Raw genomic sequence first — 56,366 nt, 5'->3', positions numbered from 1 at the left:
CCGCACGTGCGGCGTACGGTGGCCGACCGGGAGCTGGAGACGTGGCTCGCGGTGGACCTGTCGGCGAGCCTGGACTTCGGCACCGGGCAGTGGCTCAAGCGCGACGTGGTGGTGGCCGCCGCGGCGGCGATCGCCCACCTCACCGTGCGCGGCGGCAACCGGATCGGCGCGGTGATCGGCAGCGGCGGCGGGGCACCGCCCACCCCGGCCGGCCGGTGGCGGGCGGCCCGGCCGGTCGCCGGTCCCGGGGTGTACACCCGGCTGCCCGCCCGGTCCGGGCGCAAGGAGGCGCAGGGCCTGCTGCGGGCGATCGCCGGCACCGAGATCCGCCCCGGGCGCGGCGACCTGGGCCGGCTGGTCGACATGCTGAACCGGCCGCCCCGGCGGCGCGGCGTCGCGGTGGTGGTCTCCGACTTCCTCGCCCCGCCGGCGCAGTGGGTCCGGCCGCTGCGCAAGCTGCGGGTCCGGCACGACGTGCTGGCCGTCGAGGTGGTCGACCCGCGCGAGCTGGAGCTGCCCGACGTCGGCGTGCTGCCGGTGGTCGACCCGGAGACCGGTGAGCTGCACGAGGTGCAGACCGCCGATCCGGCGCTGCGGCACCGCTACGCGGCCGCCGCGGCCGCCCAGCGCGCGGAGATCTCCGCCGCGCTGCGCTCCGCCGGCGCCGCCCACCTGCGACTGCGTACCGACCGAGACTGGCTGCTGGACATGGTGCGCTTCGTGGCCGCGCAGCGGCACGCCCGCACCCGGGGGACGACACGATGATCCGTTTTCTGCAACCGTGGTGGCTGCTGGCCGTGCTGCCGGTGCTCGCCCTGGCCGCGTTCTACGTCTGGCGGCAGCTGCACCGCCGGGCGTACGCCGTCCGGTTCACCAACGTCGACCTGTTGCGCACCCTCGCCCCGAAGGGGCTGGGCTGGCGGCGGCACGTGCCGGCGACCGCGTTCCTGCTCTGCCTGCTGGTGCTGGCCACCGCGCTGGCCCGGCCGGCGGTGGACACCAAGCAGCCGCTGGAGCGGGCGACCGTCATGCTCGCCATCGACGTGTCGCTGTCCATGCAGGCCGACGACGTGGCGCCGAACCGGCTGGAGGCGGCCCAGGAGGCGGCCAAGCAGTTCGTCGGCGAGCTGCCCGAGACCTACAACCTCGGGCTGGTCTCGTTCGCCAAGGCGGCGAACGTGCTGGTGCCGCCGACCAAGGACCGGGAGGCGGTGACCAGCGCGATCGACGGGCTGGTGCTGGCCGAGGCGACCGCGACCGGGGAGGCGGTCTTCACCTGCCTGGAGGCGATCCGCTCGGTGCCCGCCGACGGCGCCGCCGGGATCCCGCCGGCGCGGATCGTGCTGCTCTCCGACGGGTTCCGCACCTCGGGCCGGTCGGTGGAGGAGGCGGCGGCCGCGGCCCAGGCGGCCAACGTGCCGGTCTCCACCATCGCCTTCGGCACCGACGCCGGCCAGGTGGACATCGGCGGCCAGCTCCAGCGGGTGCCGGTGGACCGGCTGGCCCTGGCCGAGCTGGCGGAGACCACCGAGGGCTACTTCTACGAGGCGGCCTCGGTGAGCGAACTCAAGCAGGTCTACCAGGACATGGGCAGCTCGATCGGGTTCCGTACCCAGCCCCGGGAGATCACCCAGTGGTATGCCGGAGTGGCCCTGCTGCTCGCCCTCTGCGCGGGGGCGCTGAGCCTGCTCTGGTCCTCCCGGATGCTCTGACGGGCGGCGCGCCGGCCGGTCGTGCCGGGGCGCGCCGGGCCGGTGCGGGTCAGTGACCCGCGCCGGCCAGTACGAAGACGACGGCGACCCAGACGGCGGCGAGGGTGAAGCCCAGCGGGGCGAGGTAGCGGCTCATGGACAGCTCCGGGTGGCGGCTGGACGGCCCGGCGTGCAAGGGGCGCGGACCGTGCGGGTGGATCAGGACGCACACACACGAAGTCGTGACCGGGCGGCTCCCGGAGCGCCGGCCCGGTGGGCGGCGCGGCACGGCCGCCCCGGCGATCGGCCGGGAAGCGGGCGGTGCGGGGAGCGGGTCAGCTCACCTGCTGAGTCGTGGCTCAGCGGAGCGGACGGTCGGCCCGGCCACGACTGGGAGGATCGCTATCTCGCACAGCGATCACCTCCTGCGGTCGGCGGGGCCCGGAACGCGGGCCGCACGACGGCCCGCAGACGCCGATCATCGTACACCCGCCGATGCGTGCCCCCGCACTCAGCCGACCGGTCGCGCGACGCCGTCCATCGGTGGGCGCCCGGCCCGCCGGGCGGACGCCGCGTCGCCGGTCACCCGCCCGCGGACCAGCACCAGCAGCACCGCGGCCAGCACCGGCAACCAGCAGAGCCGGGCCACCAGCCAGCCCGGACCGTCCGGCGCGGTGTGCAGCCCGGGCAGGGCCACACCGGCGCGGGCGGCCAGCACGGTGACCCCGACCAGCACCGGCTGGTGCCAGAGGTAGACCCGCACCGCGTGGCGGTTGACCAGGCCCACCGCCCAGCCGGGCCACCTCCGCCCGGTCAGCCGGGCCAGCACCGGCCGGGCCGCCAGACCCACCCCGACCTGGGTCACCGCCAGGGCCACCGCGAGCAGCGACGGCGGGTGCAGGTTGGACACCGCCGCGCCGGGCACCCCGACCGCGCTGACCGGGTAGCCGAGCGCCAGCAGGCCGGCCAGCCCGGCGGCTCCGGCGCCGGCCAGCCCGAGCGCGGACCGCCGGCCGGCGAGCCGGCCGTCGGCGTGCGCCAGCCCCAGCAGGTAGGGCACCGCCCACGCGGCCAGCACGGCGACCGGCAGCCGCCCGGGGACCTGCGGATGGAGCCGGCCGGCCAGGTCGGCCAGGGCCACCACGGCCACCGCCGGGAGGGCGCAGCGCAGCGCACCCCACCGGCGTACGGCGGCGCGCAGCGGTGCGGTCAGCGCCACCAGGACGAGCAGCGGCAGCAGGAACCACAGCGGACTGACCGTCAGCGTCAGCGCCACCGACAGCGTGCCGTCCGGGGTGCCCAGCACGGTGGCGGCCAGCAGCACCGCCGCCCCGATGCCGAGCAGCGCCACGGCGGGCAGCACCAGCCGGCGCAGCCGGCGGGCGAGCCAAACCCGGCCACTGGGCTGCCGGGCGGCCGAGCGGGCCGAGGCGTACCCGGCGGCGAAGAAGAACAGGCCGAGCGTCTGCAACAGCCAGCTGGCCGGCGCCAGGGACGGCATCGCGGCCAGCGGGCTGGCCTGGGTCAGCGTGCCGTCCGGGGCGAGCACCAGGCCGGTGACCAGCCAGTGGCCGAGCACCACCCCGCCCACCGCGTACGCCCGCAGCGCGTCGATCGCGCGGTCCCGGCTCACCGCGCCGCTCCGTGCGTCGCCGTGGCGTCGGCGGTGCCGGTGAGCACCACCGACGCGACCGCTCCCAGGGTGGCCGCCTCCGGACTCAGGTACCGGTCGTGCCCGCTCACCCCGGTCACCGGCAGCGGCCGGGCGCCGAAGGCCGGGTCCGCCGGCCGGATCCCGTGCCCCAGCCCGGGCAGGCGCAGCTGGGGCACCCGACGGATCCAGTCCGTCTCCGTCTCCGCCGCCCAGACCCGTACGCCGCCGAGCCGGTCCGCCCGGTCGGCGCCGGCACCGATCCCGCCGAGGGTGACCACGTCGGTCACCTGCGCCGGCGCCCGCACCGCGGCCAGGCCGACCACCAGCGCGCCGTAGCTGTGCCCGACCAGGGTGACCCGGGCGCCCGGCCGGCGCGCGGCCAGCTCGGCCAGCAGGTCGGACAGCGCGGCGGCGCCGCGCCGGGCGGCGGTCGTCCCGGCCGCCGTGAGCACCCCGTCGGGCGGGTCGTAGCCGAGCCAGGCGAGCACGGCGACCCGGGCGCCGGGGTCGGCCGCCCGCAGCGCGGCGTGCAACTCGGCGGCCTGCACGGCCGGCGCGCGCCGGGCCACCCCGCCCAGCCCCCGGTCGAAGTCGCGCAGCGTGCAGCCCACCCCGGGCACCAGCACCGCTATCCGGTCCGCGCCGGCCAGGTCGCCGACCACCTCGACGGCCAGCCCGTCGCCGCGCGGGTCGAAGGCCAGGAACCGCCGGCCGCGCTCGGCCCAGTCGGCGTACGGCGCGCCGGCGGCCCGCATCGCCGCCGCCGTGTCCGGGTACCGCTCGACGAAGCCGGCCGCGGCCACCGGGGCCGGCCGCGCCGGCAGCACCACCCCGGCGCCGAGCAGTGTCGCCAGCGCCACCTTCAGCACACCCCTGCACCGCATCACCGCGCTCCCTCCGTGTCCGTCACGGTGGGCAGCGTGCGGTGCCGGCCACCGCCGGCGCGTCACCCCGGGGAGCCGTCCTCGACCCGGTACCGGGGGACTACTCCCCGGCGGCGACCAGACCCGACTCGTACGCCAGCACCACTGCCTGCGCGCGGTCGCGCAGGCCCAGCTTGGCCAGGATCCGGCCGACGTGCGTCTTCACTGTCTGCTCGGCGACCACCAGGTCGGCGGCGATCTCGGTGTTCGACCGGCCGCGGGCGATCAGCCGCAGCACCTCGGTCTCCCGCGGGGTCAGCGCGGCCAGTTCGGTGGGGCGCGGGCGGCGCCGCTCCGGGCGGGCCGCGAACTCGGCGATCAGCCGGCGGGTGACCGCCGGGGCGAGCAGCGCGTCGCCGCCGGCCACCACCCGGACCGCGTGCACCAGGTCGGCCGCCGGGGCGTCCTTGAGCAGGAAGCCGCTGGCCCCGGCGCGCAGCGCCTCGTAGACGTAGTCGTCCAGGTCGAAGGTGGTCAGGATGAGCACCCGGGGGCGGTCCGCCGGGCGGTCGGCGGGGCGGTCGCCGAGCAGCTTGCGGGTGGCCGCCAGCCCGTCCAGCACCGGCATCCGCACGTCCATCAGCACCACGTCGGGGTCGAGCCGGCGGGCCGCCTCGACGGCCTGCGCCCCGTCGGCGGCGTCCCCCACCACCAGCAGGTCCGGCTGGGCGGCCAGCAGGGCGCCGAAGCCCTGCCGGACCATCGCCTGGTCGTCGGCGATCAGCACCCGGATCATCCCGTCCCGTCCTCCCCGTCGCAGGGCAGCACCGCGACCACGGCGTACCCGCCGCCGTCGGTCGGCCCGGCGGTGAACGTACCGCCCAGCGACAGGGCGCGTTCCCGCATGCCGGTCAGCCCGTGCCCGGCCCGGCCGGCGCCCCCGGCGGCCGGGCCGCCGCCCCGGTCGTTGGCCACCCGGACCTCCAGCGCACCGGCCGCACCCCGGATCGTCGCCCGCACCTCGGCGCCGGCCGCGTGCCGGGCCGCGTTGGCCAGCGCCTCCTGCACGATCCGGTACGCGGCCAGCCCGACCGGCGCCGGCGGCTCGGCGGGCACGTCGACCGCCAGGGTCACCGTCATGCCGGCCCGCCGGGCGGCCTCGACCAGCCCCGGCACGTCCGGCAGCCCGGGCTGCGGCGCGGTCTCCGGGTCCGCCGACTCGCTGCGCAGCACGCCGAGCAGCCGGCGCATGTCGGTCAGCGCCTCCCGGGCGGCGCCGGCGATGGCGGTGAACTCGGCCCGGGCGGGCTCCGGCACGGCGTCGAGCCGGTACGGGGCGGTCTCCGCCCGCACCGCGATCATCGACATGTGGTGGGCGACCACGTCGTGCAGCTCCCGGGCGATCCGGGTGCGTTCCTCCAGCACCGCCCGGCGGGCCTGCTCCTGCTGGCTCCGCTCGGCCTGCTCGGCGAGGGCGCGCTGGCTCAGCCGCCGCCGCCGGATCTGGTCGGCCAGCAGCAGCGCGCCGATCACGAGCACCGTGACCCCGTGCGCGTTGGCGCGCTCGGCGACGAAGAGGTAGACCGGCAGCAGGGTCGCCGCCCCGGCCCAGAGGGCCACCCCGGTCTCCACCCGCGTGCCGAGCACGATCAGCACCACCAGGTAGCCGAGGATCTGCACCGGGTTCCACGGCCACGGCTCGTCGGGGCCGGCGCGCACCACGCCGAGGAAGAGCAGCGGGTAGGCGAGCCGCCACGCCCACAGCGGCCACCGCACCGCCAGCGCCACCGGGACGGTGGCGCCCAGGCCGAGCGCGACGGTGTACCCGTCGGCCAGCCCGCGGTTCTCCTCCAGGTACTGCGCGGCCGCGGCGGTGAGCCCGACCAGGGCCAGCACGGCGAACGGGACGAGGTAGGAGCGCCAGCCGTGCCAGCGACGCCGGGTGGTCGCGGGGCGCGGCGGCACGTCCGGGCCGACGAGCAGCCGCCGCAGGTCGTGCAGGGCGACGCGGACCGGATTGTCGGGCTGGGCCATCCCGGCAGGCTACGACGACGGCACCGCGCCGGTCGTGCCACCACGGGGTGACCCGGGCGTCGTACCCCGGTGTGACGTGCCCACCGTTAGCGCTTACCTGCCGGTAACGCCTAGGCTCCGACGCGTCCGCGCAGACGACGACGCTCTAGGGGGATCCGTGGCCCGTACCGTGCTGGTGACCGGAGGCAACCGGGGGATCGGCCTGGCCATCGCGCAGGCCTTCGCCAAGCAGGGCGACCGGGTGGCGGTGACCCACCGCAGCGGCGAGCCGCCGGAGGGGCTGTTCGGGGTCCGGTGCGACGTCACCGACTCCGACTCGGTCGACGCCGCCTTCACCGCCATCGAGGCCGAGCTGGGGCCGGTCGAGGTGCTGGTGGCCAACGCCGGCATCACCGACGACACGCTGCTGCTGCGGATGTCCGAGGAGCAGTTCACCAACGTGCTGGACACCAACCTGACCGGCGCGTACCGGTGTGCCAAGCGCGCCTCCGGCAAGATGCTGCGGGCCAAGTGGGGCCGCATGATCTTCATCTCCTCGGTGGTCGGCCTCTCCGGCGGCGCGGGCCAGGTCAACTACGCCGCCAGCAAGGCCGGCCTGGTCGGGGTGGCCCGCTCCATCACCCGCGAGCTGGGCAGCCGCAACATCACCGCGAACGTGGTGGCCCCCGGCTTCATCGACACGGACATGACCGCTGTGCTGACCGAGGAGCGCCGGGCGGAGATCCGCAAGTCGATCCCGGCGGGCCGGATGGCCAGCCCGGACGAGGTCGCCGCGGTGGTCACCTGGCTGGCCGGGGACGGCGCCGGGTACGTCTCCGGCGCGGTGATCCCGGTCGACGGCGGCCTGGGCATGGGCCACTGAGCACCGGTCACTCGAGAAAGTACGGAGGAACCCCTGTATGTCCGGACTGCTGGCCGGTAAGCGGCTGCTCGTCACCGGCGTGATCACCGACGCCTCGATCGCCTTCTCGGTGGCGAAGCTCGCCCAGGAGAACGGCGCGCAGGTCGTGCTCACCGGCTACGGCCGGCTCTCCCTGGTGGAGCGGATCGCCAGGCGGCTGCCCGAGCCGGCCCCGGTGATCGAGCTGGACGTCACCAACCCGGAGCACCTGGCCGGGCTCGCCGACAAGGTGCGCGAGCACGTCGACGGCCTGGACGGGGTGGTGCACTCGATCGGCTTCGCCCCGCAGAGCTGCCTCGGCGGCGGCTTCCTCGACGCGCCGTGGGAGGACGTGGCCACCGCGCTGCAGGTCTCCACGTACTCGTACAAGTCGCTGGCCATGGCGGCGCTGCCGCTGATGTCGCCCGGCAGCGCGGTGGTCGGCCTGACCTTCGACGCCACCAAGGCGTGGCCGGTCTACGACTGGATGGGCGTGGCCAAGGCCGGGCTGGAGTCCGCCTCCCGCTACCTGGCGCTGCACCTGGGCAAGCAGGGCATCCGGAGCAACCTGGTCGCCGCCGGGCCGCTGCGCACCATGGCCGCCAAGTCGATCCCCGGCTTCGAGCAGTTCGAGGACGCCTGGGCCGAGCGCGCCCCGCTGGGCTGGAACCTCACCGACCAGGAGCCGACCGCCCGGGCCTGCCTGGCGCTGCTCTCCGACTGGTTCCCGGCCACCACCGGCGAGATCGTGCACGTCGACGGCGGCTACCACGCCCTCGGCGCCTGAGCTTCGCACCGGCCGGCGCCCCGGGCATCCGGGGACGCCGGCCGCCGCCGGGTCGCCTGGGGCTCACGCATCTGGGGCGCCGGCCCGACTCCGGCGGCGGCGGGGAAGAATGGGCCCATGGCGTACGACGCGGGTGGGTGCTGGCGTCCCTTCGGCGGCCCGGAGCGGCCGGAGGACGTGATGCCGTTCCCGCAGAACGTGACCCGGCGGGGCGTGCCGCCGGAGCGGCTGGCCGAGGTCGCCGAGCACTACCAGCACTTCGGCGGGGTCTCCCCGATCAACCAGCAGAGCCGGACCTGCTCGCCGCGCGATCCGGGCCGACTTCGCCGCCCACGGCCTCGACCGCCGGTCTACCGGGGCAACCGCAACTGGCACCCGATGCTCGCGACACCGTCACGCAGAGATGCGCGACGACGGGGTGACCCGGGCGCTCGCCTCGTCACCAGCGCGCCTGGCGGCTACTCGTCCTGCCGGCAGTACCAGGGACGACATCGCCGCCCGCGCCGCGGTCGGCCGGACGCCCCACTGATCGACAAGCTGCGCCAGTTCAACCACCCCGGCTTCGTCGAGCCGCACGTCGACGCCAGGCGGGCGGCCCTGGCCCAGCGACCCGCCGGAGCGGGCCGGCACCCGGCTGGTCTTCACCGCCCACTCCGTGCCGACCTCGATGCGCCGCCAACGCAGGTCCGCACGGCGGCCGGTACGAGGCGCAGCTGCACGAGGTGGCCTGGTGGTGCACGCGGCGGCCGCCTGGACCCGCCCTGGGACCTGGTCTGGCAGAGCCGCCCGGCCCGCCGCAGGTGCCGGCTGGAGCCGGACGTCAACGACCACCTCGCCGCGCTGGCTGCCGCCGGCGACACCACCGCGCGGTGGTCAGCAGCCGATCGGCTGTCTCCGACCACCTGGAGGGTGGTGTGGACCTGGACACCGAGGCGCGCCAAACGGCCAAGCAGCACGGGCCCGGACTTCGAAGTCCCGCCGGCACCCCCGGCATCGATCCCGGTTCGTGACGATGGTGCGCGAACTGGTCCTGGAGCGGGATCGAGCCGGACGGGATCACCCGGCGCCGCCGCCTCGGCGACGCCAAGCCGTGATGTGGACACTGCCCGACGGTGTGCTGCGTGCCCACCTCGCCGCCCCTCCTGACCTTCGGCGGATGACCGCCCGCCCCCAACGACCCTTGGGACGAGACACCATGCGAGCGCAGGGACCGTGGAGAGCTGGCTGACCGACATGGACGGCGTGCCGTGCACGAGGGGCAGCCGGTGCCGGCGCGCCGGAGTTCGTCAAGAAGCCCGGCCTCCGGCAAGCCCTTCCTGGTACCCCACTCAACAACTCCATCTACACCCCGCGCGACCTGCGGGCCCGCGCGGCCGGATGGGGCTCGACGTGCCGGAGGAGGCGATCCGTCGTCTCGCCCTGGCCACCGCGCAGTTCCTGGCCGACCAGCGGCCGGGCGGCACCGCGTACGTGATCGGGGGGAGGCCGGGCGACCACCGCGCGCGCGCGGTCGGCTGCGTGCCCGACCGCGCCGGACTACGTGGAGCTGGGGGAGACCCGGACCTACAGCTTCGAGGCGATCACCAAGGCGATCCGGTTGATCAACGACGGCGCCCGGTTCATCTGCACCAACCCGGACGCCACCGGCCCGTCGGTGGGAGGGGGGCGCTGCCGGTTGCCGGTCGCCGCGATGATCTCGAAGGCGACCGGGGTGGAGCTCACTTCGTCGGCAAGCGAACCCGATGATGATGCGCTCCGCGCTGAACACCATGACGCGCACCTGGAGTCCACGGCGATGATCGGCGACCGGAGGACACCGACATCCTCTGCGGCCTGGAGGCCGGGCCGAGACCATCCCCTGGTGCGCTCACGGACTGCGCACCCGCGCCGAGGCGGAGCGCTACCGCACCGCCGTCGCGGGATCGTCGACCTGTCGCCGACCTGCTCGACGAGGTCATCGCGCCGGGCGGTCAGCGCCCGCGCCGCCCGTACCGGCGGAGCAGCGGGCGGACCACCCAGCACGCGAAGGACGCCTCAACGGCGGCCAGGATCCAGGTGAGCGCGGTCTCGACCATCGGCGCCTCCCGTCAGGGGCGCAGCGGGGCGCTGCAGGCGGCCACCAGCGCCCGCCGGCAGGCCGCGGTGAGCGCGGGCGCAGCGCGGCGTCGCGCTGCTGCGCCTGTAGCTGTGGATCGCGCCGCCCGGCGCGGCGTGCCCGGCCAGGGCGAGCACCCGGTCGAGCACGGCGGGCCCGGGCGAAGAGCCGGCGGGCCCGCGGGTCGAACCCGGGCGGCAGGTCGGTGGTGCCGTCCGGCCGGCGCAGCGCCTCCAGCGCCCCGGCCAGCCTGGGCCGCCACTGCGCCACGTCGAGCCGGGTCAGCGCGGCGGTCGTCTCGGCGCCAGCGCGGCGGCCAGTTCCGCCTGGCCTCGGCCGCCCTGCAGCTAGGCGAGCGCCGCCGGCGCGTTTCGCCGGCAGCGCGGTAGACCCGCCAGAGCACCGGGTCTCGAAGGTGTCGCCGGAGCCGGAGTGCGCGCGCTCGGGATCAACCAGGCCACCGGCGACCACCGCCTCGCCGGCGGCGGCGCCGCGCCGGCGAAGTCGCCCGGCCCGCGCAGCCCGCGCGGGTCGCCCGCGGCGCGGCAGCCAGCCGGATCTCGTCCAGGAGAGAGCTTGGCCAGGGTGGGCAGCGCGTCGCGCAGCGACACGTCGGTCCAGGCCGGGCGCGTCCGCGACGAGGTGTTCCTCGGCGCCGGCGATCGCGTCGGCGACCTCGTCGAAGGGGACCAGCCCGGCGCGCCACGCGCGCACCCAGGCGACGAACTGGCTCGACTGGCGCGGCGCGAGCGTGGTCGCACCCGCTGCGGGGTGGGTGGGACATGCCGGAAAGTGGGTGGCGTGGTCTCCGCCGCCCCCCTGTCTCGACTGCCGCCGCTCCGACCGTTCCTTCTGCCGTCGATCATGGCATCGTGGTGGGGCGGAACGTCGATTTCGCCATTGCTGGCCGCGACCCTCCCGGCCGGCCGGCCGGCCGGGCCGCCGGGCCGTCGGCGTGTCGGGTGTGGGGCGCCGGTGGGCGGTTAGTTTTGATCGGCATGGCTGGGCGGGTATGCGGACGACGTGCTGGCGGGGACTGGCGGCGGCGGAAGGTCACCCCGAGGTGGACGCGGAGCCGGACCTGGTGGTCGAGGACGCCGAACCCGGTTCTGCGGGCGCGGTGGCCGCTCGACGTCCGGTGCCGTGGTGCTGGAGGACCCGGCACGGACGCCGGCGCAACTTCCCGCTGCTGCCGGCCGTCCCTGCCTCGACGGCGAGCCGGTGACGTTGCGCCGGCCTCGCCCGCCCCCGGTCCCGGCTGCGCGGCGCCGCACCGCCTCCGGGGTCGATCGCTGTCGAGTAGCGCGCCGCCTAGGTCGCCAAGGCCAGCGGATCTGGGAGGGGCATCCACGACGCCGCCCTGGTGGAGCGGATCTGGGGCGACGACCTGCGGATCGAGGGGCTGGTAGGGAGCCGCTGGACGGTATCGACGCGCTCGGACGCCGAGGTGCGCGCGTTCGCCCCCGGCCCCGGCCGGCGGCTCGGCGTGCTGGTCGACCACTGCGCCCGGCTCCAAAGGAGAGCTGATCGTGGCGCAGGTGGTGACCTCCCGCACGTGTTATCACCGGGCACCCGTACGTGGATGTGCAGGCGCAGAAGCCGAAGGCGTTGGGCATCGCGGCGTGGTTGTGGTGCTGCCGGGGCGGCCGTGGAAGGAGGGCGTCTGCGCGGGCGCTCGGGGTGGCCGGGCCGGCGGAGATGTGGCGGCACATCCTGTCCCGTCGGCCGCCGACGTGGAGACGCCGCTGATCAACGCGATGGAACGGCTCATCGACTTTCGTCACCGAACCCGCCGAGCGGCGCGCCGGCTGGATGGCGGGCGTTCAGGTCGGGGCGCCGTCTCGGTTGTCGGGCCTGGGTGGGTCAGGGCCGGGGGGCCGCCAGCCCGGCTCCGCTTTTTTTTTTTTTTTTTGGTTAGGTTGATCCCTCCGCCGGGCACGGCGGCCCCCGGCCCGTCGGCTGCGGCCCCGCCCGTGCGGGGTGCGGCGCGGCGCCACCCTGCCTATCGGGGTGACCTTGCCGCGTCCGTTGTCGGGCTTCCCGCCTCCCGCCCTCCGTCTGCGTGTGCTCAAGATCGCGCTCGATCCTGGGGTGAAAAGTGGCATCGGGTGGCTTGCGAGGGCACCCCATCCGGATGTTACGATCTTGGCCGCGCCCCCGTGCTGGTCCTGGGTCCGGGCGCGGGTCAGGGTTCCTGGTCGGTGGGGTGGGGAAGAGGAAGGGTGGCGATGTCGAGGGGCCGCCACTCGCTCAGCCGTCGCGGGAGCACGGGGAGGATTCCCGCCGCCCCGGGGCCGGAACGGCCGCGCCAGCGGTCGGTCCTCGCCGGGGCGAACGGTCACCACGCTCGCCGCGTGCGGGCGACCAGCTCACCGGTGGCCGCGTCCCAGCTCAGGTCGAGGGTGACCCCATCCACCACCAGCGGCCGGTCAGCTGGCGACCCCGGCCGGCGGGGCGGCGGCGGTCGAGCTGCCAGGGGCTGGAGCGCCGGCTCGGCGTCCAGCACGGTGAGCACCCGCCGCCCGAGCGAGCCGATCCCGCCGCTGCGGAAGCGCCGTACGAGTTGGCGAAGCCGACCACGGCGGTGCGGGACGGGGGTGCACGGCCAGGGCGGCCACGTGGGCATCGAGCCGCTAGCCCGACGTACACCCGCTCGCCCTCCCGGTAGAGCTCCAGCCTCCGAGGCCGTGCCCGCCGTCACCCACGAGTCGAGGTCGCTGATCACCACCGGCGCGCACATCTCGGTCAGCGTCCTTTCCGGCGGCCAGCACCTCGGGGATCGGGGTCGGCGAGGAAGGCGGCCCAGCGGGCCAGGTCCTCGACGGTGGACCAGGAGGCTGCGGCCGGCGCCATCGCCCGGGTGTCGGTACGCGGCTCCTCCCGCAGCGTGTCGTGCCACGGGTGCAACGCACACACAGCCGCGGGCGAAACGGCTCGGTCGCCGCGTACGGTGCGGCGCATGCCCAGCGGCTCCAGGATCCGCTGCCGCAGCAGCTCGGCCCAGGGTGCCGGTGATCCGCTCCAGCACCCCCGCCGAGCAGCCCGTACGCCAGGTTGAGTAGTGGTACCAGCGGTGCGGCGGGTAGGCGATCTTGTCGGCGGTGACCCCGCACAGCAGGGTGGCCAGGTCGACGCCCCCGGCGCGTCCCACCACGGTCCGGCCGCGCTGCAGGCCGCTGGCGTGCCCGAGCAGCTGGCGCAGGGTGAGCGAGCCGATCGCCGTGCGGGGAGGTGCTCCGCCAGCGGGTCGCCCCAGCGCCGCAGCCGGCCGGCGTCGCGCCCTGCATCACCAGGGTGGCGGGCCATCATCGTCTGCGTTGATCGAGCCGATCCGTACTGCAGGTCGGCGTCCGGGGCGGTGGGGTGCCGCCGGCGGCGGCGAGTGGGCCAGCGCGCCGTCGCGCACCACCCCGATCACCAGCGAGGGCGGCGCGGCCGGCGGATCAGTGGCGACCAGTTCGTCGACCTTGCGGGCGGTCTGGCAGCAGGGCCACGGCGTCTCCTCGACCGGCGGTGTGCCGTCGAGCTTACTGATCATGGCGAAGAGGTCGCGCGTGATTTCGTGTCACGGACGGTGACGCCGTGCTGGGACGTGCTGGGTGTGGGATGGCCGTCGCCGAGATCTTCACGACGACGCCTCTTCCTGATCAGCCTGCGGTCGGCGCCTTCGCCGCGGCGGCGCCGCGGCGCTGGGCGCGCCGGTGGGTGGCGGTGGCGATCGTTCGCCGGGTGTAACGGCGCGGACCGTGCTGGCCGCGTCCGGCCGACCTGCCGGCACCAGCGCTCCGCGCTGGCCAGCGGCGAGCAGCCGTTCGGGGTCGAGGCGATCGAGGGCAGCAGCGCGCTGGAATGGAGCGGGTCGACGCCGACAGCGGCCCCTGCCAAGATCGACGGCGAAGGGAGCGCCCGCCGTACGACGCGGGCCAGGTCTTCGACCCCGGTGAACGGCAGTGATCCAGGTCCGGGGTGTGGACCGGCCCTGGTCCGCGGGACGACGTTTCTTCCTTCCGGCGAGCTACCCGGACGCGAAAAGGTGAGTACATGGAATCGTGTTCCCAGTCCCGCGGATAGCCGTGGCCCCTGATCGCGGTGGTCACCCCGGTCAAGGCGGTGCGGATCGCGCAGCAGCGCCAGGACGTGGAGCGGCCGGGTAAGTAAAGCGCACGCCCAAACCTGGGGCCCAACCTCCTGGTGCCGTTCATCGATCGCGGTCCGTACCAAGGTCGACATAAAAGGAGCAGGTGGCAGCTTCCCGCCCCAGCCGGTGATCACCCTCCGACAACCTGGTGGTCCGATCGGACACCGTCCCTCACGCAAGGTGGTCGACTCGGTCCGCCGACGTACGAGATCTCGAACTTCCCTCCAGGCTCGAGCAGCTTCACTGTCACCACGCTGCGCAACGTCATCGGCTCGCTCGACCGGGAGTGGGCGGACCAGCCAGGAGGAGATCAACCGGCACCCGCCGGGTGTGCTCGACGAGACCACCGGCCGGTGGGGCACTCAAGCGTCACCGGGGTGGAGATCGGCGATCGAGCCGCCGCCGAGCATCCGCGACTCGATGGAGAAGCAGATGCGCGCCGAGCGGGACCGCCGCGCCATCCTCAACGCGGAGGGCCACAAGCAGTCGCAGATCCTCACCGCCGAGGGTGGAGAAGCGCAGGCGGTGCTGCGCGCCGACGGTGACCGGCAGGCCCGGATCCTCCAGCCGAGGAGGCCAGCCATGTGATCCGGACCGTCTTCGACGCGATCCACCAGGCCAACTCCGGAGCCGAAGAAGGTGCTCAGCCACCAGCCTCCAGGCGCCGCAGATCAACGGCAGCGCAACAAGGTCTGATCGTGCCGGCGGAGCTGCGGAAAGGCCCGGAGGGGCATGGGCGGGCGCCCGGCGGGTTGAGGATGTGTCGAGTGACGAGCCGGCGCCGGAGGGGCCGCCGACGGGGCGGTGAGGAGGTCGAGCGCGAGGCGGCCGAGGCCGCGCAGGCGGCGGCCGCCGCGCCCAGCAGATCCACGACGAGGTACGCGTCGCCGAGGCGCAGGGCCAGCGGCGGCAAGCCGCAGGGGGCTGCCGGCGCCCGAGCCGGTCTCGCGGCCGGCGAGTCTGCTCAACGACCCGGTCGACCAGCGCGAGCGCGGCTGACCGGTACGGCGAGGCGGGTCGCCAGGGTGCTCCTCCGGGGGCGCGCCTGGCGGCCCGCGGTCGCCGTTTCTGGGACATCCGCACGCCGTGGCGCTTCGCCGGTTGCCGGCCGCGCGTGACCCGGGAATGCAACGCGAAAGCCGCTCATGCCGGCTCCGATCGCCGCCAACCATCGTCCGAGGACGGGCGGTGACCAGGCAGCGGGCACCGGGGCGTCCCGCGCCGCCTCGTCGGATGAGCGAGGTGACGCACGAAGGACCCGGCGAAGCGGGTGTGGTCCACGGCCCCGGTCCCCGGCGCGCATCAGACCGACCGGGGCCGCCTCGCGCCGGTACCCGGCGGGGGATCGGGCGTGCTGCCCTTCAGTGGGCGAGGCCGGACCGGCCGGCCCCGCGACCAACGCCGCGGGCACCGTCGGTGCGCCGCTTCGCCCGGGCGGCGGGTGGCTGCTGCCCGCGTACGCTGTGCTCTACGGCGTGGGTGGCGATGGCCAGCGACGGTGGATGCCGGCAACGACCCGTACCGGCCGACGGCCGCCCGCTGTACTCGGCTGGGTGGGCGCGGTCTGGCTGGGGCTGCCCTGCTCGCGCTGACCGGGCTGCTGGCCGCCACCCGCAGCCGTCGGCGGCCGCCACCGGGCTGCTGGCCAGCATCGCCGGCTGCACGGTGCCTGCTGCCTTCGCCGGCCTGGCGGGAGCAGACCCCGGTCTTCGGCACCACCGCCCGGACGCCTGTGCTGGTCGGTGCGGGCCTGGTGGCAGCATCGGCTGGCTGCACCGGCTGGTCGGTGGCCCGCTCCGGGATGTTGCCCAGCATGGGGTGACGGGGTGATGCTGATGATCGCCGCGCCGCTGCTCGGTCTCGGCGGGGCGCTGATCGGCCTGTTGCAGACCTTCTTCGGGGCGATCTTCGTGCTGATCGCCGGCATCGGCATCGGCTACCGCCCGGCTGCCTTCATCCCCGCCGACATCGCCCGCGACGCCGCCACCGCCAGCCTAGCCACCCCACCACCCACCACCCCCACCGGCCCCACTGGCCCCCTCCCCCACCTAACCCACCCACTACTCCACTAATTCACCTGATTCCACCCACTCCACCCCGTCGCCGCTGGTGATCATGAGGTTGGCGGCAGTGGAGATCCACCTCGCCGCCAACCTCATGATCAACCGGGTGCGGGCGGGGGTGGGGGGGGGTGGGAGGGGCGGGAGTGGGGGTGGTGAGGTGGCTGACAAAGGGGGGAGTGGGGTGGCCGGTTGGTGGCATTCGCGGTAATTCTGGGGACCATGGCCCCGCCCCGCTCGCCGCTGTCGCGGCTGTTCACCGTGCTGCTCGCCGGCGTGCTCGCCGGTCTCGTCCTCGCGGTCGCCGCGCTGCCGGGGAACCTGCTGTTCGGGTTCGCCGCCAAGGCGGCGCTCGGGTCGTACGCCGCGCTGCCGGAGGCGCTGCGCACCCCGGCCACGCCGCAGCGCTCCTACCTCTACGCCAACGACGGCAAGACGCTGATCACCACGTTCTACGACGTGAACCGCAGCGACGTCCCGCTCTCCGAGATCGCTCCGGTGATGCGGCAGGCGATCGTGGCGGCCGAGGACCGGCGGTTCTACTCGCACGGCGGCGCGGACCTGCGCGGGCTGTTCCGGGCGCTGGTGGCGAACGTCTCCGGCGGCGGCACCGAGCAGGGCGGCTCCACGCTGACCATGCAGTACGTCCGGAACGTGCTCAAGACCGACCCGAGCCGGACCGCCGAGGAGCGCGCCGCGGCCACCGAGCAGACCGTCGGGCGCAAGCTCCAGGAGATCCGGTACGCGGGCGCGCTGGAGGAGCAGCTCAGCAAGGACGAGATCCTCAACCGCTACCTGAACATCGCGTACTTCGGTTCCGGGGCGTACGGCGTCGCGGCGGCCAGCCAGCGCTACTTCGCCAAGTCCCCGGCCGACCTCACCCTCGCCGAGGCAGCCCTGCTCGCCGGCCTGGTGCAGTCGCCGGAGGCGTACAGCCCGATCGACGGGGACGCCGAGGCCGCGCTGGAGCGGCGGGCGTACGTGCTCGACTCGATGGTCGAGACCGGGGCGATCACCGCCGAGCAGGCGGCGCAGGCCAAGGCCGAGAGGCTCACCCTGCGCCCGACCGCGCAGCCGAACGGCTGCACCGCGGTCGCGCAGGGGCGCGACGACTGGGGCTTCTTCTGCGACTACCTGCGGCAGTGGTGGCTGGCCCAGCCCGAGTTCGGCGCCACGGTCGAGGAGCGCGAGCAGGCGTTGCGCCGCGGCGGCTACACCGTGGTGACCTCGCTGGACCCGCGGGTGCAGGCCACCGCCCAGCGGGAGGCCACCCGGATCTACGGGTACGGCAACAAGCGGGCCGTGCCGATCGCCGCGGTCGAGCCGGGCACCGGCCGGGTGCTGGCGATGGCGGTCAACCGGCACTACAGCCTCGACGCCAACCCGGACGGGCAGGCCAACCGCCCGAACACCGTCAACCCGCTGATCTCCGGCGGCGACAGCGTCGACGGCTACCAGGCCGGCTCGACGTTCAAGCTGTTCACCATGCTGGCCGCGCTGGAGGCCGGCAAGCCGCTGGCCACCGGTTTCGACGCGCCCAGCCGGCTGCCCACCCGGTACGCCGCCGAGGGCGAGGGGAGCTGCGACGGCCGGTGGTGCCCGGCCAACGCCAACCCCGAGTGGATGGACGGCTACCGGATGATGTGGGACGGTTTCGGCCGTTCGGTGAACACCTACTTCGTGTGGCTGGCCGAGCAGGTCGGGCCGGAGAAGGTGGTGCAGATGGCACAGCGGCTCGGCATCACCTTCCGGGCCGACGCCGACGCCGAACTCGCCCGCGAGCACGCCGAGGACTGGGGTTCGTTCACCCTCGGCGTGGCCGCCACCACCCCGCTCGACCTGGCCAACGCGTACGCCACGGTCGCGGCGGAGGGCACCTGGTGCGCGCCGCTGCCGGTGGTCTCGGTGACCGCGCCGGACGGCGAGCGGGTGCCGGTCGGCGACCCCTCCTGCAAGCGGGTGCTGGACGCCGACGTGGCCCGGGCCGCCACCGACGCCGCGCGTTGCCCGGTCGGCCAGCAGTCGCCGTACGGGCAGTGCAACGGCGGTACGGCCACCGCGGTGAACCGGATCCTCGACGGCCGCCCGGTGGCCGGGAAGACCGGTAGCTCGGAGCGGAACGCCACCGAGACGTTCGTCGGGTTCACCCCGCAGGTCGCGGTCGCCGGCATCGCCGCGAACCCGGACGACCCGACCGACTCGGTGGGCTCGGCGGTGCAGGCACGGGTGATCGAGGCGGTCGCCCGGGTGATCGCCACCGCCGTGGACGGCAAGCCGGAGCAGGCGTTTACCGCGCCCAGCCGGGACCTGGTGGGCGACCCGCGCCGCCCGGTCGAGCGGCCCCCGGTCGTCCGGGAGCCGTCCGACGAGCGGCGCCCCGCCGACGACGACCCGCTGGCCGACCTGCGCCGCTGGCTCGACCGCCGAGGCTGACCGCGGGCCGTCCGGCGGCCCGGTCAGCTGGCCGGGCCGCCGGAGCCCGTGGCCGAGAGGCGGCGCACCCGGACGATGTTGCGGGTGCTGCCCTGCGCGTCGTCGTACTCGGCCACCGCGACGTACCCGTGCTGTTCGTAGACGCGGGCCAGTTCCGGACTCCCCGCCCAGTGGTCGAGAGCCAGGGCGGGGGCCCGCCCGGCCCGGGCCCGGCGCTCCGCCTCCGCCAGGAGCGTGCTGCCGACGCCGCGGCCGTCCGGGCCGCGACTCGACAGGACGGTGTACACGAACATCGACCCCTCGGGAACCAGCCCCGGGGGGATCCGCTGCGGAACGGTCGGTGCCATGGCGAGGAGGCCCACACACCTGCCGTCGCGCTCCGCCATGGTGACCACGCCCTGGGACACCCAGTCGGCGAGCCGCTCGGGGAAGCCCGGAAGCCGGGAGAAGGGGATCGTGCCCCACTGTTCCGGCCGGCCACGGGCCACCAGCCACTCGAGGACCGAGTCCATGAGCGACAGCAGGGCCGCGGTGTCGTCGGTCGTTGCCTGGCGCCGATTGATCTGACCGTCTGGCACGATCGCCTCCTGGGTCGATAGGCACGGACAGGCAGATACTTTAATAATCTAAGGATTAGATTGTCAAAGGAAACCAGGATCCGCAGCGTGATGAGCGCGGTGCAGGAACTCCAGGACGCCACGGATCTCGTCGACGAGCTGGCGGCGCGGCGCCTCGGCATCAACCGCACGGACTTGCGGTGTCTCAGCCGGTTGAGTGCGCGCGGGGCGTTGACCGCCAGCGAGCTGGCCGTCGCCGCCGGGCTGACCGGAGGCGCCACCACGACGGCCATCGACCGGCTGGAGCGCGCCGGACTGGCTCGGCGGGTCCGGGACGCCGCGGACCGGCGGCGCGTCCTCGTCCATCTGACCGAGCAGGCCGAACGGCTCAGCACCGAGATATGGGGTCCGATCGTGGACGACGCCCGGGCCGAACTGCGCCGGTTCACCGGTGCCGAACTGGAACTGGTCGAGCGCTTCCTGCGCCACGCGCTGGACAACCAGATCCGGCACGCTGGCCGGCTGCGCGGCGGGTCGTCGTGACCGGGCGGGTGTGACGAGGCCGGGAGGACCGGGCGCCGGCCCGTGGTCGGCCACGGTGATCAGTTCGGTTGACCCCGTTCATCTGCCGCCGTCGCCGATCAGGGCCACCAGCGGGCGGTCCGGGGGGCGCGAGGTGAGCCGTGCGGTCCGGGACGGCGGCAACCTCGGCTCGGCTCGCCGTCGGCGGGGACGACGGAGAAGGCGTCGAGCTCCGGCAGCGTCCGGTAACCCGCGTCCCATGGCGCGGTCGTCCACCTCCTCGATGTCGATCCCGCCGGCGAACAGGCGCTGCCGGGTGAAACCGCTAGGAAGCACACCGGGTCCGGCCGGGGAAAGCTCGCGCACCTCGCGCGGGCCCGCCGGCCGGCCCGGTCGCCGCGCCGTCCGTCAGAGCGATGGTCGTCACGCGGCGGGTGACGGCGGCAATCTTGACGCTGCGGAGGATCATGGTAATTTACATGCATGCACAGGCATTCATTTAGCTCGGGTTCTGGACCTGGGGGCCACCTCGGTTCGGCGTGGTCCCAGGTCGCCATGTTCGTGTCGGCAGTGGACGCGAGCCTGGGCAAGTGGCTCATGGATGCCTACAGCATCGGGTTGACGGAGTATCGGGCACTGGAGCACCTCGCCCAGGCTGCCGACAAGGAGTTGCGCGTCAACGACCTTGCCCAGCGGGTCGGCCTGAACCAAAGCTCCGTGACCCGACTGGTGAGTCGCTTGGAAGCGAAGGACCTGGCTCGCCGCGACCTCTGCCCGGACGATCGGCGTGGCGTCTACGCGGTCATCACCGAGCAGGGGGAGACCCTGGTCCGGCAGGTCCGCGACTCGTACGAGGAGCGGGTTCACGAGCTCCTCGGCGCCGTGGCGGCCCACTATCCGCAGCTCGACGCGAGCCAGGTCGGCCGAGCCCTGGCCGGCATCGGCAACCTGGTCTCCCCCTAGCGAACGCCCCGGAGGCGCGACTCAGGCCCAAGCTGGGCTCGTTTATATGCATGTACATGCAGCTTTCATCCGAGCCGCTCGCCGGGATGTTGGAACCGTTCCATGTGCGTCCGCTCGCCCGGGCGCGACCGCACGCACAGCCATCTACCTCGTCAACGGACCTGAAAGGAACACCATGAACTGGCTCTACCTGGGTTTCGCCGTGATCTTCGAGATCGCGGTGGCCTTCGCGGCAAGCAAGGCGAAGGGGTTCACCCACCCGCGGTGGACGGTCGCGACCCTGGTCAGTGGCGGGATCGCGACCTTCTTCCTCAGTCTGGCGCTCCTGACGTTCGATGTCGGCGTCGGTTATGCGCTCTGGACCTCGGTCGCCGGCGTCGGGATCGTCGTCGTCGGCGCGCTGTTCCTCGGGCAGCGCCTGAACGGGAAGAAGCTCCTCGGCATCCTCGTCGTCATCGCCGGCGTCGTCGGGCTGCAGCTGACTGGGGCAGCGTGACCGACCATCGGACCACACCCAACCTGATCTCCCCTCACTCCCGCCATGACGAAAGGACCAACCCCATGACTGCGACGGTTGCGAAGCACAACACCAGGGCCGGTGCCTGGCTGGTGCTTCTCCTGGCCGGGGCCTTCGAGGTCGGCTATGCGCTCAGCGTCGGAGGCAGTGCGGGATTCACCGTCCTGAGCTGGTCCATCTCCGCCGCCGTGTTCTTCCTCCTGACGCTCTTCTGCCTCAGCGTCGCCCTGCGAAACATCGACGTCGGGATCGGCTACGCCGTCTGGGCGGGCATCGGCGCCGTCGGCGCCGCCGTCCTCGGCCCGGTGTTCTTCGACGAGTCACTCACGCTGCCCCGGGCGTTCTGGCTGGCTGTGATCATCGCAGGAGTCGTCTGGCTCAAGCTCGCTGACAGCCCCAGGTTCGAAGTGAAGAAGACCGCGGCGGGTCTCTGACACCTCTCCGGACGCGGGCTGGCTCAAGCCGGCGGGCAGGCCCCGTCCGGGCCGACGTCCTCGGCCGGGACGGGACCTGCCCGGCGGTCAGCCGCGGCGCGGGCGGAAGGCGGCGACCGTGGCGGGCAGCCCGCGCCGGACGATCCCGGCCCAGTCGGTGTCGCCGCGCAGCATCGCCGCCGCCGTCTTGCGCGCCTGGTCGGCGGTGAAGTGCGGTGGGAGCATCAGCTCGGCCGGGTCCACCAGCGCGTTGATCACCACGGGCCGGTCGGCGGAGAGGACCCGATCCCAGACGGCCGGCACCTGGTCGGGGGAGTCGACCAGCTCGCCGCCGAGCCCCAGCACCTCGGCCCAGCGGTGGTAGCCGATGTCGGGCAACTGCTGGCTGTCCGGGAACATCGGCGTTCCCTCGCTGGAGCGCTGCTCCCAGCTGACGAAGGCGAGGTCCCGGTTGTTCAGCACCAGCACCACGAACCGCGGGTCGGCCCAACCGCGCCAGTACTTCGCCACGGTGATCAGCTCGTTGACCCCGTTCATCTGCATCGCGCCGTCGCCGATCAGGGCCACCAGCGGGCGGTCCGGGTGGGCGAACTTGGCCGCCAGCGCGTACGGCATGGCGCCGCCCATGGAGAGCAGCGTGCCGGAGAGGCTGGCCAGCATGCCGGGGCGGACCTGGACGTGCCGGGCGTACCAGGCGGTGGTGGTGCCGCAGTCGACCGCGAGCAGCACGTCGTCGGGCAGCCGGTCGCTGAGGGTGCTGAACAGCAGTTGCGGATTGACCGGGTCGGCGGACTGCCCGGCCAGGTCCCGCTGCGCCTGCCGCCACGACGAGGTCGACGCGGCGATCGTCTCCCGCCAGCGGGTCGGGGCCGGCCCGGGGCCGAGTTCGCGCAGCAGCGCCCGCAGGGTGGGGGCGGCGTCGCCGGTCAGGTTCACCTCGGTCGGGTAGCGCAACCCCAGTTGGGTGCCGTCCCGGTCGATCTGCACCGCCCGGGCCTTGCCCGGCGGCGGATAGAACTCCGAGTACGGCATGTTGCTGCCGACGATCAGCAGCCGGTCGCAGTCGCGCATCATGTCCCAGCTCGGCCGGGTGCCGAGCAGGCCGATGGCGCCGGTGACCCAGGGCTCCCGGTGGTCGACAGCGGTGAACCCCAGCAGCGCGGTGGCCACCCCCGCGCCCAGCCGGTGGGCCACCTCGCGTACCTCGTTCTCGGCGCCGAGCGCGCCCTGCCCGACCAGCATGGCCACCCGCTCGCCGCCGCCGAGCACCTCGGCGGCGCGGCGTACCTCGGCCTCCGGCGGCACGGTCGGCCCGCTGCTCGGCACGCTGCTGGTGTGGTAGTAGCCGTGCGCGTACGGCGGTTCCGGAACGGCCGGCTTGTCCTGCACGTCGAGGGGGAGGACCAGGGCGGTCACGGTGCGGCGGGCCAGGGCCGTCCGGCAGGCCCGGTCGACCAGGTGACGGACCTGCGCGGGGTGGTCGAGCTGGGCCAGGAACGCCGCCGCGACGTCCTTGTAGAGGGCTAGCAGGTCGACCTCCTGGTAGTAGCCGCCGCCCTCGGCGGTGAGGGCGGTGTGGCCGACCAGGGCGACCACCGGCTGGTGGTCCAGCTTGGCGTCGTACAGGCCGTTGAGCGCGTGGATCGCCCCGGGCCCGCTGGTCACCAGGACGCAGCCCAGCGGTCCGCCGCCGTACTTGACGTGCGCCGACGCGGCGAAGCCGGCGGTCTCCTCGTGCCGGACCTGGATGAACTGCGCCCGCTCGGCGGTGCGTTGCAGCGCCGAGGTCATCCCGTTGATGCCGTCGCCCGGGTAGCCGAAGTAACGGCGTACGCCCCAGCAGGCCAGGCGTTGCACGAGGTGGTCGGCGACGGTGGCGTCCCGGGGCAGCGGCCACGGCTCGGCCGGCACCCGTCCGTCGCCCCGCCACCCGTCGCTGTGCTCTGCGCTCACCTGCCCGGTCCCTCCGCTCGGTTCCCTCGCTACCCCGGCATTTCCCATCTTTGCCGGACAGAACGACCAGCGCTCGGCATTCGCCGGACGCGTCGGCGGCCCCGCCGGACCGGTCCGGCAGAATCGGCGGGTGCCCGTCCACCAGATCACCGACCCCGACGACGACCGGATCGCCGACTACCGCGCCCTGACCGACGTCGAGCTGCGCACCCGCTGGGAGCCGCCGCACGGGCTGTTCATCGCCGAGGGCGAGCTGGTGCTGCGCCGGGCGCTGCGGGCCGGCTACCCGGCCCGGTCGTACCTGGTGGACGCGAAGCGGGTGGACCAGCTCGCCGACCTGGACACCGAGGATGCCCCGGTCTACGCCGCCACCCCGGACGTGCTCCAGCGGGCCACCGGCTTCCACGTGCACCGCGGGGTGCTGGCGTCGTTCCGGCGCAAGCCGCTGCCGTCGGCCGCCGAGGTGCTGGCGAACGCGCGCCGGGCGGTGATCCTCGAGGACGTGAACAACCACACCAACCTGGGCGCCATCTTCCGGGCGGTGGCCGCGCTCGGGGTGGACGCCGTGCTGCTCTCACCGTCCTGCGCCGACCCGCTCTACCGGCGCAGCGTCCGGGTCAGCATGGGCGAGGTGTTCGCGGTGCCGTACGCCAGGCTGGAGCCCTGGCCGGACGCGCTCGGCCAGGTCCGGGCGGCCGGCTTCACGGTGCTGGCGATGACCCCCGCCCCGGATGCGGTGCCGATCCAGCGGCTGGACGCCGCGCAGCGGGCCCGCGCCGCGCTGCTGCTCGGCGCGGAGGGCGCCGGGCTGACCCGGGCCGCGATGGACGCCAGCGACGTGCGGGTGGTGATCCCGATGCGCCGCGGCGTCGACTCGCTCAACGTCGCCGCCGCCACCGCGGTGGCCTGCTGGGAGCTGGGCCGCGACGACCCGTGGTGAGGGCAGCCACCACCGCCGTCAGGCGTAGTACTTGGACCAGAAGTTGTGCGTCGGCCAGCTGGTCACGGCGCGGGCGGCCCGCCACAGCGGCGGGTCGATCTCGCTGTAACCGAGCCGGACGATCGCTGCCGCGGTCAGCGACTTGGACAGTCTGGCCACCCGGAACAGCGAGGTGGGCTGGATCAGCTGTGGCGAGTTGTTGCCGTAGCCGCGGGCCAGCACGAGCCGCCCCCGGTAGGTCACGGCGAGCTGCCCGGCGGAGATCCCCCGGGCCAGCAGGTAGCTCTTCATCGTGTCGTCGAAGCCGCTCAGCGCGGCGACCGCGGTGCCGCTCACGGACCAGGTCTGCGGCATCGCCGCAGCCGGCGCCCCGGCGAGCGCTCCCGCGCCCAGGGCCCCCCGCACGGTAGCGCAATCGATCATGGTTGGTGGGCCGCCCGGTGCCGGCGGGCGCGACGCCGGCGGCGGGGTGTCGAGAATCAGGGTCACGGACGGTAGCGTGTCGGCCGTGTTCCCTACCGTGCGTGAGGTTCTGGCCCTGGACCCGGTCCGCCGCGGCGCCCCGCGCCTGGTCGCCGGGGACGCCGGGCTGGACCGGCCGGTGCGCTGGGTGCACGTGGCCGAGGTGCCGGACATCGCCACCCTGCTCGGCGGCGGCGAGCTGGTGCTGACCACCGGCATCGGGCTGCCGGCCGACGACGCCGGACTGCGCGCCTTCATCGGCGACCTGGCCGACGTCGGCGTCTCCGGCCTGCTGGTCGAGCTGGGCCGCCGGTACGCCAGCGAGGTGCCCCGGGTGATGGCCGCCGCCGCCGAGCGCCGCGGCCTGCCCCTGGTCGAGCTGCGCCGGGACACCCCGTTCGTGCGGATCACCGAGGCGGTGCACGCGCTGATCGTCGACGCCCAGCTCACCGAGCTGCGCGCCACCGAGGAGATCCACCAGCGGTTCACCGACCTCTCGGTCGAGGGCGCCGGCCCGGCCGAGGTGATCCGGCAGGCGGCGGAGCTGTCCGGCTGCCCGGTGGTGCTGGAGAACCTCTCCCGGCAGGTGCTCGCCTACGACCCGGCCGGGGAGAGCGCCGAGCTGCTGCTGGACGGCTGGGAGCAGCACTCCCGCCGGATCCGGCCGGCCGGGCGGACCGCGTACGACCCGGACAGCGGCTGGCTGGTCACCACTGTCGGCGCCCGCGGGCAGGACTGGGGCCGGCTGCTGCTGCGCTGGCCGGCCACCGGCGAGCTGGCCCGGCCCGGCCGCGCCGGGGCGGACGCCGAGCCGGGCCCGGCCGGCGTCGACGGCGGGTCAGCGCCGGCCGGCGACCCACCCACCCGGCTGACCATCCTGGTCGAGCGGGCCGCGTCCACCCTGGCGCTGGTCCGGTTGATCCGCCGCGACGCCGAGGGGCTGGAACGGCAGATCCACCGCACCCTGCTCACCGCCCTGCTCGACCACTCCCGGCCGGTGGACGAGGTGGCGCTGCGCGCCCGGGCGCTCGGCGTGGTGCTGGAGCGCCGGCACCTGGTGGGCGTGGTGGTCCGGTACCGCACCGACGACCCGGCCGGCGAGCACGCCGGCGACGCGGGCGAGCCGACGGCCTTCGGCGAGCCCGCCCCGGACGCCGGCCCGGCCCGGCTACGGGACCTCGCCGAGGCGGTCGGCCAGGCCCTGCGCGAGGCGAAGCTGACCGCGCTGACCAGCGCGGTCGACGACCACGCGGTCGGCGCGCTGCTCGCCCTGCCGGACGCCGCCGCCGAGGAGCGGGCGCTGACCGCGTTCGCCGCCGCGCTGCGCCGGGTGCGTCCGGACGGCCGGCACCCGGACCCGGCGTCCCGGCAGCTCGACGCCGTGGTGCCCCGGCAGCCGGACGGCGGCTCGTCCCGGTCCGGTGGCCGGGGCGCCCCGGCCGGGTCCGCCGGGCTGATCGTCGCCGCCGGTTCCGGGGTGGGCAGCCTGCGCGAGGCGCGCCGGTCGCTCACCGAGGCGCGCCAGATCGCCGAGGCCGCCCGGCGCGACCGGCGGGACCTGCCGATCTTCCGGCTGCCGCACGTCGGTCTCGCCGGCCTGCTGCACCTGTTGCGCGACGAGCCGCGGTTGCAGACCTTCGTCGAGCGCGAGCTGGGCGCCCTGCTGGCGTACGACGCGCGGCACCCCCGGGAGCAGCTGCTCGGCACCCTGCGCGCGTACCTGGAGCAGGGCCGGAACAAGTCGGCGGCGGCCGCCGCGGCGCACCTGTCCCGGCCCGCGTTCTACGAGCGGCTGGCCCGGATCGGCCGGATCCTCGACGTCGACCTCGACTCGGTCGACGCCTGCCTCTCCCTCCACGTCGCCCTGCTGGCCCTGGACGCCATCCGCACCCCCTAACCCCCCACCCGCCGTGGCCGGCGCCGGTGATCACGAAGTTGTTGCGGGCCGCCCCGGCGCGTCGCGGTACCAACTTCATGATCAACGGGGCTCCGGTCGGCCCCGACCGGGCCGGGGTCAGGGGAGGGGGGTGAGGGTTTTGGCGTAGGCGGGAGGGATGTGGTGGGGGCCGCCGGGGGTGAAGACGTCGGAGGTGGCGGCGGCGGACCAGGCGGTGTCCGGCACGGCGTCGACCAGGGCGCGGACCACCGGGGCGTCGCGCCACTGCTCCTGCTCGGCGAGCAGGCTCAACGCCACCACCGACTCCTCCACCTCGCCGACGCACTCGAACGGCTTGTGCCCGTCCACGCCGAGCAGTTCCCGGTAGCCGGGGATCTGGGCGGAGTCGGCCAGCAGGTCGCCGCCGAAGATGTGGGTGATCCGCTCGCGGGACATGAACGGCGCCATGGCCAGGAAGACGAACCGGCACTTCGGGCAGTCGCGGCACCAGCGCTCGCTCGGGTCGTGCAGCTTGAACGCGGCGTTGCAGCTGGTCACCACGTCGTCGTAGCGGTCGATCTCGGCGAAGAGCCGGGCGATGTGCAGCTCCGACAGTGAGCGCAGCAGCGAGAAGTACGGCTCGGCCAGCCCCGCGTGCTCGGTCAGCGCCGCCCGCATCAGCCCCTCCGCCTCGACCCCCTTGGACCACTGGTGGTTGATCTCGTGACCGTTCCAGACCAGGTTCGGATCCGACGCGGAGCGCTCGTTGGACATCACCACCGGGCCCAGCCCGTGCAGCACGGCGGTCGCCACCGCGATCAGCGAGTTGATCGCGGTGACCGGGATGTGCCCGTTCAGCGCGCCGGCGGCGTTCAGCTCGAACAGCCGCGGGTCGATCCGCCGGCGGGCGGCGAGCGGGGTGAGCCCGGACGCCTCGTTGACCGAGACGATCACGTGGTTCGGGTTGACCGAGAACGGCACCGGGTCCAGGCCGGCCCGGCGCAGCGCCTCCAGGCTGACGATCGAGTCCTTGCCGCCGCCGACCGCCGAGAGCGGCCGCCGCTCGGAGTTGCCCAGCGGCGCCGCCGGCTTCACCGACCCCGGCGGGATCTCCGGGGCCAGCTCCAGCACGTGCGGCAGCTTGTTGCGGTACGCGTACTCGGCGAGGCCGTGGGTGTAGATGCCGGTGACCAGCGCGGCGGCGGCCGGCCCGAGCGGGGCGGGCAGCACCAGCCGGCCGGGCGCGGCGGCCTTGTAGTAGCTGACCCCGGCCACCACGTGCAGCAGCTCCAGCACCCGGCCGAGCGCGGCGACCGTGGCGTCCGACGGCGGCTCGGCCGGCAGCGGGAGGGTGACCACCTCGGTGAAGGTCAGCTCCGCGTCGGGGCCGCTCAGCCGGTAGTCGAACAGGGCCTCGCCGGTGGAGAGGTCGATCGAGTAGGACGGGAAGGTGAAGGCGTCCATCCGCCGGAGCTGTCCGTTGAGCACACGCCATACTAGGCCGTGGTTCACCCGTCCGCGTCCGGCTGCGCCAGACTCGGCCGCCGACCCGCCGCCCGCCCGGAGGAGATCACCTGTGCGCTTGTCTGACCTGCGCGGACGTACCGTGGCCGTCTGGGGCGCCGGCCGGGAGGGCCGGGCCTCGGTCACCGCGATCGCCGCGCACGGCCCGGCCGGGCTGGTCGCCGTCGACGACAGCGCCAACTTCCTCTCGCTGCCCTGGGACGGCCCGCTGGCCGAGGCGGCGCCGCTGGTCGTCGGCGAGGAGGGCTTCGACCGGCTGGCCGCCGCCGACGTGGTGGTCCGCTCGCCCGGCGTGCCGCAGACCCACCCGTGGCTGGTCGAGCTGCGCCGGCGCGGGGTCACCGTCACCCAGGGCACCGCGCTCTGGATGGCCGACCACGCCGATCGCACCATCGGGGTCACCGGCAGCAAGGGCAAGAGCACCACGTCCAGCCTGATCAGCCACCTGCTCGCGGCGGTGGACCGGCCGAACGTCTTCGGCGGCAACATCGGGGTGCCCACCCTCGACCTGCCCGAGGCCGAGCTGTACGTGCTGGAGCTCTCCAGCTACCAGTGCAGCGACCTGACCGACTCGCCCCGGGTGGCGGTGGTCACCGCGCTCTTCCCGGAGCACCTGGACGCGCACGGCGGCGAGGCCGAGTACTACCGGGACAAGCTCAACCTGATCGCCTACGGGCCGCGCACCGTGGTGGTCAACGGCACCGACCCGCGGCTCGCCCTCGAACTGGGCGACCGGGCGGCCGTGCGCGCCGGCCGGCCGGACACCGCCCACGTGGCCGCCGGCCCGGACGGCGCCCCCTGGTTCCACCTGGCCGACCAGCCGCTCTTCCCGCGTGCGGTGCTGCCGCTGGTCGGCCGGCACAACGAGAGCAACCTCTGCGTGGCGCTGGCCGTGCTGGACGCGCTCGGCGTCGACGTGGTCGCCCGCAAGGACACCCTCGCGGTGGCCGTCGCCGGCTTCCAGGGGCTGGCCCACCGGCTCACCGAGATCGTCGACCCGTCCGGGCTGACCTTCGTCGACGACACCCTCGCCACCAGCCCGTACGCGGCAATGCACGCGATCGACGCGTACGAGGGACGGCCGTTGACGGTGATCGTCGGCGGTACCGACCGGGGGCTGGACTACAGCCCGCTGCGCGAGCACCTCGCCGAGCGCGAGCTGACGGTGATCGGCATCCCGGACAGCGGCTCCCGGATCGTCGACGCGCTCGCCGGGCTGCCCAAGGTGCGTACCGAGGTGGTCGACGAGCTGGTGGACGCGGTCCGGCTGGCCCGCGAGCTGACCCCGGCCGGCGGGGTGGTGCTGCTCTCGCCGGCCGCGCCCAGCTACGGCCGGTTCCGCAACTTCGAGCACCGCTCCGAGGTCTTCGCCCAGGCGGTACGCGACACCGCCGGCTGACACCACGGGCGCGCGGAGCCCGGCGGTCACCGACGCCGCCCGGCGCACCGCCGTGGCGCGGCGCTCAGGCGGGCCGCAGGGTGGCGTGCAGGGCACGCATCGAGCGGATGGCGGAGCGGATCTCCTGGAGGTAGCGGCCCGGGCTGAGCGTCGGCTCGGGCAGGGTGGCCAGGTCGGGCAGGGCCGGGTCCACGCCGACCGTCTCGATCCGGCAGCCGTACGGCACGGCCAGCGTGCGCAGCGCGTCGCAGTGCTGGAACGGAACGTAGATCGGCGCGGTCACCAGCAGCACCGGATCGCCGGGGGCGAGCCGGACGTGCTCGGCCCAGAAGCGCTGGGTGTCGGCGGTGTGCGCACGGCGCCGGTCCGGCTCGCTGGACGGGGCGGCCAGCACCCGCACCGGCGGCGTCCCGACCGGCCGGTACGTCCGCGACGACCACGAGTGGTGCGGATGCCCGGCGTCCACGCCGTCCTGCTCGGCCAGGCCGGTCACGCCGAACGCCAGCCGCACCGCCGCGTCCAGCGCGGCCACCTCGGTGTCGCAGCCGGCCACCCCGGCCGCGGCGAGCATGGCGTGCTCGGTGGGGGAGAGCGGGCGGAAGCTGCCCAGCACCGCCACCTCGCCGGTGACCCGGGTGCCGGCGCGCAGCAGGTGGGCGGCGTAGGCCACCCGGCGCAGGCAGGCGTGGGCCAGCCCACCGAGCACGACCAGGTGGGCGTAGCCGGGCCGGGCCGGTGGCCGGGGCCGGACCAGGCCGAGCGCGGCCGCCGCGGCGAGCACCCGGGCGGCGGTGGCCGGGTCGAAGGCCGGTTCCCGGGCCTCGGGCCGCTCCCGGCCGCCCCGGAAGTCCCAGTGCCGCGCGGAGAAGTCGTCCAGCCCGGCGAGCACCGCCGCGAGGTCGCCGCCGGGCCAGTCGCCGCCGAAGTGCGCGACCAGCCCGCGCAGCGGCGCGGCACCGACCCAGCCGGCGATGCCCGCGGTGATCGCGGCGGTGTCCGCGCCACCGGGGAGCGGCGGGCCGGCGGGCGGTGCGGTGGCGACCACGGTGGACCCCGGCGCGCGGGTGACGCCCGGCGACGGCGGTACGGAACGCTCGGGCACGCTCGGATGCTACCGGCCGGGGCCCTCCCGTCCCGGCGACCGGGCCGGACCGGAGCCGACCGGGGGGCACCCGCCCGGGCCGCGACCGGCTGGCGAGCCGGCCGGACCGGGAGCCGACCCGGGACGTACCCCGGCCGCGACCGGCTGGTCCGACCGGGTCGGACGGACGCATCCAGGTCGGTGCGCTGGTGGCCGGGGGTGCCGGTCCTGATCGGCGCGCCGGCGGGGCGGCCGGGCGATGGTGCCGGCGTCGTACCCTGGCGGCAGCCGGCACCCGGGAGGTCGTCGATGGTTGATCTGCTCCGCCGACCGCGCTCCGGCCGGCTCGGCACCGCCGCCGGGTTCGCCCGGCTGGTGGCGCACACCGATCCGGTCGCGCTGATCGGGATCGCCCTGTCGATCTCGCTCTCGGTCACCCTCGACCTGACCGGTGCGGCGTCCGGAGTGGAGTCCCTGCTCGCCGGGCTGATGGGCATCACCATCTCGCTGCTGGTGGACTCGCTAGCCCGGGCCGAACGCCGGTTCCACCTGCGGACGCTGCTGGACGGTCCGCCGTGGCTGCTGACCGCCGTACCGGAGGTGGTCACCGGCACCCGGGAGGCGGTCGAACGCCATCCGGGCACCCGGGTGGCCGACGAGGCGCGCCGCTCGTTCGAGCGGTTCCGGGCGGAGACCGAGCAGTTGCGTCACGGGCGGATCGTCCGGCCCGGCCACGACTACCAGGACCTGCTCGGCGCCACCCGGGACTGCGTCCGGGAGATGCAGGCGCTGACCAACGTGATGCCCCGGGCCAGCGGCGAACTCAGCTGGTGGCACAGCGACATCGGCCGGCACCACTGGACGGTCAACGTGCGGGCGCTGGCCCGGGGCGTGCGGATCACCCGGATCTTCGCCTACGCGACGCTCTCCGACGAGCTGGAGGAACTGCTGGAGACGCAGCGCAAGGCCGGCGTACGGGTCGGCCTGCTGCCGGCCGGCGCGGTCGACCCGGCGCTGCACGTCAACCTGGTGCGCTGGGACGGTACGGCCTGCTGGACGGCGGGGATGAGCGCGCACGGCGAGATCAGCGAGAACCGGTACTCGGTGAACCCGGCCGACGTGGCGCGGGCCGGTGAGACGTTCCAGGCGTGCGCCAACCTCGCCACCTTCCTGGACTGACCGGCCGTGACCGTCTCCGGCGTACTGCTGGTCACCGCCGTGGTCTGGGCGGTGAGCCTGCTCCGCTCGGTCCGGCTGCGGGCGTTCGTCTACAGCCTGCCGCTGCCGATGACGCTGGCCCTGCTGACCACCGGGCACCGGGTGGACGGGTCGCACCTGATCGGCGTGGTCGGCCTGAACCTGTTCTTCGTCCTGGTGACCGTGGCGCACCACCGGCTGCGCTGGCCGATCCTCCTCGCCGACCTGGCCGGCGTCGCCGGCTACGTGGCGCTCGGCGCCGCCCTGCTCACCGTCTCCGTGCCGTTCGTGCCGGCGCTGGCCGGCACGGTGCTGCTCTGGCTGCTCGCCGCGCTGCTGCTGCACCGCCACCCGGCGCCCCCCACCACGGAGCGGGTCAGCGACGGGGCGCCGGGGGAGCGGCTGCCGGCGCTGGCGAAGTTGTCGCTGATCCTCGGCGGGACGGTGCTGACCGGGCTGCTCGGGCAGTTGCTGCGCGGGCTGGTGGTCACCTTCCCGTACGCCGGGGTGCTGGTGGCGGTCGAGGTCCGGCGCGAGCTGCCCGCCTTCTGCCGGCACTTCGCCCGCAACAGCCTGGCGCTGGTCGGCTTCCTGACCGGCCACTGGCTGGCCCAGGATCTCTCGGCCGCGGCGGGACTGGCCGCCGGCTGGACCGGCTTCGCGCTGACCGCCGCCGCGCTGCACCTGCCGCCGTGGCACGGAAAGCGTCGGCGAGAACGCGTCGACGCCACCGGAAACGTGCCCCGGAGCCGCAACCGCGACGGAATGCGTGGTGTCGAAGCTTGACGGTCTGTCAACCGACCGGGGTCCGCGCGCTACAGGCTGGCACTTGTCGGGCGGGGCCCGGTGGTGAAAGCGTGCGGTATCCGCGTACCGCCGCTGAAGGGTGACAGGCGACCATGACCTCCGACGACCTGCTGGCCCGGCACCGGGCCGTGCTCCCGTCCTGGATGCCGCTGTACTACTCCGAGCCGATCGAGCTGGTCTCCGGTTCCGGCCGCCGGGTCACCGACGCCCAGGGCCGCACCTACCTGGACTTCTTCGGCGGCGTGCTGACCTCGATGGTCGGCTACGACATCCCGGAGATCCGCGATGCCGTCGAGCGGCAGTTGCGCACCGGCATCGTGCACAGCTCGACGCTCTACCTCATCCGCCAGCAGGTCGAGCTGGCCGAGAAGGTGGCCCGGGTCTCCGGCATCCCGGACGCCCGGGTGTTCTTCGCCAACTCCGGCACCGAGGCGAACGAGGCGGCGCTGCTGTTCGCCACCAACCACCGCCGCTCGGCGCAGATCCTCGCCGTGCGCAACAGCTACCACGGCCGGTCGTACGCCACGATGGGCGTGACCGGCAACCGCGGCTGGTCGGCCAGCGCGCTCAACCCGCTCCAGGTGGCCTGGCTGCACTCCGGTGAGCGGCTGCGCGGCCTGCTGGCCCGGCTGAGCGAGTCCGAGCGGGTCGACGCCGCGGTGGAGGACCTGCGCGAGGTGCTCGCCACCCAGACCGCCGGCGACGTGGCCTGCCTGATCGCCGAGCCGATCCAGGGAGTCGGCGGCTTCGTGCACCCGCCGGACGGGCTCTTCGCCGCCTGGAAGAAGGTGCTCGACGAGCACGGCATCCTGTTCGTCTCGGACGAGGTGCAGACCGGGTGGGGCCGCACCGGCGAGCACTTCTGGGGCTACCAGGCGCACGGCGTCACGCCGGACCTGCTCACCTTCGCCAAGGGCATCGGCAACGGCTTCGCCCTGGCCGGCGTGGTCGGCCGGGCCGAGGTGCTGGAGTCGGTGCCGGCGATCAGCTTCTGCACCTTCGGCGGCAACCCGGTCTCCACCGCCGCCGGCAACGCGGTGCTGGACTACCTGCTCGACCACGATCTGCAGGGCAACGCGGCCCGCACCGGCGCGATCCTCGCCGACGGCCTGCGCGCCGCCGTGGGCGGTCTCGACCGCGTCGCCGAGGTACGCGGCAAGGGGCTGATGCTCGGCGTCGAGTTCGTCCGCCCGGGCACCACCGAGCCGGACCCGGCGCTGACCGTCCGCGTCCTGGAGGCGTGCAAGGCCGGCGGACTGCTGGTCGGCAAGGGCGGCCTCTACGGCAACGTGCTGCGGATGGGCCCGCCGCTGACCCTCACCGAGGACGAGGCGCGCGAGGGGCTGGCCATCCTGGTCGACGCCATCCGGTCCAGCGCGGCGGCGGAGGTGGCGGCGTGAGCACCCCCACCACCATCGGGCACTTCGTCGACGGCAAGCGGTTCACCGGGACGTCCGGCCGGCGCGGCGACGTCTTCGACCCGGCCACCGGGCGGCGTACCGGCGAGGTGGAGCTGGCCGGCGCGGCCGACGTCGCGGCGGCGGTGCAGGCCGCCGAGCGGGCGGCCCGGTCCTGGCGGGACGCCTCGCTGGCCAGGCGGACGGCGGTGCTCTTCGCCTTCCGCGAGCTGGTGCACGCCCGCCGGGACCGGCTGGCCGAGGTGATCACCGCCGAGCACGGCAAGGTGCTCGCCGACGCCGCCGGCGAGGTGCAGCGCGGCCTGGAGGTGATCGAGTACGCCTGCGGCATCCCCTCGGCGCTGCGCGGCGGGTTCAGCGAGAACGTCTCCACCGAGGTCGACTCGTACAGCCTGCGCCAGCCGCTCGGCGTGGTGGCGGTGATCTCCCCGTTCAACTTCCCGGTGATGGTGCCGCTGTGGTTCGTGCCGGTGGCGGTGGCCTGCGGCAACGCGGTGGTGCTCAAGCCCAGCGAGAAGGACCCGAGCGCGGCGCTGCTGCTCGCCGAGTGGTTCGCCGAGGCGGGCCTGCCCGACGGGGTGCTCAACGTGGTCAACGGCGACAAGGAGGCGGTCGACGCGCTGCTCGACCACCCCGGCGTGCGGGCGGTCTCCTTCGTCGGCTCCACCCCGATCGCCCGGTACGTCTACCAGCGCGGCACGATGGCCGGCAAGCGGGTGCAGGCGCTCGGCGGGGCGAAGAACCACATGGTGGTGCTCCCGGACGCCGACCTCGACCTGGCCGCCGACGCGGCGGTCAACGCCGGGTTCGGCTCGGCGGGGGAGCGGTGCATGGCCATCTCCGCCCTGGTCGCCGTGGAGCCGGTCGGCGACGACCTGGTCGCCCGGATCGCCGAGCGGATGGCCCGGCTGCGCACCGGCGACGGCCGGCGGGGCTGCGACATGGGGCCGCTGGTCACCGCCGCGCACGCCGAGAAGGTCCGGTCGTACGTCGAGGCCGGGGTGGCCGCCGGCGCGGTGCCGGTGGTGGACGGGCGCGACGTCGAGCCGGACGGCGACCCGGCCGGGTTCTGGCTCGGCCCGACGCTGTTCGACCGGGTCACCCCGGAGATGTCCGTCTACACCGACGAGATCTTCGGCCCGGTGCTGAGCGTGGTCCGGGTCGGCTCGTACGACGAGGCGGTCGAGCTGGTCAACGCCAACCCGTACGGCAACGGCACGGCGATCTTCACCAACGACGGCGGCGCGGCCCGGCGCTACCAGCACGAGGTGGAGGTCGGCATGGTCGGCGTCAACGTGCCGATCCCGGTCCCGATGGCCTACTACTCCTTCGGCGGCTGGAAGTCCTCGCTCTTCGGCGACCTGCACGCGCACGGCGAGGACGGGGTGCGCTTCTTCACCCGGGGCAAGGTGGTCACCAGCCGCTGGCTGGACCCCCGGCACGGCGGGGTCAACCTCGGCTTCCCCACCCAGACCTGAGCACCCGCAGGACGCCCGCCCCGCCCAGGTACGCCACCAGGGCGGGGACGGGTACGCCCAGCGGCTCGGCGGCCTCCTTCGGCGCGGTGCTGTTGGCGACCAGCGCGTACACCACGGCGGCGAAGGCGGCGGCGGTGAGCGCGGTGCGGGCGGTCGCCCGCCGGCGGTCCCCCCACGCTGGCCGCCCGCCGCCCGCCGGGGCGTCGGTGGGCGGCCGCGCCGCCGCGGGCCGGCGGGTGCGGCCCTCGACGGGACCGAAGACGGCGATCAGCACGGCCAGCACCACGGTCAGCATCAGCACCCACGGCAGCCGCCAGGCCAGCCAGGCCGCCGAGCCGGGCGGCGGCGTCGGCAGCACGCCCGCCGCGTCCAGCGCGCCGACGAGCAGGATCACCGCACTCAGGTGCCAGAGGAAGACGGTGAGCACCACCCCGTTCACCGCGATCACCGCCTGCCAGGGGCGGGAGCGGCGCAGCCAGCGTTCCGCCGCGTCGCGCAGCAGCAGGATCAGGCCCAGCTGGGCGGTGGTGACGGCGAGCAGCGCCACGCTCGGCGGCGCGGCGTTGTCCAGCGGTTCCCCCGGGATGTTGATCATGCTGATTGGGTACGGGCCGGGTCCGGTCAGCAGCGCGGCCACGACGAGCCCGCCGAGCAGCATCGCCGCGCCGGCCCGGCGGGACATCGGCAGCCGGCGGGACCGGATGCCCCCCGGTCCGGCGGTGCGGTCCCGGTCCGTGCCGGCCGTCCCGCCGCCGGTGCTCGCGCCCGGCGCGCCGGCCGCGGGGGTGCCGGACCGGGCCTCCTGCCAGGCGAAACCGAGCTGATGGACGGCCAGCCAGCCGAACAGGTAGTTGGGCAGGGCGAGTTCCGCCGGGCCCAGGGCCCGACCCAGGTCGCCGGCGGCGACCAGGGCGGCCAGCGCCACCGGCACGGCCAGCCCGAACCGTCGGTGCAGCGCGTACGTCACCGGGGTGAGCGGCACCACCACGAGATACGCGGCGAGGAACCAGAGCGGGATGGTGGCGAACCAGACGACTGTGCGGATCAGCGGCGCCTCGGCTCCGACCAGCCGGGCGACGAGCGCCCCGGCCGCGAGCACCACCAGCAGCGCGGTGGTGGGCCGCAGCAACCGGGCGCTGCGGCCGAGCAGCCAGCCGGTGGCGTCGCCGCCCCACTGCCGGTGCGCGGTCAGCGAGGCGGCGTTGGCGAAGCCGCCGACGACGAAGAACACCGGCATCACCTGGACCACCCAGGTCAGCGGGTAGGCCCAGGGCAGTTCGGGCAGCGCGGAACGCCCGGTCGGGTTCCCGGCCGCGTCGTAGGTGATCGCGGCTACCGCCCAGTGGCCGAGAACCACCAGGATGATGGCGAGCGCCCGGAGCAGGTCGACGTAGCGCTCCCGGCCAGCCGGGGTCCGCGCGGCGAGTTCGCGCAGTCGGCGCATGGTTCGAGGCTAGGCGAACGGCGTGCTGGCCGGTGCTGATAACGGTTCGGTCGTCGGGTCTTGAAGTCCGGGCCCGGCTGCCGTAGAAATTCTTCAGCAACATTCTGTGAATTGAAGACAAGCAACGAATCCCCCGTGCCTCGAAAACGGCGGGACGCCACCCCCAGACACGACCGGCGACCGCCAGGACCCGATCCGAGGAGAAGACCATGAACAGGCGTGACATCCTGCGGCGTACCGCCGCTGCCGGCCTGCTGGCCACCCCCGCCGCCGGTCTGCTGGCCGGCTGCGCCACCGGCGGTGGCGGCGACAAGGACGACTCCGGCACCTACAAGGGCACCAAGAGCGAGCAGAACCCGCTCGGGGTGAAGGAGGACGCGCCGCTCGAGGTGGTGATCTTCAACGGCGGCTTCGGCGAGGAGTACGCCAAGGCCCACGAGGCCATGTACACCGAGAAGTACCCGAAGGCGAAGATCAACCACTCGGCGACGCAGGAGATCAACAAGACCCTCCAGCCGCGCTTCGTCGACGGCACCCCGCCCGACGTGGTGAACAACTCCGGCGCCGGCCAGATCGACTTCAACGGCCTGGTGTCGCAGAACGCCATCGCCGACCTCGGTGAGCTGCTCGCCGCGCCCAGCCTCGACATCCCCGGCAAGACGGTCAAGGACACCCTGCTGCCCGGCGCGGTCGAGGTCGGCTCGTACGACGGCAAGTTCCTGGTGCTGAACTACACCTACACCGCGTACGGCATCTGGCACTCCACCAAGCTCTTCACCGAGCGCAACTGGGAGTACGCCAAGACCTGGGACGACCACATCGCGCTCTGCAAGCAGATCAAGGCGGCCGGCATCGCGCCCTGGACGTACGCCGGCAAGCACCCCCGGTACATGAGCTGGCCGCTGATCGCCACGGCCATCAAGTTCGGCGGTCCCTCCGTGGCCACCGCGATCGACAACCTGGAGCCGAACGCCTGGAAGTCCGACGCGATGAAGGCCGCCGCCGACGCGTGGCACCAGATCGTCAAGGACAAGTACATCCTGGACGGCTCGCCGGGCCTGGACCACGTGCAGTCGCAGACCGCGTGGTGCCAGGGCAAGGCCGCCTTCATCTCCTGCGGCTCGTGGCTGGAGAGCGAGCAGAAGAAGGTCACCCCCGAGGGCTTCAACATGACGATCCAGCCGACGCCGAGCCTCGGCGCCGGCGACAAGCTGCCGTTCGAGGCGATCCGCGGCACCGCCGGCGAGCCGTTCATGGTGCCGGCCAAGGCCAAGAACCTGGCCGGCGGCCTGGAGTACTTCCGGATCATGCTCTCCAAGAAGGGCGCCCAGGACTTCACCAAGAAGGTCTCCAGCCTCACCGTGGTGGCCGGGTCGACCGAGGGCGTCGAGCTGCCGTTCGGCCTCAGCACCGTGACCAAGGCGCTGGACGCCTCCGGCAGCAACGGCTTCAACTGGGTCTACAACAACTACTACCGCAAGCTGGAGCGGGAGCTCGTCGACGCCGCGTGCGGCGAGTTCTTCAGCGGCCGGATCGGCCCGGCCGAGTTCCTCGAGCAGTGCCAGAAGGGCGCCGACTCGATCGCCCAGGACAGCTCGATCAAGAAGTACAAGCGGGCCGCGTGACATCCGGCCGGCGGGGGCGGCGTGCCCGTCCCCGCCGGTCCACCGCTTCCGGGAGTAGGTCCTCGTGAAACATGGCAAGTACCCGCTGATCGTCACGTTCCTGGTGCCACCGCTGCTGCTCTACGGCATCTTCGTGATCTCGCCGTACCTGCAGGCGTTCCAGATCTCGACCACCGACTGGCTCGGCTACTCGGCCGAGGCCAACCCGGTGGGGCTGGCCAACTTCGAGCGGCTGCTCGACGACGAGCGGGTGTGGAACGCGCTCAAGAACAACGCGTGGCTGCTGGCCGTGGTGCCGGTGGTGACCATCGCGTTGGGCCTCTTCTTCGCCAGCATGCTCGCCATGGGCGGTCGCAAGGGCCGGGCCGGGGTGACCGGCGTGCGCGGCACCTCGTTCTACCGGATGGTCTACTTCTTTCCGCAGGTGCTCTCGGTGGTCATCATCGCCCTGCTCTGGCGGGAGGTCTACCACCCCAACAGCGGCCTGCTCAACGGCGCCCTGGGCGCGCTGGGGCTGCCCACCCCGACCTGGCTCGGCGACCCCCGTACGGCCTTCTGGTGCGTGCTGGCGGTGATGATCTGGAGCAACGTGGGCTTCTACGTGGTGCTCTTCGGCGCGGCCATGTCGGCCATCCCGCGCGACATCTACGAGGCGGTGATGCTCGACGGCGCGTCCCGCTGGACCACGCTGCGCAAGGTCACCATCCCGCTGCTCTGGGACACCGTGCAGGTCGCCTGGATCTACCTGGCCATCGCGGCGCTGGACGGGTTCATCCTGATCCAGCAGATGACCAACGGCGGCCCCAACTTCTCCTCCGACGTCATCGGTCTGCGGATGTACGAGACCGCGTTCGGCAGCGAGAACAGGTTCGGCTACGCCTCGGCCATCGGCGTGGTGCTGTTCTTCCTGACCCTGTCGGTGGCGGTGCTGGCCCTGCGGGCCGCCCGGCGTGATCGGATCGAGTTCTCGTGACCATTGTCGACAAGCCCGCCACCGACGGCACGGCCGCGGCGGGCCGGCCGGCGCCGCAGGGCCGCAAGCCGCGCGGCGAGATCGGGGTGGCCAACCTCTTCTCGCACGGGTTCCTGCTGTTCTGGGGCGCGCTGACGGTACTGCCGCTGCTCTGGATGTTCCTCAGCTCGTTCAAGAGCGACGGGGAGATCCTGTCCGACCCGTGGGGCGTGCCCGGCGCGCTGCGGTTCGAGAACTGGGCGCGCGCCTGGACCGAGGCGCACATCGGCCAGTACTTCCTGAACAGCGCGATCGTGGTCACCGGATCGCTCACCCTGACCATGCTGATGGGCGCGACGGCGGCGTACGTCTTCGCCCGGTACGAGTTCCCCGGCCGGCAGGTCTTCTACTACCTGTTCGTCGGCGGGATGATGTTCCCGGTCTTCCTGGCCCTCGTGCCGCTCTTCTTCGTGGTGCGCAACGCCGGCCTCTTCGGCACCTGGACCGGGCTGATGCTGGTCTACGCGGCCTACTCGCTGCCGTTCACGGTGTTCTTCCTGACCGCCTTCTTCCGGACCCTGCCGACCGCGGTGGCCGAGGCGGCGCTGATCGACGGGTGCGGTCACTTCCGGCTCTTCTTCCGGGTGATGCTGCCGATGGCCCGACCGGGTCTGATCAGCATCGCCATCTTCAACTTCCTCAGCCACTGGAACCAGTTCATCCTGCCGCAGGTGCTGATGCAGGGCGACGACTCCAAGTGGGTGCTGGCCCAGGGGCTCGCCGCGCTCGCGGTCAGCCAGGGCTACCAGGGCGACTACAGCGGGCTCTTCGCCGGGCTGACCATCGCCACGCTGCCGGTGCTGGCGGTGTACGTCGCCTTCCAGCGGCAGATCCAGGCGGGCCTGACGGCTGGTCAGTTGAAGTAACCCGAGTCCGTGACCGATCATCGACCGCCGGAGCGGCGGATTGACCGGTAGGGAATCTCCTACCTATTGTGGGTGACATGGCGATCACACATGTGCAGCTGGTCTCGGTGCCGGTGAGCGACCAGGACCGGGCCCGCGACTTCTACGTCGACGTGCTCGACTTCGACCTCGTCTTCGACAACCCGATGGGGCCCAGCGGCCGTTGGATCCAGGTGGCGCCGAAGGGCGCCGCCACCGCGCTGACCCTGGTCACCTGGTTCCCGACCATGCCGCCCGGCTCGCTCAAGGGACTGGTGCTGGAGACCGACGACCTCGACGGCGACGTCGCGCGGCTGCGCGAGCGCGGCGTCGCCTTCGCCGACGGCGGCATCCAGATCGCCCCCTGGGGCCGGTACGCCACCTTCGACGACCCGGACGGCAACGGCATCGTCCTCCAGTCCACCCGTGTCTGAGCCGGACGTCTTCGCCGCGCTGGCCAACCCGACCCGGCGGGCGGTGCTCCGGCTGCTGCTGGAACGGGGGGAGCAGCCGGTGCACCGGCTGGCGGAGCACTTCGCCATGCGCCGGCCCAGCCTCTCCGAGCACCTGCGGGTGCTCAAGGAGGCCGGCCTGGTCGTCGAGCAGCCCGTCGGCCGGCAGCGGCTCTACTCGCTGCGACCCGAGCCGCTGCGCGAGGTGGTCGACTGGCTCACCCCGTACGAGCGGTTCTGGCGCGATCGGCTCACCCGGCTGCGCGAGGTGCTGGCGGAGGTGCCCGATGAGTGACACCATCGCGGTGGACGAGTTCCTGCCCCACCCGCCGGCCACGGTCTGGCGGGCGTTGACCGATTCTGATCTGCTCGCCCGCTGGCTCATGCCGAACGACTTCGTCCCCGAGGTGGGGCGGCGGTTCACCTTCCGTACCGACCCCCGGCCCGGTCAGGAGTTCGACGGGACGGTGCACTGCGAGGTGCTCGACCTCGACCCGCCCCGCCTGCTCCGCTGGGCCTGGCGCGGCGGCCGGCTGGACACCGTGGTGACCTGGACGCTCGTCGCCGAGGGGCGCGGCACCCGGCTCTTCCTGGAACACGCCGGCTTCGACCCCGACGACCCGATCCAGCGCCGCACCCGCGACCTGCTCGCCGGCGGCTGGCGCTCCCACGTCCTCGCCCGCCTCCGGGAGACCCTGCGAACCCCGTAGCCCGTCAAGATCGCGCTGGATCCGTGATGTAGTCCCCTCCCGGGCCGTCGGAGGTCACTACATCAAGGATCGAGCACGATCTTGACGCGGGACGCGGGACGCGGGACGCGGGACGCGGGCCCGCCGGGGTGGGTCAGGTGGGAGTCGGGACGAGGAGGGCGTGCAAGGCGGTCGGGTCGTCCACTTCGGGCAGGTCCCGGGCGGCGAGCCAGGCCGCGGCGGCCGCGCCGTCGCCGGCCGAGCGCAGCGGCGCGTCCGGCCAGCGCCGGGCCGCCTCCGCGCGGACGGCGGCGGCGAGCGGGGTGTCGCCGGTGAGCAGCCCGCCGCCGAGCACGATCGGGGTGAGCGCGCCGGCCGGCCGGATCCGGGTCACGCTCTCCACCAGGTGACCGGCGGCCTCGCTGATCAGCGCGCGCCCGGTCGGCTCCCCGGCCACCGCGGCGGCGACCACGCGCGGGGCCAGCCGGGCCAACTCCACCGGCGGGCGCCGGGTGACCGCCTGGACCAGCGTGTCGACGGTGTCCCGGGGTCGGGCCGCCACCTCGGTGGTGTCGAGCAGGTCGCCGAGCACCTGCCGGCCCAGGGTGTCGGGCGCCCGGCCGGAGTCCAGGTCGGCCAGCAGCCGGCGGACCGCCTCGCGGCCGAGCCAGAATCCGGAGCCGGCGTCGCCGAGCAGCCAGCCGTGGCCGTCGGCCACCCGGTCCAGGCGCAGGTCGTGGACCTGGGCGGCGATCGCGCCGGTGCCGGCGATGAGCACCGTGCCGTCCGGGGCGGCGGTGCCCGAGGCGTACGCGACGAGGGCGTCGCCGTGCACCGCGTACGGGCAGCGCAGGCCGGCGTCGTGCCAGGCCCGGTCGAAGGCCGCCCGCCCGGCGGGGTCGGCGAGCAGCCGGCCGGCTCCGGCGAGGCCGATGGTGCCGGCGCGGACCCGACCGGGATCGGTGGCGGCGAGCGCGCCGCGCAACGCGGCGAGGAGTTCGGCGGCCGCCCGGTCGGCACCGTGGCTGGTCGGATTGCCGCCGCCGGCCCGGCCGTCGCCCAGCCGCCGGCCGTCCAGGGTGAGGGCGGTCGCCCGGGTGGACGTACCCCCGACGTCGAGACCAACCACGACGGTGTCGGACATCGGCTCGGACCCCTCCCGCTGCGCTGCTGTGGCGCATTCATGCTGGTCGGCCCGGTCGCGGCAGGCAAGGTCGCAGACCGCCGGCCGGCTGTGCGCCAGGTAACAGTTTGAAAACTTCGCCCACGGCCTTGACACGGAGGGGCTGTCAGTAAGAACTTTTACCACTAACAGTTAACAGTCTTTTCGGAAAGGCGTCCCATGGTTGATCACGAGGTGGACACCTCCGCGGGGACCGCGGTGGTCGACGCCGACGCGTTCGACCGACGGGGCGCGCTGCCCTCCGACGGGGTGCTGGCCCGGGTGCGCTCCGGCCTCGACGAGCTGACCGGCGCGCTGCGCCGGGTCGCCGAGCACGTGCTGAGCGACCCGGAGGCGGCCGCCAGGGCGACCATAGTGGAACTGGCCGAGCGAAGCGGTACCTCGCCGGCGACCATCACCCGGTTCTGCCGGGCGATGGGCTTCGAGGGCTACGCCGACCTGCGGCTGGGCATCGCCGCCGAGACCGGGCGGGCCCGCTCGGCGGGCTGGACCGTCGACATCGGACGCGAGATCCAGCCCAACGACCCGCTGGAGCGGGTGCTCGACCAGATCATGGCCGCCGACACCCGGGCGATGCACGACACCGCCGCGCTGCTCGACCTCGCCGAGGTGGAGCGGGCCGCGGTGGCCATCGCCGGGGCCTCCCGGGTGAACATCTTCGGCGCCAGCGGCAGCGCCCTGGTCGGCGAGGAGATGCAGTTCAGCCTGCACCGCATCGGCGTGGCCGCGTGGGCCTGGAACGACGTGCACTCCGGGCTGGCCTCGGCGGCGCTGCTGCGCCCCGGCGACGTGGCGCTCGGCATCTCGCACACCGGGCAGACCCGGGAGACCATCGAGGTGCTCGCCGAGTCGGGCAGCCGCGGCGCCACCACCGTCGCGCTCACCGGCTTCCCCCGCTCGCCGCTGGCCGAGCTGGCCGACCTCGTGCTGGTCACCGCCAGCCAGGCGACCACCTTCCGCCCGGACGCGCTCTCCGCCCGGCACCCGCAGCTGGTCGTGCTCGACCTGCTCTACATCGCGGTGGCCCAGCGCACCCACGACCGCGCCCACGCGGCCTTCCGGCGTACCGCCCAGGCCGTCGACGGGCACAAGGCCGCGAGGGAGGCCCGCGCATGATCAGCGCCCAGGGGTACGCGGAAGCGGTCCGTCCGGTGCTCGACCGGCTGGTCGACAGCAGCGCGGACGGGATCGCCAGGGCGGCCGACCTGATCGCCGCGAGCCTGCGCGCGGGCGGCGTGCTCCAGGCGTTCGGGGCTGGGCACTCCGAGGCGTTCGCCGCCGAACTGGTCGCCCGGGCCGGCGGCCTGGTCCCCACCAACCGGCTCTCCATCCACGACCTGGTGCTGCACGGCGACGCCCCGCGCGACGTGCTGGCCGATCCGAAGCTGGAGCGCGACCCCACCATCGCCCACCAGATCTACGCCCTGGCGGCCCCGCAGCCGCAGGACGTGTTCGTGGTGGCGTCCCAGTCCGGCATCAACGGCTCGGTGGTCGAGCTGGCGGCGCTGGTCACCGGGCGCGGTCACCCGTTGATCGCGGTCACCTCGGTCGAGCACACGGCACGGGTCGCCCCGCGGCACCCGTCCGGCCGGCGGCTCGCCGACCTCGCCGACGTCGTGCTGGACAACGGCGCGCCGTACGGCGACGCACTGCTGCCGCTCGAGGGCGGCGGCGCGGTCTGTGCGGTCTCCTCGGTCACCGCGGCGCTGCTGGCGCAGCTGTTGACCGCCGAGGTCGTACGACGGTTCCACCAGGCCGGAGAGGTACCCCCTATCTACCTCTCCGCCAACGTCCCCGGCGGGGACGAGCACAACCTCGCCCTCGAGTCGCGGTACGCCGGGCGCCTCCGGCGGACCGCCTGACCCGAACACCTCAAGGAGAGACGACGATGTCGATTACCCCCGAGAACCCGGCCGACCTGAGCCGCCGGACCGTGCTGCGCCGGGCCGCCGCGGTCGGCCTGCTGGCCACCCCGGCCGCCGGCCTGCTGAGCGGCTGCGTCTCCGGCGGCGATGACGAGCCAACCGAGCAGGCCGCCGGCGAGAAGTCCGCGGAGAACCCGCTGGGCGTCAAGGAGGACGCCCCCCTGGAGGTGGTCATCTTCAACGGTGGCCTGGGCACCAAGTACGCCACCGACGTGCACGTCCCGTCGTACAAGAAGAAGTTCCCGAAGGCGGAGGTGAAGTTCTCCCAGGCGGAGGAGATCGCCACCGTCCTGCAGCCGCGGTTCACCAGCAACACCCCGCCGGACATGGTCAACAACGCCGGCTCGAAGCTGATGGACCAGGGCGCGCTGGTGCAGGCCGGCCAGGTGCAGGACCTCACCGAGCTGTTCGACGCCCCGTCGCTGGACAACCCGGGCACGAAGGTCAAGGACACCCTGATCCCCGGCACCGTCGAGCAGGGCACCTTCAACGGCAAGCCGTACGTGCTCAACTACGCCTTCACGGTCTTCGGCCTCTGGTACGACAGCGCGCTGTTCGAGAAGAACGGCTGGACCGCGCCGAAGACCTGGGCCGACTTCACCGCGCTCTGCGACAAGATCAAGGCGGCCGGCATCACCCCGTACTCGTACGCCGGGGCGAACGCCGCGTACTACCAGTACCTGGTCATCCTGACCAGCGCCGCCAAGATCGGCGGACCGGACGTGCTGAAGAACATCGACAACCTGGAGGACGGCGCCTGGCAGGCCGAGCCGGTCAAGCAGGCCGCCGCGGCCTGGGCCGAGATCGGCGCCAAGTACGGCAACAAGGCGCACCTGGGCCTCAAGCACACCGAGGTCCAGCTCCAGCAGAACCAGGGCAAGGTGGCGTTCTACCCGAGCGGCTCCTGGCTGGAGAACGAGCAGGCCAAGGACACCCCGCCCGGCTTCAAGTACGCCGTCATGCCGGTGCCCAGCGTGACCACCTCCGACAAGCTGCCGCAGACCGCCATCTACGCCGCGGCCGGCGAGATGTACTTCGTCGCCTCGAAGGGCAAGAACCCGCGCGGCGGCATGGAGTACCTGCGGCACATGCTCTCCAAGGAGGGCGCGAAGGGCTTCACCGAGCTGACCAAGGTGCTCACCGTGGTCAAGGGCGCTGTCGACGGCCTGGAGATCTCGCCCGGCCTCACCAGCGGCAACGCCATGCTGTCGGCGGCCGGCAGCGACTACTTCGCCTACCGCTTCGACACCTGGTACAAGAAGCTCGACGACGAGGCGCGGGCGGCCACCAACGAGCTGATGTTCAACGGTGGCACCGCCGACAAGTTCTGCGAGCGGATGCAGAAGGTGGCGGACGCGGTGAAGAAGGACTCCTCGATCGAGAAGTTCAAGCGCTGAGCCGGGCGTAGGAACGAGCGGAGACGACAACCATGCGGCATGGCAGGTACCCGTTCATCGTCGGCTTCCTGGCGGTGCCGGTCGCGATCTACGTGACCTTCGTCATCGGGCCGTACGCCCAGGCGTTCTATCTCGCCACCACCAACTGGCGGGGGGTGAGCGCCAACCCGAAGTTCATCGGTCTGGAGAACTTCGAGCGGCTGCTGTCCGACGACATCTTCTGGAAAGCGGTCCGGCACCACGGTGTCCTGCTGCTTGCCATGCCGCTGCTCACGATCGTCCTCGCGCTCTTCTTCGCCTTCATGCTCAACGTGGGCGGGGGGAGCCGGGGCGGCGTGATGACCGGGGTCTGGGGGTCGAGGTTCTACCGGGTGGTGTTCTTCTTCCCCCAGGTCCTGGCCGTGGTCATCGTCGGCGTGATCTTCAGCCGGGTGTACGCCCCGGACGACAGCGGACTGCTCAACGGTGCGCTCGGGCTGTTCGGGCTGGACCCGGTGCTGTTCATGGCCAACCCGGACATCGCGCTCTGGTCGATCATCGGCGTGCTGGTCTGGCAGGCGGTCGGCTTCTACGTGGTGCTCTTCTCCGCCGGCATGGCGTCGGTGCCGAAGGACATCTACGAGGCGGCGACCATCGACGGGGCCGGCCGGTCGGCGATGTTCTTCCGGATCACCCTGCCGCTGCTCTGGGACACCCTCCAGGTCGCCTGGGTCTACCTCGGCATCGCCGCCTTCGACGCGTTCGCCATCGTGCAGGTGCTCTCGGTCGACCAGGGCGGCCCGGACGGGGCCACCACGGTGCTCGGCATGGAGATCTACCGCAACGCGTTCAGCTACTCCCAGTTCGGCTACGCCTCGGCGATGGGCGTGGCGCTGTTCTTCCTGACGATCACGTTCGCGGCGCTCACCCTGCGCGTCAGCCGGCGTGACACGATCGAGCTGTAAGGCGGGGTTCTCGATGACGACGGAAATTGCACCGAGCGCCCCGGCCGCCCCGGCGGGCCCGGGCACCCCCGACCCCCGGCGGGGCCGACTCGGCCGGCGCGGGCAGCGCGCCGAGGTCGGTCTGCTCAGCGGCCTCGGGCACATCGCACTGCTGGTCTGGGCGATCCTCGTGGTCGCGCCGCTGATCTGGACCATCCTTGCCTCGTTCAAGAGCAACACCGAGATCTTCCTCGGCAACCCGTTCGCGCTGCCGGAGGTCTTCAACTTCAGCAGCTACGCCCGGGCGTGGAGCGAGGCGAACGTCGGGCGGTACTTCCTCAACAGCGTCCTCGTGGTGACGCTGAGCACCACCGGGACCATGTTGTTCGGGTCGATGGCCGCGTACGTGCTGGCCCGCTACCCGTTCCCGGGCAACCGGGTGATCTACTACCTGTTCGTCTCCGGGCTGGCGTTCCCGGTCTTCCTCGCCCTGGTGCCGCTCTTCCTGGTGGTCAACAACCTGGGCCTGCTGAACACCTACACCGGCCTGATCCTGGTCTACATCGCGTACTCGCTGCCGTTCACCGTGTTCTTCCTGGCCGCGTTCTTCAAGACGCTGCCGCAGTCGGTGGCGGAGGCGGCGATGATCGACGGCGCGTCGCACACCCGGCTGTTCTTCCGGATCATGATGCCGATGGCCCGTCCGGGCCTGGTCAGCATCGCGATCTTCAACATCATCGGCCAGTGGAACCAGTACCTGCTGCCGGTGGCGCTCATGCAGGGCCAGGGCGCCGACCAGAAGTGGGTGCTCACCCAGGGCATCGCCAGCATCTCTACCTCGGCCGGTTACGAGGCGGACTGGGCGGCCCTGTTCGCCGCACTCACTCTCTCCATCCTGCCGATGATCATCGTGTACGCCATCTTCCAGCGCCAGATCCAGTCGGGCCTCACCTCCGGCGCCGTGAAGTAGCCCCACCCCCGCGCGTCCCGGAACGAGTGGCCATTCCACGGGGATCGGCCACTCGTTCCGGTTCCGGGCAGCGGGTGACGGGTGCGGGGCGGGGAGTGTCGGAGGGCCGGGGCAGAATCGCGTCCGTGCTGGTGGCCGTGGTGTCCGACGAGCGGGGTGGGGGAGCGCTGTGCCCGCTCGACGCGGCCGGCCGCCCGGCCGGCCCGGTCGAGCCGGCCGCCGACCTGGCGGCCGCGGTGGCCGCCCGGGAGCGCGCCGAGCACCCCCGGTGGGTCTGGGCGTCCGGCGCGGCGGTCTACCCGGCCCTGCTGCGCGCCGGGGTGCGGGTCGAGCGCTGCCATGACGTCGAGCTGACCGAGGCGCTGCTGCTCGGCCACGCCGGCCGCTGGGGCGAGCCGCGGTCGCTGGCCGCCGCCTGGGCCCGGCGCACCGGCGCCCCGGTGCCGGCCGACCCGCCGCCGCGCCCGGCCGCGCCACCCGGCCACGGCCAGGACGCGCTCTTCGACACCCTGCCCGGCCCGCCGGGGCCCGGCCTCGACGCCCTGATCGAGGTGTACGCCGACCAGCTCGCCCGGATCGCCGCCACCGAGCACCCCGGCCGGTTCCGGCTGCTGGTCGCCGCCGAGTCGGCCGGCGCGCTGATCGCGGTGGAGATGGGCGCCGCCGGCCTGCCCTGGCGGGTCGAGGTGCACGACGAGATCCTCGCCGAGCTGCTCGGGGAGCCGTCCCCGGTCGGCGGCCCACCCCGCCGGCTGGCCGAGCTGGCCGCCCGGATCGCCGACGCGTTCGGCGTACGGCAACTGCACGCCGACTCCCCGGCGGAGCTGTTGCGGGCCTTCGCCCGGGCCGGCGTGGAGCTGCCCAACACCCGGGCCTGGGTGCTGCGCGGGGTGGACCACCCGGCGGTGCCGCTGGTCCTGGAATACAAGGAGCTCTACCGGATCTGGACGGCGCACGGCTGGGCCTGGCGCGACGCCTGGGTGCGCGACGGCCGGTTCCAGCCGGAGTACGTGCCCGGCGGCGTGGTCTCCGGCCGGTGGGCCACCCGGGGCGGCGGCGCGTTGCAGATCCCGAAGGTGATCCGGCGGGCGGTGGTGGCCGATCCGGGCTGGCGGTTCGTGGTCGCCGACGCCGGCCAGCTGGAGCCCCGGGTGCTCGCCGCGGTCTCCGGCGACGCCCGGCTCGCCGCGGCCGGCGGGGCCGGCGACCTCTACGCCGCGCTCGCCCAGGACGCGTTCGGTGGCGACCGGGCCCGGGCCAAGGTGGCCCTGCTCGGCGCGATGTACGGGCAGACCGGCGGCGCCGCGGTGCCGGCGCTGGCGGTGCTGCGCCGCAGCTACCCGACGGCGTTCGGCTACGTCGAGGCGGCCGCCCGCACCGGCGAGGCCGGTGGGCTGGTCCGCTCCTGGCTCGGGCGCACCTGCCCACCAGGGACGGCCGGGTTCGCCGACGGCGAGGAGGGCGACCCGGACGCCGGGGCCGACCCGCAGTCGTCGCGCGCCCGGGCGGCGCGGTCCCGGGGCCGCTTCACCCGCAACTTCGTCATCCAGGCCACCGCCGCCGAGTGGGCCGCCACGCTGCTGGCCACCCTCCGCGGCGAGCTGGCCGGCAGCGACGCGGAGCTGGTCTTCTTCCAGCACGACGAGGTGATCGTGCACTGCCCGGCGGAGCTGGCCGGCGCGGTGGCCGAGGCGGTGCGCCGGGCCGGCGAGCGGGCCACCGCGCTGCTGTTCGGCGCGACGCCGGTGCGGTTCCCGCTCGACCTGTCCATCGTCGACTGCTACGCCGACGCGGCCTGACGGTCGGCCGGCGCCGGCCGGACCCCTCGCGGCGCACGCCGGCCGGTCGCGTCCGGTCTGACCGTCGGCTCAGCTCCTGGCGATCGGTCCGGTGAATAACGGTTGCACTATTTTCCCTTTTCGCCCCGCTACCCGATCCGCCCCCTCCTCGTTGCTCCCGATGTCCGTACGACGGGGTGGATCGTGCCTTCGCGGCGCGGTCCGCTCCACGGTGGAGGGGGCGCAGCTGAACCGGATCGCAGGAATGATCATCGCCGCGGGCGGCGGCCGCCGTATCGGCGGCCCGGAGGCCCTGCTGCACCAGGGGGAGAAGCCGCTGGTCAGCCGGATGATCGACACGATGGCCGAGGCGGGCTGCGCACCGCTCGTGGTCGTGCTGGGCGCCGCGGCCGACCAGGTCCGCGAGACGGCGGACCTGACCGGGGCGACCGTGGTGGTCAACCGGGCCTGGGGGACCGGCGTCGGTTCGTCCATCCGGGCCGGCCTGGCCGCGCTGGACGACGAGGCGATCGAGGCGGTAGTGGTGGTGCCGGTCGACATGCCCGGCCTGACCGCCGCCGCGGTGCGCCGGGTGGTCGCCCTGCCGTACCCGGACGTGCTGGTCTGCGCCACCTACGGCGGGCTGCGCGGCTACCCGATGCTGTTCGGCCGCCGGCACTGGTCCGGCATCGCCACCCTGGCCAGCGCCGACGTCGGCGCCCGGCCGTACCTGCTGGCGCACAAGGACCAGATCGTCGACATCTCGTGCGACTCGGTGGCCGACGGCAGCCGGGTGGACACCCCGGAGCTGATGGCGCTCTACGGTCTCACCGTCCCGCCCCAGCGGGTCGGCGTCTGAGGGACGTCTCGTAACTCGGTGAAGGCGTTGCCCGTGGCCGGTTGGTGCTCACCGAGCCAGGGTGGTGTCGTGCGGGTGGGCGATGCCGGAAGCGGTGTGGGTCAATGTGCGGGCGGCGCGGCGGTAGCCGCGCACGATGTTCCAGTGCGCCACTCCATTCGTATCTGCCGATCTATAAGTCCGGGGTAATGGCGCGGAGCAAAACGTGCCGTTGATCTCCGGCGGCGCGGCGCGGAAGGCTGTCGGTAACCAGCTCCGACTCAGGTGAGGACGTCGCCGCATCGTGCCTGATCCAGCCAGCCCCGCCATCGAAGTGGTAGATCTCACCCAACGTTTCGGCGACGTACTTGCTGTCGACAGGCTGAGCCTGAGCGTCCCGTCGGGGATGTTCTACGGCATTGTCGGGCCCAACGGGGCAGGTAAGACGACCACCCTCACGGCCGTTTGCGGGCTACGGGAGCCGACCTCGGGGACGATCAGGATCGCCGGTCACGACCTGCGTACCGCTCGGGACGCGGCACTCACCCAACTGGGCATCATGATGGACGGGCTGTCGCTGCCCGAGCGGTTGACCGCCACGGAGCTGCTGCGCTACAGCGCCGGCCTGCGTGGCCTGGATGACGGCTGGCAGACGCGGGCGGGTGACCTGCTGGAGATCCTCGGCCTGGACGCGGTTCCGCGCACGCTGATCGTGGAGTACTCCACGGGCATGCGGAAGAAGATGAACCTCGCGCTGGCGATGCTGCACCGTCCGCGGGTGCTCGTGCTGGACGAGCCGTTCGAGGCGATCGACCCGGTCTCCGCCCGCTCCATCGAGCAGGTACTCAAGCAGTACGTCGACGCCGGCGGCACCGTGCTGCTGTCGAGCCACATCATGGACTTCGTCGAGCGCAACTGCCGCCGGGTGGCGGTCGTGGCCGGTGGGCGGGTACTCGTCGAGGGTCCGGTGGAGGAGGTGGCCGCCGGCTCGACGCTCAATGAGCGGTTCGTCGCGCTGGTGGGCGCCGACCCGGTGCGCCCGCTGGAGTGGTTGGCGTGACCCGCACGCTGTTCGCGCTCAAGCTGCGGCTGTTCCGCAACGGCCCGCACGACGAGCGCGGGTTCGGTCTGGTCGCCGGGCTGGTCCTGGCGGCACTGGTGGTCGCGGGCGCTTCGGGGGTCGCCCGCGGCGTGCTGCACGAGGGCTGGATCGCGGCGGCGCTGACCGGGTGGGGTGGCATGTGGGTGCTCGGGCCGCTGGCCCAGCCTCGCCACGAACCGTCGGTCCTCTCGCGGGAGTGGCTACGCGGCTACCCGGTCCCGTCGTGGCGGCTGGCGCGAGCCCTGTCGTGGACCGAGTTGCTGGGGGTCGGCCCGCTGATCACCCTGGCGTGCCTGTTGTCTCTGTTGGTCCTGGCCGCGCCGGCCGGCCCTGCGGCGGTCGCGACCGCCGGGGCAGCGGCGCTGACCCAGCTGTATCTGCTGGTCTGGGCGGGCAAGACGGTGGCGGCGCTGGCGGCCTGGCTGCTGCAGACCCGGGCCGGAATGACACTGGCCGCCGTCCAGACCGCGATCATGCTGGCGCTGTCGTTCGCCGGATGGGTACCGGTCGCGGCGTGGCTGCTGCCGCGTCTCCGCGACGGTGACATCGCCCTGACCGCCCTCACCCCGGGGCAGCTGCCGGCTTCCCTGGTCGACCTGCTCACGCTGCTGCCCACCGGGTGGGGATACCGCGCGGCGATCAGCGCCCGCGACGGCGCCGGGTGGGGCGGGGTGGTGATGCCGCTGGCCGTCCTGCTGGCCGTGGGCGTCCTACTGCAGCTGGGCTGGATCGCGTTGACGGCGCACGCCCTGCGTCGGCCGCCTCGCCGGGCGACCCCGAACCGGCCCGCCGCGCCCGGACGCGGACTGCCCGGGTCGGGTGTGGCGCCGCAGGTGAGGGCGGTCGCTGCCCGAGAGTTGGCCACCTGGCTACGTGATCCGGCGCGCGGCGTGGAGTTGCGCAGTGCCTGGTTGACCCCGTTGCTCATGGCCCCGATCATCGCGGTCGCCGGCTGGAACTGGGCGTTGCCGTTCGTCGGTCCGGCGGTAGCGGTGTTCGGCGCGATGGTGGCGATCAACACCTATGCCCTGGACGGCACGGCGCTGTGGCAGGTCCTCACCACGCCAGGTGCCGTCAAGGCCGACGTGCACGGGCGGATGCTGGCGTGGGCACTGCTGTTCGGCGCGCCATCCGTCGCGTTGGCGGCCGTGTTGTGGGCACTGACCGCCTCGCCCGTGGGTGGGGTCGCGGTCGGCGGCGCCGTCGTCGCGGCCGCTGTCGGTTGCACCGTGGCACCGCTCCTCGCGGTCATGATGCCTGCCGTGGGTGCCGACGCTCGCGATCGCGTCTACCCTGGCCAGCGAGCTGGCGATCCGACCGGCGGGCAGATGACGATCTTCCCGCTCGTCGTGCTGGCGTCCGTCGTCCCGGGCGTCATCGGCGCGGTCGTCGCGGGCCGGTGGTGGGCGACCGGACTCTCCGCCCTCCTCCTGGCCACCGGCATCCTGTCCACGGTCCCCGGTCTCGTCGTGCGCCTGCTCCACCAGCGCGGTACGCGCCTGCTCGGGGCGATGGCCTCCCGTGACGCCGCCGCACTACGCCCGTCCGCCGGAACGAAGGCTGACGTGCCAGCCCGGTAGCGACCACCAGCCGGGCCGGTGCGGGCGCCGCCGGGGACCGACCCGCCCAGACTCCGCCGAGTGATCGTGCGGAGGGCCAGCGCGGCGGATGTGGCGGTGCTCGCGGAACTGCGCGGCATCGGCGGGGACAAGCTCGGGGCGTATGCCGGCTGGGTGGCCGCCCACGCGGAGACGCACCTGCCGTTCGTCGCCGGGATCGACGGGTAGGTGGTCGGCGCCGGCTGGCTGCTCGTCGCGGAGCGGGTGCCCGGCAACGAGTCGTCGGGCGGGATATCGTCTCCCCAGGCGGCGTCCGTGCCGCACACGGGGGGTCCGATGTTCGTCGCGATGGGCCGGCACGTCGCCGGGGCGGTGGCCGCCTGGCTGGTGTTCACCGCCGAGGGCCTGCTCGGCTGTCTCGCCCTGCTCGGGTACGCGCTGGCCACCGGCGCCGACGCCGGCGGTCCGCTGGCCGGGCCGCTACTGCTGCTGATCGCCGCCCTGCTCGGGGCCGTCCTGGTGCCGTTGCTCTTCGCCCCGGCGGTGCTGCTCGGCGAGGCGGCCGGCCGGCGGCGCGGCCCGCTGGCCCGGACGCTGGCCGGCACCACGGCGGCGATGGTGCTGGCGGCCCTGTACGCCGCCGCCGTCGGGCTGGCCACCGGCGGGTCTCCGGCCGGCGTCGGGCTGGCCGGCGTGCTCGCCGCGCTCGCCGTGGTGGCCCCGGTGTCGGCCTACGCGCTGACCGTCCAGGGCGGCCGGTGGGCCGAACGATCGCTCCGCCGCCGGCCGGCCCGGTTCCCGGCGTCCGCGCCGGTCCACCGCACGGGCGCGACCTCCTAGACCGGGCGCGATGGCACGTCCCCCGGTCGACCTGGTGCCCGCCGACGCGCCGGCCGAGTCGCTGACGCACAACACCCTCAACGGGGTGACCGGCGGCATCTGGCGTACCCGCCGCGACGGGCGGCCGGCCGTGCTGAAGCTGCTCGCCCCGCCCGGCCGGCCCGGCCCGACGCACTGGGCGGGCAGCGCCGACCCGGGTCACTGGAACTACTGGCGACGCGAGGTCGAGGCATACCGCAGCGGCCTGGCCACCACCGCGTACCCCGGACTGGCCGCACCGGCGCCGCTCGCGGTCGAGGACCGCCCGGACGGGACGGTGGCGCTCTGGCTGACCGACGCGCCCGGCCGGCCCGGCACCGCCTGCTCGGCCGCCGACCTCGGCGAGGTGGCCGGCCGGCTCGGCGCCGGGCACGCCCGCTGGCTCGCCGACCCGCCCGGCCGGGCCCGGCCCGGGCCGGACCGGGCGCCGGACTGGCTGGCCCGGGACTGGCTGCGCGACTACACCCTGAGCCGGCCGGTGCCCGAGCCGGTGCCCTGGGAGCACCCGGTGGCCGTCGCCGCCTGGCCGGCGCCGCTGCGGGCGGCCCTGCGCCGGCTCTGGGAGCGGCGGCACGACGTGGTGGCCGCCACCGACCGGCTGCCGCGCACCCTGTGCCACCACGATGTGTGGCCGATGAACCTGGTCTTCGCCGACGCCGGTCCGGTGCTGCTGGACTGGTCCGGCGTGGGGCCGGGCCCGGTCGGCGAGGACGCGGCCAACCTGGTGCTGGACACCTTCCTGGACGGGCTGGTCGACGTCGCGCTGCTCGACGAGGTGGCGGCCACCGTGCTCGACGGGTACCGGGCCGGCCTCGGCCGCGCGGTCGACCCGGCGACGGTCACCCGCGCGGTCCGGCTCACCGGGGCGGCCAAGTACGTCTGGCTGGCCCCGTTGATGCTCACCCGGCTGGGCGGCCCGACCGGGCAGACGTACGACCGGCGCGACGAGGCCGAGATCATGGCCGGCCGCCGCCCGGTGCTGGAACTGCTGGTCCGCTGGGCGGCGACGGCGCTGGACTGAGTGGCGGGTCAGTCCAACCGGAACAGGGCGGCCGCGTTGTGCCAGCAGACCGCGCGCAGCCAGTCGTCGCCGAGGTCGAGCCGGGCCAGCCCGGCCACCTGCTCGGCGTACGGGTAGGGGAGGTTCGGGAAGTCGCTGCCCAGCAGCACCTTGCCGGCCAGCCCGAGGGCCCGCAGCCGGGGCAGCTCGTCGGTGGGGAAGGGCACGAACCGGTCGAAGAACGAGGTGAAGGCCATCGTGGTGTCCAGCCGGACCCGCTCGTACGCCTCCGCCAGGTCCAGGAAGGCCCGGTAGTCCGGCGCGCCCAGGTGGGCCACCACCGCGGGCAGCCGGGGGTGGCGGGCGAGCACCGCGGCGAACGGCTCCGGCCCGGTGTGCGCGGTGCCGACCGGGGCGTGCCCGGCGTGCACCACGACCGGCACCCCGGCCTCGGCCAGCAGCCCCCAGACCGGGTCCAGCGCGGGATCGGTCGGCGCGAACCCGCCGACCTGCACGTGCACCTTGAACACCCGGGCGCCGGCGGCCAGCGCGTCGGCGACGTACCGGGCGGCCGTCGGCTCCGGGAAGAAGGTGGCCGAGGGGAGGCAGCCCGGGGTGGCCCGGGCGAAGTCGAGCGTCCACCGGTTCAGCTCCGCGGCCATGCCGGGTTTGTGGGCGTACGCCAGCGCGCTGAACGCCCGGACGCCGAGCCGGCGCAGGTGCGCCACCCGTTCCGCGTCGCTCCACCGGTAGCGGATCGGCCACTCGGTGCCGACCAGCGGTCCGGCCGCGTCGAAGTACGCCCACACCCGGCGCAGCAGCCGGGGCGGCAGGAAGTGCACGTGCACGTCGGCCAGCCCGGGCAGGCCGAGCCCGCGCCAGAACGCCGGCACCTCGGCGTCGTCGGCCCCGGACAGCGGTGCCGCGGGGGCGGGCCGGTCGG

General features: G+C 74.0%; 52 protein-coding genes and 4 pseudogenes (2 of these 56 running past the window's edge). 40 read left to right on the top strand and 16 right to left on the bottom strand.

The window, feature by feature from the left end:
- Positions 1-765, top strand: partial view of a DUF58 domain-containing protein gene (locus Q3W71_RS17240; protein ID WP_302920437.1) — the 3' portion only. Its footprint begins 243 nt before the window's first position; 765 of the gene's 1,008 nt are visible here — the last part of the coding sequence; its start codon lies beyond the left edge, outside the window; its stop codon occupies positions 763-765.
- Positions 762-1,712 (top strand): VWA domain-containing protein, encoded by a 951-nt coding sequence (locus Q3W71_RS17235; protein ID WP_088992960.1) that lies wholly within the window; start codon positions 762-764, stop codon positions 1,710-1,712. Before Q3W71_RS17240 ends, Q3W71_RS17235 begins: the two co-directional genes overlap by 4 nt.
- Before the next feature lie 49 nt (positions 1,713-1,761).
- Here the strand turns inward: Q3W71_RS17235 and Q3W71_RS17230 are convergent, their stop codons facing one another.
- The 5 genes from Q3W71_RS17230 to Q3W71_RS17210 all read right to left on the bottom strand — a co-directional run bounded on the left by Q3W71_RS17230 (position 1,762) and on the right by Q3W71_RS17210 (position 6,242).
- Positions 1,762-1,923 (bottom strand): hypothetical protein, encoded by a 162-nt coding sequence (locus tag Q3W71_RS17230; protein ID WP_302920351.1) that lies wholly within the window; start codon positions 1,921-1,923, stop codon positions 1,762-1,764.
- Between the two features lie 279 nt (positions 1,924-2,202).
- Positions 2,203-3,324, bottom strand: a complete 1,122-nt coding sequence (locus Q3W71_RS17225; RefSeq protein WP_302920350.1) for an acyltransferase family protein — start codon at positions 3,322-3,324, stop codon at positions 2,203-2,205.
- Positions 3,321-4,229 carry an alpha/beta hydrolase gene (locus Q3W71_RS17220; RefSeq protein WP_302920349.1) on the bottom strand — a complete coding sequence of 303 codons (909 nt, stop codon included), beginning with the start codon at positions 4,227-4,229 and terminating at the stop codon, positions 3,321-3,323. Before Q3W71_RS17220 ends, Q3W71_RS17225 begins: the two co-directional genes overlap by 4 nt.
- A gap of 100 nt (positions 4,230-4,329) precedes the next feature.
- Positions 4,330-5,004, bottom strand: coding sequence for a response regulator transcription factor (locus Q3W71_RS17215; RefSeq protein WP_302920348.1), 675 nt, complete (start codon positions 5,002-5,004; stop codon positions 4,330-4,332).
- The gene (locus tag Q3W71_RS17210; RefSeq protein ID WP_302920347.1) at positions 5,001-6,242 is read right to left on the bottom strand and encodes a sensor histidine kinase; all 1,242 of its coding nucleotides are present in this window, start codon (positions 6,240-6,242) and stop codon (positions 5,001-5,003) included. Before Q3W71_RS17210 ends, Q3W71_RS17215 begins: the two co-directional genes overlap by 4 nt.
- Before the next feature lie 157 nt (positions 6,243-6,399).
- Here Q3W71_RS17210 and fabG point away from each other — a divergent pair, with 157 nt between their 5' ends.
- The 4 genes and pseudogenes from fabG to Q3W71_RS31005 form a co-directional block, all read left to right on the top strand.
- Positions 6,400-7,104: a beta-ketoacyl-ACP reductase gene (gene fabG / locus Q3W71_RS17205; RefSeq protein ID WP_302920346.1), complete on the top strand. Its 705-nt coding sequence runs from the start codon at positions 6,400-6,402 to the stop codon at positions 7,102-7,104.
- 37 nt (positions 7,105-7,141) lie between these two features.
- Complete coding sequence (fabI, locus tag Q3W71_RS17200) at positions 7,142-7,909, top strand: enoyl-ACP reductase FabI (protein WP_302920345.1); 768 nt, start codon at positions 7,142-7,144, stop codon at positions 7,907-7,909.
- A gap of 117 nt (positions 7,910-8,026) precedes the next feature.
- Positions 8,027-9,055, top strand: a complete 1,029-nt coding sequence (locus Q3W71_RS17195) for a ferrochelatase (RefSeq protein WP_368050776.1) — start codon at positions 8,027-8,029, stop codon at positions 9,053-9,055.
- A gap of 87 nt (positions 9,056-9,142) precedes the next feature.
- A pseudogene (locus Q3W71_RS31005) lies at positions 9,143-9,754 on the top strand (HAD hydrolase-like protein); the annotation flags it as partial.
- Between the two features lie 242 nt (positions 9,755-9,996).
- Here the strand turns inward: Q3W71_RS31005 and Q3W71_RS17185 are convergent.
- Positions 9,997-10,718, bottom strand: a pseudogene (locus tag Q3W71_RS17185) (hypothetical protein).
- Between the two features lie 649 nt (positions 10,719-11,367).
- Between Q3W71_RS17185 and Q3W71_RS31000 the strand changes: the two are divergent.
- Together Q3W71_RS31000 and Q3W71_RS30995 are read left to right on the top strand one after the other, a co-directional pair.
- A pseudogene (locus Q3W71_RS31000) lies at positions 11,368-11,448 on the top strand (hypothetical protein); the annotation flags it as partial.
- A gap of 134 nt (positions 11,449-11,582) precedes the next feature.
- Complete coding sequence (locus tag Q3W71_RS30995; RefSeq protein ID WP_368050774.1) at positions 11,583-11,753, top strand: hypothetical protein; 171 nt, start codon at positions 11,583-11,585, stop codon at positions 11,751-11,753.
- A gap of 996 nt (positions 11,754-12,749) precedes the next feature.
- Here Q3W71_RS30995 and Q3W71_RS30990 read toward each other — a convergent pair.
- Positions 12,750-12,965, bottom strand: a complete 216-nt coding sequence (locus Q3W71_RS30990; protein WP_368050772.1) for a hypothetical protein — start codon at positions 12,963-12,965, stop codon at positions 12,750-12,752.
- A gap of 325 nt (positions 12,966-13,290) precedes the next feature.
- The gene (locus tag Q3W71_RS17175; protein ID WP_302920342.1) at positions 13,291-13,542 is read right to left on the bottom strand and encodes a hypothetical protein; all 252 of its coding nucleotides are present in this window, start codon (positions 13,540-13,542) and stop codon (positions 13,291-13,293) included.
- 508 nt (positions 13,543-14,050) lie between these two features.
- Here Q3W71_RS17175 and Q3W71_RS30985 point away from each other — a divergent pair.
- The 3 genes and pseudogenes from Q3W71_RS30985 (at position 14,051) to Q3W71_RS17160 (ending at position 18,635) form a co-directional block, all read left to right on the top strand.
- Positions 14,051-15,141: pseudogene (locus tag Q3W71_RS30985) on the top strand (SPFH domain-containing protein).
- Positions 15,142-15,968: 827 nt separating this feature from the next.
- Positions 15,969-16,214: a hypothetical protein gene (locus tag Q3W71_RS17165; RefSeq protein WP_302920340.1), complete on the top strand. Its 246-nt coding sequence runs from the start codon at positions 15,969-15,971 to the stop codon at positions 16,212-16,214.
- 210 nt (positions 16,215-16,424) lie between these two features.
- On the top strand, positions 16,425-18,635 hold the full coding sequence (locus tag Q3W71_RS17160; RefSeq protein WP_302920339.1) for a transglycosylase domain-containing protein: 2,211 nt from the start codon (positions 16,425-16,427) through the stop codon (positions 18,633-18,635).
- A 23-nt stretch (positions 18,636-18,658) separates the two neighbouring features.
- On the opposite strand, the gene Q3W71_RS17155 is transcribed toward Q3W71_RS17160, so the two are convergent.
- A complete protein-coding gene (locus Q3W71_RS17155; protein ID WP_302920338.1) occupies positions 18,659-19,213 on the bottom strand; it encodes a GNAT family N-acetyltransferase in 555 nt (184 codons plus the stop codon).
- A gap of 90 nt (positions 19,214-19,303) precedes the next feature.
- Between Q3W71_RS17155 and Q3W71_RS17150 the strand changes: the two genes are divergently transcribed.
- The 4 genes from Q3W71_RS17150 (at position 19,304) to Q3W71_RS17135 (ending at position 21,628) form a co-directional block, all read left to right on the top strand.
- Positions 19,304-19,735: a MarR family winged helix-turn-helix transcriptional regulator gene (locus Q3W71_RS17150; protein ID WP_302920337.1), complete on the top strand. Its 432-nt coding sequence runs from the start codon at positions 19,304-19,306 to the stop codon at positions 19,733-19,735.
- Between the two features lie 549 nt (positions 19,736-20,284).
- Positions 20,285-20,677 (top strand): MarR family winged helix-turn-helix transcriptional regulator, encoded by a 393-nt coding sequence (locus Q3W71_RS17145; protein WP_302920336.1) that lies wholly within the window; start codon positions 20,285-20,287, stop codon positions 20,675-20,677.
- A gap of 175 nt (positions 20,678-20,852) precedes the next feature.
- The gene (locus tag Q3W71_RS17140; protein ID WP_302920335.1) at positions 20,853-21,173 is read left to right on the top strand and encodes a multidrug efflux SMR transporter; all 321 of its coding nucleotides are present in this window, start codon (positions 20,853-20,855) and stop codon (positions 21,171-21,173) included.
- Between the two features lie 65 nt (positions 21,174-21,238).
- Entirely contained in the window at positions 21,239-21,628 is a 390-nt protein-coding gene (locus tag Q3W71_RS17135; protein WP_302920334.1) for a multidrug efflux SMR transporter, read from the top strand.
- A gap of 87 nt (positions 21,629-21,715) precedes the next feature.
- On the opposite strand, the gene Q3W71_RS17130 is transcribed toward Q3W71_RS17135, so the two are convergent.
- On the bottom strand, positions 21,716-23,539 hold the full coding sequence (locus Q3W71_RS17130) for a thiamine pyrophosphate-requiring protein (protein WP_302920436.1): 1,824 nt from the start codon (positions 23,537-23,539) through the stop codon (positions 21,716-21,718).
- 172 nt (positions 23,540-23,711) lie between these two features.
- Here Q3W71_RS17130 and Q3W71_RS17125 point away from each other — a divergent pair, with 172 nt between their 5' ends.
- Positions 23,712-24,521, top strand: a complete 810-nt coding sequence (locus Q3W71_RS17125; protein ID WP_302920333.1) for an RNA methyltransferase — start codon at positions 23,712-23,714, stop codon at positions 24,519-24,521.
- Between the two features lie 18 nt (positions 24,522-24,539).
- Here the strand turns inward: Q3W71_RS17125 and Q3W71_RS17120 are convergent, their stop codons facing one another.
- Entirely contained in the window at positions 24,540-24,857 is a 318-nt protein-coding gene (locus Q3W71_RS17120) for a serine hydrolase (RefSeq protein WP_302920332.1), read from the bottom strand.
- A 163-nt stretch (positions 24,858-25,020) separates the two neighbouring features.
- Between Q3W71_RS17120 and Q3W71_RS17115 the strand changes: the two genes are divergently transcribed.
- On the top strand, positions 25,021-26,880 hold the full coding sequence (locus Q3W71_RS17115) for a PucR family transcriptional regulator (protein WP_302920331.1): 1,860 nt from the start codon (positions 25,021-25,023) through the stop codon (positions 26,878-26,880).
- 117 nt (positions 26,881-26,997) lie between these two features.
- On the opposite strand, the gene Q3W71_RS17110 is transcribed toward Q3W71_RS17115, so the two are convergent.
- Entirely contained in the window at positions 26,998-28,347 is a 1,350-nt protein-coding gene (locus Q3W71_RS17110; RefSeq protein WP_302920330.1) for a hypothetical protein, read from the bottom strand.
- 88 nt (positions 28,348-28,435) lie between these two features.
- On the opposite strand from Q3W71_RS17110, the gene murD reads away from it, so the two are divergent.
- Entirely contained in the window at positions 28,436-29,782 is a 1,347-nt protein-coding gene (murD, locus tag Q3W71_RS17105; RefSeq protein ID WP_302920329.1) for a UDP-N-acetylmuramoyl-L-alanine--D-glutamate ligase, read from the top strand.
- A gap of 64 nt (positions 29,783-29,846) precedes the next feature.
- Here the strand turns inward: murD and Q3W71_RS17100 are convergent, their stop codons facing one another.
- Positions 29,847-30,884 carry a hypothetical protein gene (locus tag Q3W71_RS17100; protein WP_302920328.1) on the bottom strand — a complete coding sequence of 346 codons (1,038 nt, stop codon included), beginning with the start codon at positions 30,882-30,884 and terminating at the stop codon, positions 29,847-29,849.
- 288 nt (positions 30,885-31,172) lie between these two features.
- Here Q3W71_RS17100 and Q3W71_RS17095 point away from each other — a divergent pair, with 288 nt between their 5' ends.
- From Q3W71_RS17095 to Q3W71_RS17080, 4 genes are all read left to right on the top strand, one after another.
- Entirely contained in the window at positions 31,173-32,042 is an 870-nt protein-coding gene (locus Q3W71_RS17095) for a hypothetical protein (RefSeq protein WP_302920326.1), read from the top strand.
- Positions 32,043-32,048: 6 nt separating this feature from the next.
- Entirely contained in the window at positions 32,049-32,846 is a 798-nt protein-coding gene (locus Q3W71_RS17090; protein ID WP_302920325.1) for a hypothetical protein, read from the top strand.
- Between the two features lie 113 nt (positions 32,847-32,959).
- Entirely contained in the window at positions 32,960-34,267 is a 1,308-nt protein-coding gene (locus Q3W71_RS17085) for an aspartate aminotransferase family protein (RefSeq protein WP_302920324.1), read from the top strand.
- Positions 34,264-35,763 carry a CoA-acylating methylmalonate-semialdehyde dehydrogenase gene (locus tag Q3W71_RS17080; protein WP_302920322.1) on the top strand — a complete coding sequence of 500 codons (1,500 nt, stop codon included), beginning with the start codon at positions 34,264-34,266 and terminating at the stop codon, positions 35,761-35,763. The genes Q3W71_RS17085 and Q3W71_RS17080 overlap by 4 nt, the downstream gene beginning before the upstream one ends.
- On the opposite strand, the gene Q3W71_RS17075 is transcribed toward Q3W71_RS17080, so the two are convergent.
- Positions 35,735-37,207 (bottom strand): acyltransferase, encoded by a 1,473-nt coding sequence (locus Q3W71_RS17075; RefSeq protein WP_302920321.1) that lies wholly within the window; start codon positions 37,205-37,207, stop codon positions 35,735-35,737. The two genes, Q3W71_RS17080 and Q3W71_RS17075, sit on opposite strands and share 29 nt — an antisense overlap.
- Positions 37,208-37,416: 209 nt before the next feature.
- On the opposite strand from Q3W71_RS17075, the gene ngcE (Q3W71_RS17070) reads away from it, so the two are divergent.
- The 6 genes from ngcE (Q3W71_RS17070) to Q3W71_RS17045 all read left to right on the top strand — a co-directional run bounded on the left by ngcE (Q3W71_RS17070) (position 37,417) and on the right by Q3W71_RS17045 (position 41,890).
- Positions 37,417-38,832: an N-acetylglucosamine/diacetylchitobiose ABC transporter substrate-binding protein gene (gene ngcE / locus Q3W71_RS17070; RefSeq protein WP_302920320.1), complete on the top strand. Its 1,416-nt coding sequence runs from the start codon at positions 37,417-37,419 to the stop codon at positions 38,830-38,832.
- A 64-nt stretch (positions 38,833-38,896) separates the two neighbouring features.
- A complete protein-coding gene (locus Q3W71_RS17065; protein WP_302920319.1) occupies positions 38,897-39,805 on the top strand; it encodes a carbohydrate ABC transporter permease in 909 nt (302 codons plus the stop codon).
- The gene (locus Q3W71_RS17060; RefSeq protein WP_302920318.1) at positions 39,802-40,710 is read left to right on the top strand and encodes a carbohydrate ABC transporter permease; all 909 of its coding nucleotides are present in this window, start codon (positions 39,802-39,804) and stop codon (positions 40,708-40,710) included. Before Q3W71_RS17065 ends, Q3W71_RS17060 begins: the two co-directional genes overlap by 4 nt.
- A gap of 77 nt (positions 40,711-40,787) precedes the next feature.
- Positions 40,788-41,162 (top strand): VOC family protein, encoded by a 375-nt coding sequence (locus Q3W71_RS17055; RefSeq protein ID WP_302920317.1) that lies wholly within the window; start codon positions 40,788-40,790, stop codon positions 41,160-41,162.
- Positions 41,155-41,475 carry a helix-turn-helix transcriptional regulator gene (locus Q3W71_RS17050; protein ID WP_302920316.1) on the top strand — a complete coding sequence of 107 codons (321 nt, stop codon included), beginning with the start codon at positions 41,155-41,157 and terminating at the stop codon, positions 41,473-41,475. Before Q3W71_RS17055 ends, Q3W71_RS17050 begins: the two co-directional genes overlap by 8 nt.
- Positions 41,468-41,890 carry an SRPBCC domain-containing protein gene (locus Q3W71_RS17045; RefSeq protein ID WP_302920315.1) on the top strand — a complete coding sequence of 141 codons (423 nt, stop codon included), beginning with the start codon at positions 41,468-41,470 and terminating at the stop codon, positions 41,888-41,890. Before Q3W71_RS17050 ends, Q3W71_RS17045 begins: the two co-directional genes overlap by 8 nt.
- Positions 41,891-42,023: 133 nt before the next feature.
- Here Q3W71_RS17045 and Q3W71_RS17040 read toward each other — a convergent pair whose 3' ends face one another.
- Positions 42,024-43,013 carry an N-acetylglucosamine kinase gene (locus Q3W71_RS17040; RefSeq protein WP_302920314.1) on the bottom strand — a complete coding sequence of 330 codons (990 nt, stop codon included), beginning with the start codon at positions 43,011-43,013 and terminating at the stop codon, positions 42,024-42,026.
- Between the two features lie 198 nt (positions 43,014-43,211).
- Between Q3W71_RS17040 and Q3W71_RS17035 the strand changes: the two genes are divergently transcribed.
- From Q3W71_RS17035 to Q3W71_RS16980, 12 genes are all read left to right on the top strand, one after another.
- Positions 43,212-44,168, top strand: coding sequence for a MurR/RpiR family transcriptional regulator (locus Q3W71_RS17035; RefSeq protein WP_302920313.1), 957 nt, complete (start codon positions 43,212-43,214; stop codon positions 44,166-44,168).
- Positions 44,165-44,914 carry an SIS domain-containing protein gene (locus Q3W71_RS17030; protein ID WP_302920312.1) on the top strand — a complete coding sequence of 250 codons (750 nt, stop codon included), beginning with the start codon at positions 44,165-44,167 and terminating at the stop codon, positions 44,912-44,914. The genes Q3W71_RS17035 and Q3W71_RS17030 overlap by 4 nt, the downstream gene beginning before the upstream one ends.
- 26 nt (positions 44,915-44,940) lie before the next feature.
- The gene (gene ngcE / locus Q3W71_RS17025; protein WP_302920311.1) at positions 44,941-46,374 is read left to right on the top strand and encodes an N-acetylglucosamine/diacetylchitobiose ABC transporter substrate-binding protein; all 1,434 of its coding nucleotides are present in this window, start codon (positions 44,941-44,943) and stop codon (positions 46,372-46,374) included.
- Positions 46,375-46,406: 32 nt separating this feature from the next.
- Positions 46,407-47,318 carry a carbohydrate ABC transporter permease gene (locus Q3W71_RS17020; RefSeq protein WP_302920310.1) on the top strand — a complete coding sequence of 304 codons (912 nt, stop codon included), beginning with the start codon at positions 46,407-46,409 and terminating at the stop codon, positions 47,316-47,318.
- Positions 47,319-47,331: 13 nt separating this feature from the next.
- A complete protein-coding gene (locus tag Q3W71_RS17015) occupies positions 47,332-48,267 on the top strand; it encodes a carbohydrate ABC transporter permease (RefSeq protein WP_302920309.1) in 936 nt (311 codons plus the stop codon).
- A gap of 95 nt (positions 48,268-48,362) precedes the next feature.
- A complete protein-coding gene (locus Q3W71_RS17010) occupies positions 48,363-50,066 on the top strand; it encodes a bifunctional 3'-5' exonuclease/DNA polymerase (RefSeq protein ID WP_302920308.1) in 1,704 nt (567 codons plus the stop codon).
- A gap of 244 nt (positions 50,067-50,310) precedes the next feature.
- Complete coding sequence (locus tag Q3W71_RS17005; RefSeq protein ID WP_088992997.1) at positions 50,311-50,904, top strand: NTP transferase domain-containing protein; 594 nt, start codon at positions 50,311-50,313, stop codon at positions 50,902-50,904.
- A gap of 283 nt (positions 50,905-51,187) precedes the next feature.
- The gene (locus Q3W71_RS17000) at positions 51,188-51,943 is read left to right on the top strand and encodes an ABC transporter ATP-binding protein (RefSeq protein WP_302920307.1); all 756 of its coding nucleotides are present in this window, start codon (positions 51,188-51,190) and stop codon (positions 51,941-51,943) included.
- The gene (locus tag Q3W71_RS16995) at positions 51,940-53,565 is read left to right on the top strand and encodes a hypothetical protein (protein WP_302920306.1); all 1,626 of its coding nucleotides are present in this window, start codon (positions 51,940-51,942) and stop codon (positions 53,563-53,565) included. Before Q3W71_RS17000 ends, Q3W71_RS16995 begins: the two co-directional genes overlap by 4 nt.
- Before the next feature lie 60 nt (positions 53,566-53,625).
- Positions 53,626-53,772: a hypothetical protein gene (locus Q3W71_RS16990; RefSeq protein WP_302920305.1), complete on the top strand. Its 147-nt coding sequence runs from the start codon at positions 53,626-53,628 to the stop codon at positions 53,770-53,772.
- A 108-nt stretch (positions 53,773-53,880) separates the two neighbouring features.
- The gene (locus tag Q3W71_RS16985) at positions 53,881-54,384 is read left to right on the top strand and encodes a hypothetical protein (protein ID WP_302920304.1); all 504 of its coding nucleotides are present in this window, start codon (positions 53,881-53,883) and stop codon (positions 54,382-54,384) included.
- Positions 54,385-54,394: 10 nt separating this feature from the next.
- On the top strand, positions 54,395-55,444 hold the full coding sequence (locus tag Q3W71_RS16980) for an aminoglycoside phosphotransferase (protein WP_302920303.1): 1,050 nt from the start codon (positions 54,395-54,397) through the stop codon (positions 55,442-55,444).
- Positions 55,445-55,452: 8 nt separating this feature from the next.
- Here Q3W71_RS16980 and Q3W71_RS16975 read toward each other — a convergent pair whose 3' ends face one another.
- Positions 55,453-56,366, bottom strand: the 3' portion of a protein-coding gene (locus Q3W71_RS16975; RefSeq protein WP_302920301.1) for an amidohydrolase family protein. Its footprint extends 4 nt past the window's final position; the window shows 914 of its 918 coding nt (coding positions 5-918); the start codon falls outside the window, past its right edge; its stop codon occupies positions 55,453-55,455.

The sequence above is a fragment of the Micromonospora sp. C28SCA-DRY-2 genome, from assembly GCF_030519475.1.
In the GTDB taxonomy this organism is placed as follows: Bacteria; Actinomycetota; Actinomycetes; order Mycobacteriales; family Micromonosporaceae; genus Micromonospora.
The sequence above is the reverse complement of the archived record's forward strand: the minus strand, read 5'-3'. Positions and strand labels throughout refer to the sequence as shown.

Excerpts from the sequence above, each read along its gene's own strand:
- ngcE (WP_302920311.1), top strand. The coding sequence starts at position 44,941 with ATGTCGATTACCCCCGAGAACCCGGCCGACCTGAGCCGCCGGACCGTG.
- Q3W71_RS17220 (WP_302920349.1), bottom strand. The coding sequence starts at position 4,229 with ATGCGGTGCAGGGGTGTGCTGAAGGTGGCGCTGGCGACACTGCTCGGC.
- Q3W71_RS17140 (WP_302920335.1), top strand. The coding sequence starts at position 20,853 with ATGAACTGGCTCTACCTGGGTTTCGCCGTGATCTTCGAGATCGCGGTG.
- Q3W71_RS17045 (WP_302920315.1), top strand. The coding sequence starts at position 41,468 with ATGAGTGACACCATCGCGGTGGACGAGTTCCTGCCCCACCCGCCGGCC.
- Q3W71_RS17055 (WP_302920317.1), top strand. The coding sequence starts at position 40,788 with ATGGCGATCACACATGTGCAGCTGGTCTCGGTGCCGGTGAGCGACCAG.
- Q3W71_RS17235 (WP_088992960.1), top strand. The coding sequence starts at position 762 with ATGATCCGTTTTCTGCAACCGTGGTGGCTGCTGGCCGTGCTGCCGGTG.
- Q3W71_RS17175 (WP_302920342.1), bottom strand. The coding sequence starts at position 13,542 with ATGATCAGTAAGCTCGACGGCACACCGCCGGTCGAGGAGACGCCGTGG.
- Q3W71_RS17040 (WP_302920314.1), bottom strand. The coding sequence starts at position 43,013 with ATGTCCGACACCGTCGTGGTTGGTCTCGACGTCGGGGGTACGTCCACC.
- Q3W71_RS16985 (WP_302920304.1), top strand. The coding sequence starts at position 53,881 with ATGTTCGTCGCGATGGGCCGGCACGTCGCCGGGGCGGTGGCCGCCTGG.
- Q3W71_RS30990 (WP_368050772.1), bottom strand. The coding sequence starts at position 12,965 with ATGCGCCGCACCGTACGCGGCGACCGAGCCGTTTCGCCCGCGGCTGTG.
- Q3W71_RS17195 (WP_368050776.1), top strand. The coding sequence starts at position 8,027 with ATGGCGTACGACGCGGGTGGGTGCTGGCGTCCCTTCGGCGGCCCGGAG.
- Q3W71_RS17030 (WP_302920312.1), top strand. The coding sequence starts at position 44,165 with ATGATCAGCGCCCAGGGGTACGCGGAAGCGGTCCGTCCGGTGCTCGAC.
- Q3W71_RS17005 (WP_088992997.1), top strand. The coding sequence starts at position 50,311 with ATGATCATCGCCGCGGGCGGCGGCCGCCGTATCGGCGGCCCGGAGGCC.
- Q3W71_RS17215 (WP_302920348.1), bottom strand. The coding sequence starts at position 5,004 with ATGATCCGGGTGCTGATCGCCGACGACCAGGCGATGGTCCGGCAGGGC.
- Q3W71_RS17135 (WP_302920334.1), top strand. The coding sequence starts at position 21,239 with ATGACTGCGACGGTTGCGAAGCACAACACCAGGGCCGGTGCCTGGCTG.
- Q3W71_RS17095 (WP_302920326.1), top strand. The coding sequence starts at position 31,173 with ATGGTTGATCTGCTCCGCCGACCGCGCTCCGGCCGGCTCGGCACCGCC.
- Q3W71_RS17015 (WP_302920309.1), top strand. The coding sequence starts at position 47,332 with ATGACGACGGAAATTGCACCGAGCGCCCCGGCCGCCCCGGCGGGCCCG.
- Q3W71_RS17160 (WP_302920339.1), top strand. The coding sequence starts at position 16,425 with ATGGCCCCGCCCCGCTCGCCGCTGTCGCGGCTGTTCACCGTGCTGCTC.
- fabI (WP_302920345.1), top strand. The coding sequence starts at position 7,142 with ATGTCCGGACTGCTGGCCGGTAAGCGGCTGCTCGTCACCGGCGTGATC.
- Q3W71_RS16980 (WP_302920303.1), top strand. The coding sequence starts at position 54,395 with ATGGCACGTCCCCCGGTCGACCTGGTGCCCGCCGACGCGCCGGCCGAG.
- Q3W71_RS17085 (WP_302920324.1), top strand. The coding sequence starts at position 32,960 with ATGACCTCCGACGACCTGCTGGCCCGGCACCGGGCCGTGCTCCCGTCC.
- Q3W71_RS17150 (WP_302920337.1), top strand. The coding sequence starts at position 19,304 with ATGAGCGCGGTGCAGGAACTCCAGGACGCCACGGATCTCGTCGACGAG.
- Q3W71_RS17210 (WP_302920347.1), bottom strand. The coding sequence starts at position 6,242 with ATGGCCCAGCCCGACAATCCGGTCCGCGTCGCCCTGCACGACCTGCGG.
- Q3W71_RS17035 (WP_302920313.1), top strand. The coding sequence starts at position 43,212 with ATGGTTGATCACGAGGTGGACACCTCCGCGGGGACCGCGGTGGTCGAC.
- Q3W71_RS17020 (WP_302920310.1), top strand. The coding sequence starts at position 46,407 with ATGCGGCATGGCAGGTACCCGTTCATCGTCGGCTTCCTGGCGGTGCCG.
- ngcE (WP_302920320.1), top strand. The coding sequence starts at position 37,417 with ATGAACAGGCGTGACATCCTGCGGCGTACCGCCGCTGCCGGCCTGCTG.
- Q3W71_RS17075 (WP_302920321.1), bottom strand. The coding sequence starts at position 37,207 with ATGCGCCGACTGCGCGAACTCGCCGCGCGGACCCCGGCTGGCCGGGAG.